Below are 57,671 nucleotides of genomic sequence, written 5' to 3'. Positions count from 1 at the left end.
ACGCACGGTGGCAAACGCTTCCGCCATAATGCTATCTAATGAAGCGCCCGCAGCTAAACGCTCACGAAACTCTGCGGTTTTCGCTTTAAGCTGCTCATCGGTTAATTTTTCATAATCGGCTTCAAGCGCATTAATCTTATTAACTACTTTTTGTAACCCTTTAAGGGTACGGTCGTTGCGACTACCAAATACTTTTGTCAGTAATTTACCAAACATCTGAATCACTTATTTTCTGTAGGCCAAGTCCATGATGGAAACTAGAAGCCAATGTTTCAATTAACTTGCTTTGCGGTAGACAAACTTTTGTGGATCTATCTGCTGTCCGCCACGCAACACTTCATAATGCACATGAGCCCCTGTTGAGCGCCCAGTGCTTCCCATACTGGCGATGGTTTCGCCTTTAGCGACCACATCACCTACAGCTACTGACAAAGCTTTATTATGGCCATAGCGTGTACGTAAACCGTTACCATGGTCGATTTCGACCAATTCGCCATAACCAAACATATTCCCAGCCCAAGTCACCACGCCTGCTGCAGTCGCGACAACTTTAGCCCCTTCCCGACCGGTAAAATCGATCCCTTTGTGCATGGTTCGACGACCGTTAAAAGGGTCATTACGTAATCCGTAGGGCGACGATAACCAACCTTTATCGAGTGGGAGCCCTGATACATAACGTTCAGCATCTATATGGTGGTTAGATGACACTGTTTCAAGTAGTGATAGTTGAACATTATTGTTGTCAATTCGTGACGCCAGTTTATCCATATCTTCGATAAGCTGACTAATTTCGATATTTGAGCCTAATTCGCTTAAACCACCAACCCCAACTTCAGATGAGAAATCAAAGTCTTCATCCAATTTGTTTTGTTTTGCGACTTGTTGACCTAAGGCCTCGAGACGGGTGATTTTAGCTTGCATGCGCGCGACATGGGTCGCCAGCATGGCTAGCTGTGACTCTGTGGCACTTTTAAGCTCTAAGACTTGCTTCTTTTGTTGTTCGCGTTGGATTCGATCGTTATCGACACTGGCTTGCTGATTTTCAAACTTAGCAGAGTTGTGTTGATAAATACCGGCACCAGTAGCTAACAATAGCATGGGAAGGATCAACCAGCGTTTACTGGGTTGCCAGCGCGTAACGCCATTCCGACCTTGAATAAATACTGTTACACTCATAGCCTAATTCAGCCATCTTATTATCATATGAAAAAGCCCCCTCAGGATCTCAGCCAATTACTACACCAATCAGGCACATTACCCGACATAGCTGAGAAAGCGGAACTACTTTTATATCTGGATCAGCACGTGAAGCAGATTGTCGCAGGTCCTGTTGCGGAGCAGCTGAAAGTCGCTAATTTCCGCCAGGGTGTTCTTGTGGTTGAAACCACTTCGGCAGCATGGGCCGCACGAATTAATTTCCAAAAGCCGAAACTACTCGCGCAGCTTCAAGCAGAAACGCTCCCAATCCTTACCGCAATTGAAGTTAAAGTCAACCCGAGATTAGCATTGTATGACGCAAAGCCGAAACAGGCGCATAAGGCACTGAGTCCAGCCGCTGCAGAACATATTGCCGCACTTGCAGAAAATGTGAGCGGGACACTAGGCGAAAAACTAAAACGGCTGGCCACATTGGCCAGCCGTAATAAGTAAACATCAGACGCAATTAAGCGAAGACCGCGCCACCAGGTACAGCAAAGCTAACGGGCACATCGGCTTCTTTCTCAAAGCTCACTAACTCCCACGCATCTTGCTGCGCCAATAAGGCACGTACTAACTGGTTATTCAGAGCATGACCCGTTTTATAGGCAGTAAACTCACCAAGAATGGCGTGTCCTGCCACATAGAGATCACCAAACGCATCTAAAATTTTGTGCTTAACGAACTCATCCTCATAACGCAGGCCGTCGGGGTTGAGGACGCGATATTCATCAAGTACAACTGCGTTTTCCATGCTGCCACCTAATGCTAGGTTATTCGCACGCAGATACTCAATATCACGCATAAAACCAAAAGTACGAGCGCGGCTAATGTCTTTAACAAAAGCTGAAGTAGAGAAGTCCATCACCACATGCTGTTGGCTGCGAGCAATTTCGGGGTGAGCAAAGTCAATTTTAAAGTTGACTCTAAAACCTTTGAAAGGCTTGAGCTCGGCCCACTTATCACCGTCTTCAACACGCACAGGGCGTTTAATCTTTAAGTACTTCTTAGGTGCAGACTGCTCTTTAATACCCGCAGACTGAAGTAAGAAGACAAATGGGCTCGCACTGCCATCCATAATTGGGATTTCAGGGGCGTCCACTTCGATTACGGCGTTATCAATGCCTAAACCCGCTAAGGCTGCAAATAAATGCTCAATAGTCGAAATACGAATACCTTCGTCATTGACAAGTGCCGTGCACATCGTGGTTTCGCGAACTTGTTCCGCCTTTGCTGGAATAGCAACGGCAGGACTCATATCGGTACGCACAAGTACGATCCCTGTATTGACTGGTGCGGGCATAATGCTCAAGGTGACCTTATTCCCAGAGTGCAAACCGACTCCGGTAGCTTTCACCATTTTTTGAACAGTTCTTTGAAATATCATTCAGTTACCCGTTTAGATTTCAATAATTAAGCCTAATATTTGCGCACACAGCGGCAGCAAAACGACCACATAGGTTCAACATAGTAACATAAGTTAGCTATGTCATACAAATGTCGTCATTGGGTGGTATTGCCGATAGAGCAATACATCACCCGATACGCTGGACTCAAATACCTGTTTTAATCAGCTTGCTTACGCAAAAACGCTGGGATATCTAAGTAATCCAATTCATGCTTTGTTGAAGGCGCTGGCGCAGGAGCAGGTGCTGGCGATGCAGGTAATACGTTACCCTTTGGCGCCGCATAGCTCACATGAGTTGCTTCTTCGACATAAGCTTCAACTTTTGGTTCCACAACCACTGGTTCTGGACGTGGTGCTGGCTTAGAAACTAATTGGATATCAGGACGCTTTTCAGCACCAATACCCGTTGCAACTACGGTTACGCGCAGTTCGTCGCTCATTTCTGGGTCGATAACCGCACCCACAACCACGGTAGCATTGTCAGAAGCATAAGCTTTAACATGGTTACCAACAGTTTCAAATTCTTCGATGCTCATGTCCATACCTGCGGTAATGTTAACTAACACACCACGGGCACCGGCTAAGTCGATGTCTTCTAATAATGGGCTGGCTACAGCAGCTTCAGCCGCTTCTTCTGCACGGTCTTCACCACGTGCAACACCAGTGCCCATCATGGCATTACCCATTTCAGACATAACGGTTTTCACGTCCGCAAAGTCGACGTTAATCAGACCTGGGCGAGTAATCAGCTCAGCAATACCTTGTACTGCGCCGAGTAACACGTTATTCGCTGCGGCAAACGCATCGAGTAATGACGTACCACGACCCAATACTTTTAATAATTTTTCGTTAGGGATAGTGATTAGCGAATCCACGTGCTTAGCAAGCTCAGCGATACCTTGCTCGGCATAAGCCATGCGCTTTTTGCCTTCGAAAGGGAAAGGCTTAGTCACGACCGCAACCGTTAAGATGCCTTCTTCACGAGCGATTTGAGCAACAACTGGCGCAGCACCTGTACCAGTACCACCGCCCATACCGGCGGCGATAAAGATCATGTCTGAGCCTTTGATCGCTGCACGAATGTTTTCGCGGTCTTCTTCCGCTGCGGCACGACCCACTTCGGGGTTGGCGCCAGCGCCAAGCCCTTTAGTGACATCGCGACCTAATTGAATCGTTGAGCCAGCGCCAGATTTACGTAGCGCCTGTGCGTCTGTATTGGTAACGACAAACTCAACACCTTCAATGTTGTGTTTGACCATATGTTCGACAGCGTTACCGCCGCCGCCGCCAACGCCGATGACTTTAATCACCGCGTCGTCTGAGTGAGTGTCCATGATCTCAAACATTGTCTGATCTCCGTGTTGCCTGCGTTATTAAAATTCACCCTTAAACCAGCTTTGGACCCGATTCCAAGCACTGGTAACCCCTTGACGCTCAGGACGCTCGAATTGACGCTCAAGCACCCGTCTTGCACCGTAGTGAAGCAATCCAACCCCAGTGGAGTAAATAGACTGATCCACGTATTCGTATAACCCTTTAACTGGCAATGGTGAGGCGACGCGAACAGGCATACCAAAGGTTGCCTCCGCAATGTCCACCACGCCTTGAATCGACGCCGTACCACCTGTTAGCACGATACCTGCGGCGATTTGGTCTTCTAAACCACTGTCTTTCAGCTCCTTGAGCACTAACTCAAATAGCTCTTGATATCTCGGCTCAACCACTTCGGCCAAAGTATGGCGCGACATGCTACGCGATGGGCGACCACCCACCGAAGGCACTTCGATACTGTCTTCGCGGCTCACCATGGAGCTGCGTGCACAGGCGAACTGCACTTTAATTTGTTCGGCATGTGACGACGGCGTGCGGAAAATCTTCGCGATATCGTTGGTCACTTGGTTACCCGCAACGGGCACAACCGCGCAATGACGTAGCGCACCATTGGTATACACAGCGATGTCCGTCGTGCCACCCCCGATATCGACGATACACACACCTAAGTCTTTTTCATCGAAGGTTAATACCGCATCCGCCGACGCAATGCCGGAGAACACTAAGTCATCGACCTTCAAACCACAACGCTCAACACTCTTAGTGATGTTCTTCGCCATATCATTGGCGCAGGTCACTATGTGTACCTTGGCTTCCATCCGCATGCCTGACATGCCGATAGGGCTGCGAATGCCGTCTTGTACGTCAATCGCGTATTCCTGCGGTAACACATGCAGAATACGACGTTCGGTCGGGATCTTCACCGAGCGCGCGGTGTGAATCACGTTGTCGACGTCTTCCTGTGTCACTTCTTCATCGTTAATCGACACCATGCCATTTTCGTTTTGGCAGGCGATATGTTTACCGGAAATGCTCAGGTAAACCGATGATACTTGGCAGTCTGCCATTAATTCCGCTTGATCGAGCGCGCGTTGCACACTGCGCACGATGGAGTCTAAATCGTTAACGCCACCTTTATCCATGCCCCTTGAAGGGTGGTTACCAAGGCCGACTATGCTGATTTCGCCATCGGGCAGAACTTCGCCTATGATCACTGCGACTTTAGAGGTTCCTATGTCCAATCCGACGATCAGATTTCTATCTTGGTTTTTGGTCATTAATTATCGGCTCTCTTGTTTGTGCATCGCCCCAGCCTACGGCCAACCCTGTGTCGTAGCGCAAATCCACTCTGGCAATCGGTTTATCTTGTTTCGCCAATAATGGGTAAACAGTGATAAACCTTTGTATCCTTGCCATTTTATCTTCTCGACCTAGGTCTAAAACAATACCGTTACCTAGTGTCGCGTGCCACGCATGACGTGGTGTTAAACTCAAATTGGCTAAGGTAAAGCCATTAATCTTCAGTAGCGAGTTAACCTGCGCGTAGGCGGTTAACACTTCGGTCCCCATATCATCTGGCCCAGATAAATAAGGCAGATGCTCTAACTCAGGGTGCGATGGCGCTTCAAACACTTCACCATGCACATTGAGCCAAGCGGTACCATTCCAATGGGCGACCGGTTGTTGCTCCTGTAAATACACCCTGAGTTTCGCAGGCCATTCACGTCTCACTGACGCACGATACACCCAAGGTAAAGCTTCTAATGCCTGTTGCACTAAGGTGATGTCAGCACTAAAAAAACTCCGCTGCATTAAATCCTGTAGTGCAATTTGTATATCCCTATCTGTGGTGTAAGTCCGCTCACCTTTAATGGCGACCGCTTCAATGGGCAAAGTGCTGGCATCATTTAAAAACTTATGTAGCAGGTAGCCGCCAAAAACAAAACTACCAATGACTAACCATAAAAAACCAATCCCACTCCACAAGTACCAATTAACCCGTGACATCCTCGCCCGCCAGTGTCGCCTCTTATCACTCCAAGACACGTTTGTTTCCACCCTTCAACGACACTACTAAAAACCACAGAAAACCGGCCATTATATAGCGCTAAAACCTCGGATCAACATTTCCTTTAAATCCAAGTTGTCACGCAATTCATCAAGGTTTTACCTCGGTTGTCACAGCCGTGCTAAAGCCTAATTCAGTGGCGGCTAACTGACGCGACAAGGCACCTATATTACCTGCACCTTGGGTCAACAATAAATCCCCTTCCTGCAACACATCGGGTAGCACTTCAGCTAACTGATCTGGGCTAGCAATAAATATGGGGTCTAACTGCCCACGCAAACGAATCGAACGGCATAGAGCCCGACCATCGGCACCGGGGATCGGTGCTTCACCGGCACTATACACATCGAGCAATAGCAAGCAATCTACCTGAGATAACACTTCAATAAAGTCTTCGTACAGATCGCGAGTACGAGTGTATCTGTGTGGCTGATAAGCCATCACTAAACGTTTGTCAGGCCAGCCTGCACGCGCCGCTTTAATGGTCGCCGCCACTTCGCTGGGGTGATGACCATAATCATCCACTAACATCACTTCGCCCTTTGGCGTCGCGAACTTGCCTAAGTGTTGGAAACGACGACCAATACCCTGGAATTCAGCCAAGGCTTGAATGATGGCGCTATCATCAATTTCATCTTCTGTCGCCACGGCAATCGCTGCCAGTGCATTTAATACATTGTGCTGACCCGGCAGATTAAGCAGCAGGTCTAAATCTTCTTTGCCTTTACGTCTGACGGTAAAGCGGCATTGGTGACCCTGCTGATGAAAATTCAGCGCCTGCACGTCGGCATCGTCACTGAAGCCATAGGTGATCATATGACGACCTATACGCGGCATAATCTCACGTACGACTGGATCATCGATACAAACGACAGCCACGCCATAGAATGGCAGGTTATGTAAAAAATCCACGAAGGTCGATTTGAGCTTTTCAAAATCACCACCGTAGGTATCCATATGATCGGCTTCGATATTCGTCACTACGCTGACCATAGGTTGCAGATGCAGGAAGCTCGCATCACTTTCGTCTGCTTCGGCGATCAGGTAACGACTCGTGCCTAAGCGGGCATTGGTGCCAGCGCTGTTAAGTAAACCACCGATAACAAAAGTTGGATCGCGCCCCGCTTGACCATACAAACTGGCAATCAAACTGGTGGTCGTGGTTTTACCGTGAGTTCCTGCAATCGCTACACCATGGCGATAACGCATCAACTCAGCCAACATCTCAGCGCGGCGCACGATAGGAATACGCAATTCCTTCGCCGCAATAATCTCTGGATTCTCAGGATTAATCGCGGTCGAGACCACCACCACATCGGCTTGCTGCACGTTATCGGCGCCATGGCCGATATGAATTTTCGCGCCCAGCAGGCAGAGTCTGTCAGTCACGGCGTTTTGTGCGATATCAGAACCACTAACGACATAACCTTCGTTTACTAATACTTCAGCGATCCCGCCCATGCCCGCGCCGCCAATACCGACGAAATGAATACGCTTAATCCGGCGCATTTCTGGGATCATACTTCTTAGCTGTAAGTATCTTTCTGTCTTAGTCATACCTATCCTTTCTCGGCGAGAGCGATACACACTTGGGCCACCTGTTCGGTTGCATCCAGTACGGCAACATCTCTCGCTCTTTGGCCCATTTGGGCTAATTCTGCTCTGTCATTGGCGAGTAACTGTAATTTACTCACCAGCTTATTCACGTCCAAGATGGCCTGCGGCAATAGGAAAGCGGCGCCAGCCTCAACCAATACTTGAGCGTTACGGGTTTGGTGATCATCCACTGCATGGGGATAAGGCACCAGAATACTCGGAAGTCCCACCGCCGCTAACTCGGATACCGTCAGCGCGCCAGCGCGGCACAATACCACATCTGCCCAGCGATAGGCGGCTTCCATATCATCAATAAATTCGGCAACGTTAACGCCGCCCTCTTGTCCTTGCTGTTGATAAGCCGACTTCACTCCTGCCAGATTATCCTTACCCACTTGATGCCAAACCGTAATCGACTGCTGTTTACTGAGCGCAGCCACGACTTCAGGCATTAAGTCGTTAAAGACTTTGGCGCCTAAGCTGCCGCCTACCACCAAGACTTTTAAGGCATCATCCGCGGCTTGCTTAGGCTCGGCACCTAAGGCAATTAACTCGCGACGGATGGGGTTACCCACCACCTTTGCCTTAACCTGAGTGAAGGTATTTTTAAAGGCGCACAGTACTTGATTCGCAATTCGCGAGAGCAACTTGTTGGTCATTCCCGGAATGGCATTTTGCTCATGCAGCACTAAGGGCACGCCCGCTAATTTGGCCGCCACACCGCCCGGACCACTGGCGAATCCGCCCATGCCCAGCACCACATCGGGCTTGAACTCGGCAATCAAGGCCTTGGCTTGCAGAATCGATCGCACCACTTTAAAAGGCGCCGCCAATTTACGTACTAAACCATTGCCACGCACGCCCTTGATGTCGATAAAATCGATATCGAAGCCATACTGAGGCACTAAGCGCGCCTCCATACGGTCGGCTGTACCTAACCAACGCACTTGCCAACCTTGCTGCGCTAAATATTTTGCCACCGCGAGTGCCGGGAACACATGTCCGCCCGTGCCGCCTGCCATGACTAAAATACGTTTACCCGCGTCGGTCATTACTTCAATCTCCCTTGCACGGCCTGAACTAAACTCATGCGCCGCTCATAATCGATGCGTAGCAATGTCATTGCCGCCGCAGTCATGACCCATAAACTACTACCGCCGTAACTCACAAAGGGCAGTGTTAACCCTTTAGTAGGTAACATACCAATGCTTGCGCCCACATTAACGACGGTCTGAAAACAGATCCAAATCCCAATGGCATAGGCCAGATAACCCTCGAAGGCTTTGTCCATCACCAGACATAAATTGCCGAGGCGAATGGCCCTTAATGCCACAAACAGCAACACGGATAAGACCGCGATAATGCCGATAAACCCTAACTCTTCACCAATCACGGCAAAGATAAAGTCGGTATGCGCCTCGGGGAGGTACTCCAACTTTTGAATACTGTTGCCAAGGCCCTGGCCGAACCAATCACCTCGGCCGTAGGCCATCAGCGATTGAGTTAACTGGTAGCCACTACCAAACGGATCTTGCCAAGGGTCTAAAAACGATGTCACCCGGCGCATACGATAAGGCTCGAGCAGTACCAGCGCGACGAAAGCTAAAATGCCAGCAAAGATCAGCGCGAAAAAGTCCAGCAACCGAGCACCCGCGAGAAACAACAGTCCAACAGTGCCGACAAACAACACCACCACAGTGCCTAAGTCGGGCTGCATCAAAATCAAAATCGCGTAAATCGCAAATACCGCAATCGGCTTATAGAAGCCCTTAGCATTTTCACGCACTTCCTGATGACGGCGCACCAGATAGCCCGCCATGTACACAGAAAACGCAAACTTAGCGACCTCGGCCACTTGAATACGGATTGGACCGATTGATAACCAACGGGTCGCGCCGTTTACGGTAGTTCCCACGACCAGTACTGCCAGTAACATCAAAAATACAACCAGCAGCATGATAGGGCTCATCCGCTGCCAAGTTTGCATTTCAACCCTCAGCACAAATGCGGCAATCACTAAACATCCCAACAGATAACCCACATGGCGAGTCATAAAATGGAATGGGTTACCCGTCAGTGTTTGTGCCTCGGGCATAGAGGCCGACATCACCATTACAAAACCAAAGCCAATCAAAGACAAAACAGCAGTGAGCAAAGCCCGATCGTACAATTGCGCGCCCGGGACTTCGGTATCTCGTTGCCAGTTGGGCAGTGCATGCAGCACTCGCCCAAACAGGCTGAGCTGTCTTGCATCACTCGCCATCGAGTTGCTCCACTTGGCTTCTAAAATCATCACCACGGGCCATAAAGTTGCTGTACATATCCAGACTTGCACAGGCGGGCGACAACAACACAATATCACCCGAAGTCGCTAATTGAGCGGCCTTAGCAACAGCGGCAGCCATTGAATCAACCTTAATAGCGCCTTCTTTCAGCGCGGCAATCTTATTGCCATCTCTACCTAAGGTAATGAGGTGAGTCACTTTTGTTAACGGCTCGGCCAGTGGACTGAAATCCGCACCTTTACCATCGCCGCCAGCAATCAAAATAATGTCGCCGAGGTGATCGCTTAAACCATCAAGGGCCGCAACAGTAGCCCCCACATTGGTTGCTTTAGAGTCATTCACATAGGTCACACCACCTTTGACCCCTACCACTTCGCAACGGTGAGAAAGGCCAGTAAAGGTGCGAGCCACTTTGGCCATCACTTGCTTATCCACACCCACCGCGTAGACCAAAGCCATTGCAGCAAGTAGGTTGGCATGGTTATGACTGCCAATCAGCGACACTTCGGTGATTGGCATGATTTCACTGTGGCCGTGATAAATCTTGCTGTCGCAAATGCCCCACTCGTCGCCTTCAGGCGGCGCTAAACCAAAGCTGTTTTGGTTCATGGGTTCAGTTGGGATAGTCAGCGCATCATCACGGTTAAAAATGATGGAACGACTTTGATGATACAAACGTAGTTTGGCCTTCCGATAGGCATCCATATCGCTGTACCTGTCCATATGATCTTCCGTCACGTTTAAACAGGTTGAGGCCACACAATTCAAGCTATGGGTGGTTTCCAGCTGGAAACTCGATAACTCAAGCACAAAAATATCCGCATTCTCTTGCAGCAAATCCAGCGCCGGAGTACCAATATTGCCTCCCACAGCAACAGCAATGCCTGCTTCTCGCAGCATTTCGCCCACTAAGGTGGTGACTGTCGTTTTGCCATTTGAGCCCGTAATCCCAATCACGCATGGTTTACGGTCAGCAATTTCACGGGCAAATAACTCAATATCACCAATGACTTCAATCCCCATATCCAGTGCCGCGCGCACTTCGGGAGTATCAATCGCAATCCCAGGACTGATAATGATTTGCGTCGCCTGCACTAGATAACGGCAATCAAATCCGCCAGCAATTAATTGCACCTCAGGGAATGAACTTGCCAGTGTTTCGGCACCTGGAGGCTGGCGACGGCTATCCATCACCAACGGCGTAATGCCTTTTCCACACAAATAGCGCACTACCGAGAGCCCTGTGGCACCCAAACCTAATACTATGTGTGAATAATGACTTTGCATGAGTGATTACCTTAACTTCAACGTGGCTAAGCCGAGCAACACTAAGAAAATAGAGATAATCCAAAAGCGGACAATCACGCGTGGTTCAGGCCAACCTTTTAACTCGTAGTGGTGATGGATAGGCGCCATGCGGAATATCCGTTGACCGCGTAATTTGTAAGAACCGACCTGCAATATCACTGACACGGTTTCCATGACAAACACCCCGCCCATGATCACTAATAGAATTTCTTGGCGAACTAATACCGCAATCGCACCTAATGCAGCCCCTAAAGAAAGAGAACCCACATCGCCCATAAAGACCTGTGCTGGATAAGTGTTAAACCATAAAAAGCCTAAACCTGCGCCCACAATCGCGGTGCAAACGATCACCAGCTCACCAGAGCCAGGTAAATGCGGAATATGCAGGTAATTGGCAAACTGAGCATGACCAGACAGATAAGCAATCAAGGCAAATGCTGCTGCTACCATTACCGTTGGCATAATCGCCAAACCATCGAGACCGTCGGTTAAGTTCACTGCGTTGCTTGAACCCACGATAGTAAAGTAGGCCAATACGATAAACACAGCGCCAAGCTGTGGCATCACGTCCTTAAAGAAAGGCACGACTAACTGGGTTTCACCCGGGTTAGACGCTGTGGTGTAGAGGAAGAAAGCAATAATCAACGCCGCTAAAGATTGCAGAATATACTTCCAGCGCGCAATTAATCCCTTAGTATCTTTACGTACCACTTTGCGGTAATCATCAATAAAGCCAATCATGCCGAAGCTGCCTAAAACAAACAGCATCACCCAAACATAACGGCTACCAAGATCGCCCCATAACAGCACACTGATAAAGATGGCCGCAAGGATCAGTAAACCACCCATAGTCGGCGTTCCGCGCTTACTGAAATGCGACTCAGGCCCATCATTACGCACCACTTGACCAATTTGCATTAACTGCAAACGCTCAATAAGTTTAGGACCCCACCATAAACTAAATACTAATGCGGTTAACAAGCCCAAAATGGCTCGAAACGTCACATAGGAAAATACGTTAAACCCAGTGTGAAAACGGGTTAAATACTCGGCCAGATACACCAGCATCTACACTAACTCCCCACGCCCGAAGGCTACTGTTAGGCCATCCACGACCCGCTCCATTGCGGCACTTCGTGAACCTTTAACTAAAACCGTCACCTGTCCCGGCAACTGGTTGATGTGTTTTATGAGTTTTTCTACTAACGTCGCCACGCTGTCATGGTGCTCCGCCCCGAAAGCTTGGCTAGTATGCTGAGTCAAGGTGCCAGTACAGAACAGGGCATCAATCCCCTGTTGCTTTGCCAGTTGTCCCAGATCAGCGTGTAAAAGGGGCGCATTGTCGCCTAATTCGCCCAAATCTCCCAGTACCAAACAACGATTTTCAGAAATTTCCTTTAACCAAGCGATAGCCGCCCCCACGGATACAGGGTTAGCGTTATAGCTATCATCGATTAAACGGACTCGGCCTAATTGAGTCGGCTGCATACGTCCCTTCACAGGGATAAGTTTGCTTAAGCCTTCGGCGATCTCTTTTAGACTTAATCCTAATGCGATACAAACACTTGCAGCAGCTAAGGCATTGCTGACTTGATGACGTCCCGCTAAAGGTAAGGTCACTTCGCAGGACTCACCCGCATAATTAAGGATAAAGCGGTAACAACCATCGCTATTGGCTTTATGGCCAGTCGCAATCACATCGATTTGGCGTTTCGCCGCGCCTTCCTGCTGGGAGAAGCTCAATTGCTTATAATGCTTGGCTTTAACACGCATCACATCAGCAAAGGCGTCGTCAGCATTAATAATCGCAGTGCCGCCTTGTTGTAGATGGTTATAGATTTCCGATTTCGCTTGGGCAACGCCGGCCTGTGAACCAAATCCTTCTAAGTGGGCACTGCCGACGTTATTGACTAACGCTACATGCGGACGGACCAAAGCAGAGGTGTAATCAATCTCGCCTTTATGGTTAGCCCCTAACTCAAATACCCCATACTTATCTTCGGGGGTTAAGCGCAGTAGGGTTAAAGGTACGCCGATTTCATTATTAAAATTACCCGCGGTGTAAAGTACTTGATGCTTAGCCGACAAAATAGTGGCAATCATCTCTTTCACGCTGGTTTTGCCGTTAGAGCCAGTTAATGCCACACAAATAGGATTCACTTGGTCGCGGACATAGGCGCCAATCGCGCCCATGGCCTTTTGGCAATCGGCAACAATTAGCTGCGGAATATCAAAGGCCAATTCACGTTCAACCAGTAATGCAATGGCGCCATTTTCAATTGCCGTGGCCGCAAAATCATGGCCATCAAACCGCTCACCCTTTAAGGCGACGAAAAGGGTCGCGGGGCCGATTTTACGGCTATCGCTGCTTAATGCTTGGATGGTGACATCGTCACCGACTCGATGCGCACCTAAGTATTGGCTCAGTGCCCCGAGGGAAATTGGGATCATTAGCGTTGCTCCGATAACTGACGTGCCAGGGCGCGTTCATCATAGTCATGACGCACACCTGCCGCCTCTTGGTAAGTTTCATGGCCTTTGCCCGCAAGCAAAATCACATCCCCAGATTTAGCCTGTGCGACGACTTGTTTAATCGCAGCCACACGGTCAACCTCGGTCAGCGCTCGCTCTGGGTGAGTCAGCCCTTGGATAATATCGGTAATAATTTGGTTAGGATCTTCGCTGCGGGCATTATCGCTAGTCACCATAATGCGATCGGCAAATTGCTCCGCCGCACGCCCCATTAAAGGCCGCTTACCCTTGTCACGGTCGCCACCGCAGCCAAACACGCACCAAAGCTCCCCTGCACAGTGACGACGCAGGGCATTAAGTGCCTGTTCAATCGCATCGGGGGTGTGGGCATAATCGACGACTAAGGTGATGTTGTCCGCGGTGGTAAAACGTTCCATACGGCCAGACACGGGCACTAAGTAAGGTACCTTGGCAGCTAATGCACGCATATCCATTCCCTGTAAATACAGGGCTGATAGTGCAGCGAGTAAATTCGAGAGGTTAAAGGCGCCTAATAACGGGGAACGAATATCGATTTCGCCCTCGGGCCAGACTAAGGTTGCCTGCACGCCTTGGTCATTGAATTGGGCATTCTTAGTGTAAAACGTCGCATCGGTATGCGCTTCAATGCTAAAGCCCCACATCTTCGCAGGAACGTTTGCCAGCTCGGATAACCAAGCGATGCCCACGGGATCATCGAGATTCAGTAGGCCGTGGCGCAGAGAGTCGAAGCGAAACAGCATTTGCTTGGCCGCGGCATAGTTTTCCATATCACCGTGGTAGTCCAAGTGATCACGGGTCAGGTTAGTAAATACCGCCACATCGAAGGGCACTGCATCGACTCGCCCTTGAACTAAACCATGGCTCGAGACTTCCATCGCACAGGTATTTACACCTTTATCTGCAAATTCACGCAGTTGGCGCATTAAGGTAATGGCATCGGCGGTCGTATTACCGCTATCGACTAACTCGCCCCACAGGCCATTGCCGAGCGTGCCCATCACCGCCGCTTTACCCTCAAGCAGGGTCACTAATTGCGCGCACAATTGGCTTGTCGAAGTTTTGCCATTAGTCCCTGTAATACCCACAATGGCCATAGATTGACCTTGAACAACGGGATAACGCACCGCAGCCACCGCTGAAACGTGCTTAGCTAAGTCGTAGAAGTAAATCTGCACGCCTTGCTCAGCCGCAATAACTTTGCCTTGCTCTTGGGGATTATCCGTATGCACTAACACCGCCGCCGCACCTTGGGCTAAGGCCTTATCGATAAACTGACGACCATCGACCTTGTGTCCTGGCAGCGCTAAAAACACATCGCCGCGACGTATTGCGCGGCTATCTAGAGTCAAATCTTGGAAGGTTTGTTCACCCGCGTAGGAGAACCAAGGGGCGAGTAGATCCCTTAATAACATTATTCAGTTCTCCCGGCGAGACCCGCCAATTGCACCTGTTCTTTATCGGAAATGGGTTCAACATTTAACATTTGCAGTGCGCCTGACATCACCTTAGCGAAAGCAGGCCCTGCCACTGAACCACCATAATAGAGATCGCCCTTAGGTTCATTGACCACAACGACGATAGCGAGTTTGGGATTATTCACCGGCGCAACACCTGCAAATAACGCAACATAATCATCACCATAACCACCGGCTACTGCCTTACGGCTGGTGCCCGACTTACCTGCGACGGGATAACCATCGATATGCGCAAGCGTACCTGTACCACCTTTTTCGGTGACACCCACCATCATTTGCAGCACGTCTCTGGCTACTTCTTCTGAAATCACCCGTTCACCTTCGGGCGGCTTTTTAAGTTTTAAAATCGATACTGGATATAAAGTGCCGCCATTGCCTAAAGTCGCGTACATCCGCGCTAACTGCAGCGTCGTCGCGGTTAAGCCGTAACCAAAGGATAAAGTGGCACGCTCAAAGTCAGACCAACGGTGGCGATCTTGGATAAGGCCTGCGCTTTCTCCCGTTAAGTTAATCCCTGAAAAACTACCTAATCCCATGGATTGATAAGTGCCGAGTAACTGCTGTACAGGTATCGACAGGGCTAATTTACTAATGCCCACGTTACTGGATTTGGCTAAAATACGCGCTAGCGTCATATCACCGTAGTTAGATGCATCACGCACTTGGCGTCCACCTAAACGCATCCAACCTGGAGAGGTTGGGATCACATCGGTGGATTTAACGGTGCCCGCTTCTAACGCCGCCGCAACCACAAAGGGTTTAATGGTCGAGCCGGGCTCGAAGGTGTCCGTCATCGCGCGGTTACGCATTCTGAAGGTTTGAAAATTATCACGGGAATTAGGGTTGAAGGAGGGCGTATTCGCCATCGCTAACACTTCACCCGTGTGGATATCGAGTACCACAATCGACCCTGATGTCGCTTGGTTCATCTCTGTGGTGCGCTTTAACTCGCGATAGGCAAGCTGCTGGATCCTATGGTCGATACTCAGGACAAGATCATTTGGGCTTTCGCCTTCTTGGACGATATCGAGGCGCTCAACCACATGACCATCACGTGACTTACGTACTTTCTGTTTGGATGGCGTACCAGTAAGCCAACTGTTATAGGCATTTTCAACGCCTTCAATACCAACATCATCGATATTAGTGATACCGATAAGCTGGGCAGTTATCTCACCACCGGGATAGTAACGGCGAGACTCAGACTTTAAAAATACCCCAGGCAATTTAAGCTGAGTGATGTAGTCCGCCACTGCAGGAGTCACTTGACGCTTAAGGTAGGTAAAACGTTTGGTTGGATTGCTACGGACTTTATCGAGTACGTCTTCAACGGGTTCGTGTAATACGTCAGCCAGTGCTTGCCAACGACGCATATCTGTAAAGCCATTGCTATCGTTAACTTGCTTTGGATCTGCCCACACTGCACGCACTGGCACACTCACCGCCAGCATATCCCCATTGCGATCAGTAATTAAGCCACGCTGTACCTCACGACTGGTAGTACGTAACGTACGCATATCGCTCTCATGGCGAAGCTTATCAGGCTCAATAATTTGGATATAAGCAGCACGACCCACCAGGCTTGAAAACATCGCAAATACAAAACCAACCACGACGTATAACCGCCAATGGATCAGTTGTGGCTTTTGCTTTTTGCTTGCCTGTTTGGTTTTTGCTTGCCTAATCATATCTTCCCTATGTTCACGGCACCTTTACCACAACTTCTTCGCTGGGTAATGGGCGACTCATGTTGAGATCCTTCGATGCAATCCGCGTAATTCGGCTATGCTCCGTTTGGGATTGCTCTTCCAATAATAAATTGCGCCACTCGATATCTAACCTGTCACGCTCCTGCAATAGCAGATCCCATTCAGTAGTGAGTTTGCGACTCACATGGCTGGTATACACCACAGCCACTGCATTACTGAGCACGAGCAGGGCAAGTAACAAAATCCATTTGTGTTGCCAAAGGTCGTGTAATACAACCTGTGGTAGACTCAATGAGGGCTTACTCATTTGTTTGCCCTCTAGTAATCTAGTCGCTCGGCAATGCGCAATACCGAACTACGGGCTCTTGCATTGCGTTCAATTTCCTCATCGGATGGCATAATCGCCTTGCCAATGGCACGTAGTTTACGCGACTTATTAATCTGATCTTCAGTGATGGGTAAACCATGGGGCACACTCTCACCTTGACTGTGGCGGCGGATAAATCGCTTCACTATGCGGTCTTCTAAAGAGTGAAAGCTGATAATCGATAAACGACCCTGCGGAGCAAGCACGGTTAATGCACCTTCAAGTGCTTGATCAATTTGATCTAACTCACTATTGATATAGATACGTATTGCCTGAAACACGCGGGTGGCAGGATGTTTATTACGCTCTTTGTTTTTGGTGATCCGCGCAATTAAATCGGCTAAATCTTTGGTACGTAAAAACGGGGTTTTATCGCGGTCGGCAGCAATGCAACGGGCAATATGACGAGCATTTTTCTCTTCGCCATAGGTTTTGAATACCCATGCCATATCTTCAATTTCAGCACGGGCTAACCACTGGGCAGCGGTTTCACCTTGACTATTGTCCATGCGCATGTCGAGTGGACCATCACGCAAAAAGCTAAAACCACGTTCCGCATCATCGAGCTGCGGTGAGGACACGCCTAGGTCGAGTAACACACCATCAATCTTGCCAACCAGACCAAGCTCTTCGACGTAATCGGCTAACTGACCAAAGCCACCGTGTACGATTTGAAAACGGGGATCATCGGCAAATTGTTTAGCAGCTTCAATAGCCTGAGGATCGCGGTCGATCGCAATCAAGCGTCCGTTTTCACCCAGTCTTTGCAATACTTGTCTTGAATGACCACCGCGGCCAAACGTGCCATCAATATAGATGCCATCGTCTTTAATGTTTAAACCGCCAACCGTTTCTTCGAGCAAAACGGATAAATGGGCAAATTCTTGACTCATTAATTTCTTCTTATTTAATTATGCGACTCGTTAGAGTGAAAAATCCGCCAGACGCTCGTTGTTAGCAAGCTCCTCGCTTCGAATCGTTTCCTGACACTCATCAATTTGCTGCAGCCAAGCTTGCTCATCCCACAGCTCAAATTTGTTTAACTGTCCCACCAGCATGATGCGCTTATCTAAATTGGCATATTGCCTTAGCGGTGGTGGCAGTAATATGCGTCCGTTGCTATCGAGCTCCACCTCATGGGCATAGCCTAGCAACATGCGCTTAAGGGATCGTTGGGTTTTATCTGTATCCGAAAGCTTGAGCAACTTAGCCTCAATCAACTCCCATTCGTGGAGGGGATAAAGGAGCAAACACGCAGATTGAATATCGACTGTGATGACGATGCGGCCCTGGTGCTCTAGTTGCAAAGGTTCGCGGTATCGCACTGGAATAGCGATCCGTCCCTTTGTATCTAAGTTGATAGCACTGGCTCCACGAAACACGCTAATTCATCCTATCCTTTGCTTTTTGATCCACAAATATCCACTATTTCCCACAAATGCTAAGTTTAGGGATAGTCGACAAGCATTGTCAAGGGATGGGATCCTTTTATAAAGCCAGTCGGCAAGCGGGTTAGCAGCATGTTGACCCCATAACTTAGCGACAATGTTTTGACAAAATGAGCAGCTTAAAATCAGCTAAACGATGGAAACCATAGAAATAAAAAGCGGACAAAAAAACAGCAGCCTTTTGCTTTCAGGCAGTTGCAATGAAATTTCTGCCACAAAATTTCGGTAAATGTGGGATTTTCCTCATAGGTAAATCACGCTAGACTCACAACGCGTAACAAAACAAACCTAAAATTAACCTTTTTGTGATCCCGTAAAGTGTAAAATTTCAGCATAAATAGCTGAAATTTTATTTTTGGTTGTAGATTTATTCTGCAATTAGGTGAGTATTTTTATTTCACGATTGCGAGGAAGATCAAAACTCCCATGGGATTAACTCACAATAAATCGCCTATGACCGCAACTCAGATCCGCACCTACCACAAATGGTTTGCACTCCTCGCCGCCTTTCAATTGTTGATATGGGTTGCAACAGGTGCTTATATGGTATGGATGGATATCGAGTTTATCCGTGGCAAACCTTTGGCAAACAAGAACAATGCCGCAATTTTCCATGTAGAAGCTCCCGCTTATAGCTTGACGGATTTCATCAAAACTCACACAGATGCAACAGAAATCAATTTATATGCTCACCAAAGCACACTCTTTTATAGCGCCAAAATAGCGGGGAAATTACAGCGTTTTAGCACTGTGACGGGAGAATTATTACCCCTCTTAAATCAACAACAAGCACTCGACACCGCTCAGCAACTATATACGGGCAAGGCTAAGATCATCCATTCAACACTCCACCAGCAAACAGCACCGAATGAAATCTCCCTCCGCGCATTACCTGTATGGCAGTTGGAGTTGGACGATGCAATGAACTCGACACTCTATATCTCCGCGGTCACAGGACAATTGGTCAGCGCTCGACATAATTACTGGCGGCTGTTCGATATAATGTGGATGCTGCACATTATGGACTACAAGACTCGGGAGAATGTGCAGAATCCGTTACTCACGGTAATGAGTACACTCGCCCTATTGACCGCACTCTTTGGTATGGCGTTGAGCTATATCAGTTTTCGCAATACTAACTCCCAAGAGGAGCCAAAATGAGCTTCTCAAACAAACGGAATGCTGAGAGTAAACGCCATATCAGTTTAGTGATGCAAACTCTACACAAATGGCTATCACTTATTGTTGGCCTACAACTGTTGATTTGGATCGTAACAGGGCTGGCCTTTAACCTGATTGACGAGCGTTTTTTCGATGCGAACCCATATCGCACCACGCATCAAACAGCGAGTCCCACTACTGCACTCGCCCCCACGGCTAATCTACTGCAACAATACCAAGCAGAAGGCATTATCGAGCTTAAGTTGACTTCAGTACTTAGCCGCGCAGTGTATGCCCTCACAACAACTCAGCAAAACCGCTGGTTTTGGGCGGACTCACTCCAACCGCTATCCTTGAACGATGCCGATATACTCGCTATTGCCAAACAGAGTTACTCAGGCCCTGGTGAACTCAGCGCACCGCAAATCCTCACCCATGAAACGCCATTCGACGCCAGTGGCCCAATTGCAGTACTGACAGCCTCGGACGAAGTCGGCACTCGGATTTATATCGACACAGCCTCGGGCCTGATTCTTGCCCACCAAAATCGCCAATCGGATCTTAAAGATCTGCTCTTTATGCTGCATTTTATGGATTATGCTCCCGATAATGGCATTGGTTTTAACCACTTATTGGTACAACTCGTCAGCATTGCCGCGCTGTTATTAGGTCTTACGGGTATCTACATTCTTGGGCATAAATTCCATCAAAGTCAGTTATCACTCCCTTTCTTTAGACGTAAGGCCGCAACAGGAAAACTGGCGCTTTATACTCAGGACAATCAGCCTCTTGCCAAATTTACCGAGCTCAATGGCACTTATTTAGAAAGCATTAATCGAGGGAGTGAAAGGCTAAGAACCCAATGTGGTGGTGGCGGACGCTGCGGCCTGTGTAAACTAAGGTTTGTCGAGCAGGCGCCCAGTCCCAATGATTATGATCTGGATAAACTCACCATAGCAGAGCTTGAGCAAGGCATTCGCCTAAGCTGCCAACACAAGGCCAGCCCTAGCAAACTTGCACTCGTCACTAAGGCGCAACACAGATATTGGCCAAAGTCAGAGTGCCAGTAGAGTGTCGCGCATAGGCTTCAATCGGCGTATAGTCTAAATATTGAGCAGCCCCTGCCGATAAAGGGTTAAGTGGTCATAAACCAAGGAGGCGCTATGAGTGGATTGGACAGTCTTTACGCTATGCTGGCTCAGCCAGTAAAACCCGTACTAACCCCAAAGCGGATCGTTGATCAGGTGAGCAGTGCCACCGCCAATGCGCCCGATAGCCATGAAACGCCGCAGTCGCAATTGCCACCCACCCTAGATGCAAAAGTCAGGGAAAGACGTAAACAGGATAATGCCAGTCGCAATAAAAAACGCCGCGCAGCGGACAAACAAGATTTAAAAGAAGGAAAAGTACTTGAAGTCACTGACGATACCGCTGACACAGCGCAGCCAGCTAACAAACATATTATCGATATCGAAGTTTAACGTGCTGGCCGTTAAATAAATAAGGCGCAACCTCAGGGTGCGCCTTATGTGTTTCAAGCCTAAACGAAACTAAGAACGCGTTCTTGCCACCGCATCTTGCCAGCCAGCGTATAACCGCTCCCTTTTACTCGCATCAATATTCGGTTTGAAGTGTTTATCGATACAGGCCTTATGCTCCAGCTCAGTTACCGAGTGCCAAAATCCAACGGCCAGCCCAGCTAAGAATGCCGCACCCAAAGCGGTCGTTTCGCAAACACTCGGCCGTAACACTTCAACATCGGTAATATCTGCTTGAAATTGCATTAAAAAGTCATTCGCGACCGCGCCACCATCCACTTTCAAACGCTTTAGACTGACGCCACTGTCTTTGATCATGGCATCGAGCAAATCCTTGCTCTGGTAGGCAATCGACTCTAATGCCGCGCGGATAATATGATTACGGTTAGCACCGCGCGTTAATCCAAATAATGCACCACGGGCATTGGGGTCCCAATAGGGTGCGCCGAGCCCCACAAAAGCGGGGACTAAATACACCCCATTAGTATCCGCCACTTTAGAGGCAAAATATTCGGTATCGCTGGCGTCGCGAATAAGTCCCAGCTCATCCCGCAACCATTGAATAGTCGCACCGCCCATAAATACTGAGCCTTCGAGGGCGTAGTTCACTTCACCTTGCGCACCTACCGCCACTGTGGTTAATAAACCATGGGATGAACGCACGGCTTTGTTACCTGTGTTCATCAGCAAAAAGCAGCCTGTACCATAAGTGTTTTTGGCCATTCCCGGCTCAACACAGAGCTGGCCAAAGAGCGCCGCCTGTTGATCGCCCGCAATCCCCGCCAGTGGAATTTCACTGCCCTCACCGGCAATACGGGTTGTGCCATAGACACTGCAGGAAGGTTTTACTTCGGGCAACATGGCAGCAGGAATATCGAGCGCCTCAAGCAGCTTACTATCCCAACTCAAGCTATGGATATTAAACAGCAACGTGCGAGCGGCGTTGGTGGGATCGGTCACATGCACTTTGCCTTCCGTGAGTTTCCACAGTAACCAAGTGTCAACCGTACCAAATAACAGTTCACCTCGTTTGGCCTTCGCACGTGCATCCGGCACATTATCTAAGATCCATTTGATCTTAGTGCCTGAAAAATAAGGATCGAGTAAAAGGCCGGTATTCTCACGCACATAATCTTCTAAGCCGTGCGCTTTCAGTTGCTCACAGATCTCAGCGCTGCGGCGACACTGCCACACAATGGCATTGTAAACCGGTTTGCCTGTGGCCTTTTCCCAAACAACGGTGGTTTCCCGCTGATTGGTAATACCAATCGCCGCCACTTCATCGCTGTGAATCCCCGCTCGAGCCAACGACTCAATAAGCACTGAACTTTGGCTTGCCCAAATCTCCATTGGATCGTGTTCAACCCAGCCGGGATTAGGATAAAGCTGAGTAAACTCCCGCTGTGAAACACTGACAATATTGGCATCGTGGTCAAACACAATCGCTCTTGAGCTGGTTGTGCCTTGATCTAACGCCACTACATATTTTTTCTGCACACTCTTTCCTTTCTTCAAGCCAAATCAACGCCATTGAGATTTTATGGTCAACATTATCGCCACAAAATTCCCTTGGGGTGAATATATTCTTAATGGCTGTCTTTGACCAGCATCGGCCGAAACAGTGAATAAAATCAAATAAATCATTAAGAAGATACTCAGGTGTGTAGCGTGTCCGATGACATACTGTTTGCTAGGGCAGCACTATTATCCGTTTATCTAGAATAAGGACAGCACAAGTGCATACGCCCGCTTAATTGCAGCCAAAATGCCCCTAAAGCATCAATGCGCCCAACTCGCTTTGCAAATAAACAAATACCTTCTACGCTTTATATAATTAGAAAAATCTAATTGATAAAATTTAGATTATACAAAGACCAAGGCAGGTTCTTTGTTAACAATATCCATTCGGAGGAGTAGATAATGAAAAGAGTCATTGTAATTGGGGCGGGACTAGGTGGCGTATCGGCAGCATTTGAACTCAAACAGCGACTGCCTTCCGATTGTGAAATAGGTGTGATCAGTGAAGGGGCTGACTTCCAATTTGTTCCCTCAAATCCTTGGGTAGCACTCGGTGAACGTAAGCGCGAAGACATCAGTCTTCCAATTGGAACCTACTTAGCTAAACGTAAGATTAGTTATTCCGGTGAAGGGGTGACTCATATAGATCCCATGAATAGGCAACTCACCTTAGGGGATGGTACAACAGATAATTACGATTACTTAGTCATCTGTACTGGCCCAAAACTCGCCTTTGAAAACGTACCAGGTGCCGGTCCAGATGGTTTTACTCAATCTATTTGTACCATTGATCACGCCGAAAAAGCCTACGAATGCTTCCAACAACTGCTCGCTAAACCCGGCCCAGTGGTTGTCGGCGCACTACAAGGTGCAAGTTGCTTTGGGCCAGCCTATGAGTATGTGTTATCCCTAGAGAGCTTATTGCGTAAACACAAAATTCGTCAGCATGTACCTATCACTTTTGTCACCAGCGAGCCCTATGTGGGTCATATGGGCCTCGGCGGCGTGGGAGACTCTAAGTCACTTATGGAACACGAATTTAGAGAACGTAGCATCAAATGGATTTGCAATGCTAAAACGACCCACTTTGAATCAGGTATGGCTTATGTTGATGAATTAGATAGAAAAGGAGAAGTCGAATTTCAACATACCTTACCCTTCTCCCTTGCGATGTTTTTACCCCCTTTTAAAGGCAGTCCTGCGATAGCAGCAGTACCAGAACTGTGTAACGAGAAGGGCTTTGTACTCACCGACACGTTCCAGCGCTCACCACGTTATCCAGAAATCTATGCCGCTGGCGTGTGCGTAGCACTCCCACCATTGGAAAAAACTCCCGTACCCATTGGCGTACCTAAAACGGGTTTTATGATTGAATCTATGACCACTGCTATTGTGGATAATATTCTTTCCAGTTTAAAAGGCGAGCCTCCCAAGACCCATCCAACACTTAATGCTATTTGTTTGGCCGACATGGGAGATAAGGGTGCCGCCTTTGTGGCTCTTCCCCAAAATCCTCCCCGCAATGCTAACTGGACATCTATGGGTAAATGGGTACATGTGGCCAAAATTGCCTTTGAGAAATACTTTCTCTACAAAGTCCGCAATGGCACTAGCGAACCTATTTATGAAAAATATGTACTCGGCAGTTTAGGCATTCACCGCACCCACGAGCCTAAGGAACCGGAATAACAGATCAGCGTCAGACAAAAAAGCCCTGAAAATTCAGGGCTTTTTTAATCAAACTTGATATTACATCTTGTAGCTCATTTGGATACCCGCTAACCAAACATTACCGCTCGCTTCACCGTTAAAGTTAACAGTCGCTAGGTTTAACAGATTTTGCTGCTCGTTAATTGGCGCATCACCCGTGGCACGGATATAGGTCAGTGCAAAATCAACATTCAGGTTTTTAGTCGCCTGATAGCCCGCACCAACAGAGAACCACAGACGGTCTGAGTCAGGGATAGTTGTTGTACGCCATTCATTAGTTGCCGCCGTTTTATCTAAGGCCACACCCGCACGCACTAACCACTCATTGTTCACTTGATAAGTCGTACCTAACGCAAAGCGCCAGTTATCTTCAAAGTGCTCTTCTTTCACTAAGTCAGATTCTAAGTCGCCCTTTGGCTTAACTTCACCAGGGAAGTACGCCACTAACTGATCGAATACACTCCAATCAGTCCAGTTAACACTGGCGTGCATCGCCCAGTTGTCTGTCAATTGATGATAAGACGACAACTCGGCAAACGCAGGCAACTCAAGTGGTAAATAACCTTCGATTGACAGATTTTGACCACCATCATAAATCACCCCTGAAGCATGACCATCTAAGTCAAGCTGCACACCACTATGGTAAGCCAAACCTAAACGATGAGCAGGGTTAATTTGCCAGCTAGCACCGAGTTGCCAACCATAGCCAATGTCATCACCCTTCATGCTTTTCAGCTCAGTGCCACCCGACGGTAACATGCCTGCCACTTGTGGAGGTAAACCAGGTTTAATTTTATCCACCCAGCCCGGTAACGAAGCACCGATTTCACCTTCGCCATAAACGATACGCACACCACCACCAATACTAACAGCATCATTGATGCGATAGGCAATGTTTGGATTAAACTCAACAGTAGTGACCGAGGTCTTGTTACCAAAAATAGCCGCAGCATGGGTCGCAGGCAATTCAGTGGCGAGACCATAATTCGAGTTAACTGCCAGACCCCAAGTCCATTGGTCATTCAACTGATTGGAATAATAAAAGTTAGGTACCAAAGCGTCATCGGCTACGTCGATAGCATCACCGTTCATCACGATTGGATTTGGACCAAGCAGAGGCGAGCTTAGGCTCACGTCACCTTTCACATCTACATTGGGCATCACATAGATACCACCAGCAGATAACTGACGACCTTCTAAATAGGTCAGCATCGCAGGGTTGCGCGCTTGTGCCGAAGCATTATCAGCAATTGCGGCTTCACCGGCGAAGGCGCGGCCTAAGCCAGTTGCCGAGTATTCGGCAAGTTGAAAACCTGCGGCATACACTTGAGTCGTTGTGCTTAATAAGGCTGCAGTCACAGCCAAGGTCAGAAGACGTTTTTGCATTGTTATTCTCGAAAAATATTATTGTTATCTGTGCCAGTAACTTGGTCACAATGGCGTTCACACAAAATAGAGCAAACACTCCAGATTGAATGCACGGCAGTTTACCGATGCAGAAGATGTTTGCAACAAGCCGGAATAAAACAGATAAAAAAACTAGAAAAAACAACCTAATCAATATTTTTAGTGAGATAAATCACTTTTAAAACAAGAATAATCAGTATTTTTTCAACAAGATATTTGCTGAAAGCATTTTAAAAGCAACACCAAAAATACTTAAACCAATTTAAAAACAATACACTAAACCACAAAAAACCTATAAACACCTGTAAGCCATTTTACCTATTAAAATTCAGCATAAATCACTGGCATTCATTTTGTTTGCGAAACAGAAAAGCCGCCATCCATTTTAAATCAATAAATACAACACATTAGACATAAACACTTAAGCGTAGATAATAAAAACGCCTAGTTTTCGAACTAGGCGTTTAAGATTAACTTCTATTAAGGTACAAGTGTTCGCTGAATGCTTAACATCGCCAACTTGGGATTTGTGATTCGTATTCGCTGATCTGCATTCCGTGGGACAAGGTCAATCCAATGGCATCTAATCCATTCAGCAATTTATGTCGCGCCGACTCGGCCAGTGTAAAGCTAAACTCAGCCCCCGAAGGCGATGTCACCTTACAAGTGGTTAAGTCGACGGTGATTTGTGCGCCTTCTTCGCTCGCCACCTCATCCATTAACTGACGCACTTCATTCGCGCTCAGCTTCACCGGCAACAAACCGTTATTGATGGAGTTTCCATAAAAAATATCGGCAAAACTGGGGGCGATAATGGCGCGCAGGCCAAAATCCGCTAATGCCCACGGGGCGTGTTCACGACTAGAACCACAGCCAAAGTTTTCCTGTGCCAGCAGAATCGACGCACCGCTATAGCGAGGCTTGTTTAGAGTGAAATCAGGGTTAGGCACATCCCCGGCATCATCGAGATAACGCCAGTCGTGGAATAAGTGCACACCGAATCCATCCCGCGTCACCTTAGATAAAAATTGCTTCGGGATAATTTGATCGGTATCGATATTGGCGCTGTCGATCATGACCGCAAGCCCGGTATGGCAAGTAAAAGGTTGCATTAACTTCTCCTCTTGGGATGACGGTTAGTAAGGTTTACGGATATCGACAAAATGCCCAGCAATCGCCGCTGCAGCAGCCATCGCCGGACTCACCAAGTGCGTGCGACTACCACGGCCTTGGCGACCTTCGAAGTTACGGTTACTGGTCGAAGCGCAGCGATCGCCCGCCTCTAATCTGTCATCGTTCATCGCCAAACACATAGAGCAGCCCGGTAAACGCCATTCGAATCCGGCCTCGATAAAGATTTTATCTAAGCCTTCGGCCTCGGCCTGTGCCTTCACTTGGCCAGAACCCGGTACTACGATTGCCGTAACGCCCGCAGCCACTTTGCGCCCTTTGGCATGCTTCGCCGCGCTGCGTAAATCTTCAATCCGCGAGTTAGTGCAAGATCCGATAAAGACCTTATTGATCGCCACATCTGTCATTGGCGTGCCTGCAGTTAAGCCGATATAGTCCAGTGCTTTTTCCATGCTAGCGCGAATCGTTGGATTCACCTCATCGGCAGGATTAGGCACTGGCGCATCGATGGCAACGACTTGTCCAGGGTTAGTACCCCACGTGAGCTGCGGCGCGATATCGGCAGCATCCAACACCACGGTGGCATCAAACTCAGCGCCAACATCGGTTTTCAGCGCCTTCCAGGCGACGACGGCTTGTGCCCAATCTTCGCCCTTTGGCGCAAACTCACGACCTTCTAGGTAATCGAAAGTGGTTTGGTCCGGCGCGACCATGCCAGCCTTAGCGCCCATTTCAATCGCCATATTGCAGACTGTCATGCGCCCTTCCATCGACAATGCTTCAATGGCCTCACCACAAAACTCAACCACATAGCCAGTGCCGCCATCCATCCCAATCTTACCGATAATCGCCAGTACGATATCTTTAGCCGTTACGCCATCGGTGACCTGACCGCGGACTTCGATTTTCATGGTCTTGGCTTTTAATTGGCGCAGAGTCTGGGTCGCCAACACATGCTCCACCTCGGAAGTGCCGATACCGAAGGCCAAGGCGCCAAAGGCGCCGTGGGTCGCGGTGTGAGAATCACCACAGACGATCACAGTGCCGGGTAAGGTAATCCCAAGCTCAGGCCCCATAACATGCACAATTCCTTGATTAGGATGGTGAATATCATATAAGCGTACGCCGAAGTCTTTACAGTTTTGCGCCAAGGTCTCGACCTGAGTGCGCGCCATCGGGCTTAAGGCATCAAGACTAGCGCTGCGAGTCGAGGTGTTGTGATCCATGGTCGCGAAAGTTTTCTCCGGGGCACGTAATTTACGCCCAGCCACTTTTAAGCCACTAAAAGCTTGGGGAGAAGTCACTTCATGAACTAAGTGTCTGTCGACATAAATGATCGGTGCTTCACCCTCGGGAGTTGCTACAACGTGAGCATCCCACACCTTTTGATACAGGGTTTTCGGAGCACTTGATATTGAAGGATTAGTCATTACACACCTGCCTTAACTGCATCGGCGATAAAGTTGCCCATTTCGACCGTCGATTTAGCCTTATGGCGTTGGTCGCTACTTAATAGCTCACCGGTTAAATAGCCAGAATTCAGCGCCTTAGTCACAGCACGTTCAATCGCACTTGCCGCCTCTTCTTGCTTTAAGCTGTGGCGCAGCATCAGTGCCGCCGACAGAATTTGTGCAATCGGATTAGCAATACCTTTACCTGCGATATCCGGCGCACTGCCACCTGCGGGTTCAAACAAACCAAAGCCAGTGCTATTCATGCTCGCCGAAGACAACAAGCCCATAGAACCCGTCAGCATGGCGATTTCATCCGATAAAATGTCGCCAAACAAGTTAGAACACAGCATAACGTCAAACTCATCGGGGCGGCGCAGCAACTGCATGGTCGCGTTGTCGATATAGATATGTTCCAGCTCAACGTCGGGAAAATCGACCGCCACTTCTTCAACCACTTGGCGCCACAATACCGAGCAAGCCAATACGTTTGCCTTATCGACCGAAGTGACTTTTTTACGGCGTCCGCGAGCGGCTTCAAAGGCAATGCGCGCAATACGGCTAATTTCACGGCGGCTGTAACGCATGGTATCGAAGGCTTCTTCGCTCTCACCTTCACCTTGGCGCCCCTTAGGCTTGCCGAAGTAGATCCCACCCGTTAACTCACGCACGCAGAGAACATCGAAACCTCTTGCAGAAATATCACTGCGCAGCGGTGACATATGTTCTAAACCATCATGCAATTTAGCGGGGCGTAGGTTACAAAACAGTTCGAAGTGACCCCGTAGCGGCAACAGAGCACCACGCTCGGGCTGTTCATTGGGCGGCAGTTTCTCCCATTTAGGGCCACCGACAGAGCCGAACAGAATGGCATCGGCCGCCTCACAGCCCTTCAGTGTTGCCTCTGGCAATGGACAACCATGGTTGTCGATAGCGATACCGCCGACATCATATTCAGTGTATTCAATGTTAAGGCCAAAACGTGCCTCAACCGCCTTTAACACCTTACGCGCCTCGGCCATCACTTCTGGCCCAATACCATCCCCGGCTAATACTGCAATTTGATAACTCATACGCCCGCTCACTCCTTCAATGTGAAAACTTTATGCTCGATATTACCTTGGCTATACGCCGCCCAGCTCTTTGTTTTTATGCATATTCTGTTTGTAATCTGCAACCTTATCGGCGCGGCATGTCAGGTTCATCACGTGCACTAATGCACGGGCTGATGCCTCAACCACGTCGGTCGCTAACCCGACACCGTGGAAATTTTGCTCATGGTAAACCGCGGTAATATCAACTTGGCCGAGCGCATTTTGTCCTACGCCCTTAGCCCCCAATTTGTAGCTGATGATATCGATACGGCGGTCAGTCGCGCGGGCGATAGCATTATAGGCAGCATCAACAGGGCCATTTCCTGTAGCGGCCTCAGTTTTAATCTCACCGCCGACATCAATACGCACCGTCGCCGTGGCCACGCCTTCGGTTGAGTCAGATTGCACCACTAACTGCTGTAATTGATAAAAGTTATCTTCTGCGGCTTGTGTCTCCATGAAGGCTAAGGCTTCTAAGTCATAATCGAAGACTTGGCCCTTTTTATCCGCCAATTTTAAAAACTGTTCATACAGGGCATCCAAGTTGTAATCCTGCTCGCTGTAGCCCATTTCCTCCATGCGATGCTTAATCACATGACGGCCGGAGCGCGAGGTCATATTCAGATTGTTACGATTCAGGCCGATGCTCTCTGGCGTCATAATTTCATAAGTGTTTTGCGCTTTTAACATGCCATCTTGGTGAATCCCCGACGAATGGGTAAAGGCATTAGCGCCAACAATCGCCTTATTCGACTGGATTGGCATATTGCACAACTGGCTGACTAAATTTGAGGTTCGGTGAATTTCCTTCGCATTGATCCCCGTTTCAAACCCTAGCAGGTTCTTACGGGTCGCTAAGATCATGGCGATCTCTTCTAAAGAGCAGTTACCCGCACGCTCACCAATCCCATTCATGGTACATTCGATTTGGCGCGCGCCATGCTGCACAGCAGTAATCGAATTGGCGACCGACAGACCTAAGTCATCGTGGCAGTGAACCGAAATAATGGCTTGGTCGATATTCGGTACGCGATTAAACAAAGTTTGAATAATGCTGCCAAACTCGCTTGGCACTGTGTAGCCCACAGTATCTGGGATATTGATGGTGCGAGCCCCCGCGTGAATCGCCGCTTCCACCATACGGCACAAATTATCAATCGGCGTACGCCCCGCATCTTCGCATGAAAATTCAACATCATCGGTAAAACGACGGGCATATTTCACTGCACCGACCGCCATTTCCAACACTTGCTCGAATGAACGTTTTAATTTGCTCTCAACATGGATGGTCGAGGTGGAGATAAACGTATGAATGCGGAACTGATCAGCCACCGATAATGCTTGAGCGGCAGCATCAATATCTTTTTCCAAGGCGCGGGATAATGCGCACACTCGGCTATTTTTAATGGTGCGAGCAATGGTTTGCACCGACTCAAAATCACCGGGGGAAGATACGGGAAAACCGACTTCCATCACATCGACACCGAGACGTTCCAACGCCATGGCGATCTGTAACTTTTCTTTGACCGACAAGCTTGCCGCTAACGCCTGCTCGCCATCACGTAAGGTGGTATCAAATATAATGACTCTGTTAGACATCGGGTTTCTCCATGGAACGTCACCGTTCATTATTTAACTTTTGCCGTATTCAGATACAAAAAACCCCGCAACATTGGTGCGGGGTTTTTGAGTGTTTTGCCTATCTATCGAGCGAGCAACACTAAGACCTCCGCGTTTGTGGCGCGAGAGAGAGAAGGAGGAGGTCGAGTTTGCTGCTAATTCTATTCATTTAAATTAAATATTTATTCTGTTGATTGAATATTGCTTTGGTTAATATTTAACTTGCTTGACTAAATGTGTCAACCCCAATTTTTTTCATGTTACTTAATATATCTGCTGCAAAATGGCAGAAACAGATATGTTTGTCTCAAGGTTGTATTGTTAATCCCTTGCAATACAAGATAAATAAATTAAATGCTGCACCTCAAACTTTTAACAAAAAAATCATTTTTTATGCAAAAATAACCTGATACACGTTATAATCCTCGCCCGAAGTTACGGATACTAGAATAAATGCACGGTATGGAGCAAAAAATGGATTTTCGCGTCTTAGCGCTGAGCCTATTATTGTGGCTTGTGCCATTATGGGCTTGCGCTAATGAGCAGTTAGATAAATTGACATCGGAAGTTTATCAGTATCCAACCAAGGCTTTGGCACAAATTACCGCATTAGAAAAGCAGCAACAAACTGATAATACCAGCAATATTGATAAGCTTCGCCTCAGTATATTGAAGTGTCAAAACCTGTTACAACTCGGTGAAAATGAAGCGGCGATTAATCTTGCGCAAATGGGTGAAGCCCATGCTAAACAGCTTAAGTTAGATCAAGCGCGCCCCTATTTTTTGAATTGTCAGGCCGATGCCTATCTAAATTACGACAATATTAAAGATGCATTACCCATACTGGACTCCGCAATTACTCTTGCTAGACGCTACCAGCAGCCACAAGCCCTTATCGATGCACTCCGCTTAAGAGGGCAACTGGATACCAATACGGAGAATTTTTCCTCCGCAATTGAAGATTTACGCATCGCTATTGATATCTATCCCGATATCCATACTCAAACGCAAAATTGGGTCTGGCCGCCAGAGGGTTATGTCTATGCTGCGATGGGGAGTTTACTCTATGCCACCGAAGATTTACCCCAAGCCATGTATTACACTAGATTGGCATTAAAAAGTGCTGATGCCCAAGGAAAAGTCCGGCATGTACTGCTGAGCAATGCCGCGCGGATTGCACTAGATAATGGTGAGCGTGAATATAGTGATCAACTAGAAAAACAAGCCAAAACTTTACTACCAGAAATAGGCTCCCCACTTGAACTCGCCTACAGCTATGCCATTCTGGCTTCAATTTCTCTTGATAAAGGCAAAATTGATACGGCCGAAGAGTATATCTCCATTGCAATGAACACTTTTAAGCAGCAAAAGCAACAGGTTGCCATGATGCGTTCGACTCGTTTACTCGCTCAAGTACGATTTGCACAACATAGGGATGAAGCAGCGCTAACACTCATGCACTCTGCCATTGAACAAGGCGAAACGCTTAAGCAATACACTGATCTTAAATGGTTTTATGGTATATTGAGTGATTATTACCACACTCAAGATAACTACAAACTCGCCTACGAATTTTTACAAAAGCGCTTCGATGCCGCAGAACTGGCTAACGAATCAATAAACAACATGCGAATTTTGCAGTTTAAAGCCAGATTAAATCAGCAGGGATTACAGCAACTCAGCGCAGATGATCCACAGAGCAATCCCACCTTACTGGATGAGCTGAATGTAGATTGGGCCTTTAGCACCTTGTTTTTAGTGAGCATGACACTCTTAGGTGGCGCCATTTGGTACTTTATTGATAAGCAAAATAAACACGCCCCATCACCTGACACCAAATCCAAGCGCCTTGCACCTATTCAGCAGCTTGAGCTCACCCTGCATAGTGCCAAACAGGGCGCTTATCCACTGACATTATTACTTTTTAATGCTAGCCAAATTCGCCAAGTCGATCTGCCAACCTTGATCGATAAATTACAAGATAAACTCCGTGAGCAAGACATACTATTACGGTATTCGATGGATGAAATTGTGATAGTGCTACCTTACACCTCCGCCCGCGGCGCACAACGAGTCGTCAACCAATTAACGCCCACAATTCAAACATCACAAGGATCAAGCAAGGTCAATATCGGGATTGCAGTGATGCAACAGTTTGATACGTTGGATTCTTTAGTGAAACGTGCCAACATCAATCAACTCAGCAAACTCAAGGTGACCGATACACAAAACGACTACTCCCCCGCTAAATAAGCGGCTATTTCGTCGAGGAACTCACCGCCAAATCGACTGAGTTTACGTTCCCCCACGCCATTAACTGCCAGCATTTCCCCAGGGCTTGTCGGCATCATAGCCGCCATTTCCGCTAAAGTAGCATCGTTAAACACCAGATAAGGCGGCACATCCTGCTCTTCGGCAATGGTGCGGCGCAGTGTTTTAAGGCGGGCAAATAACTTGCGATCATAGTTAAGCGGCACTCTCGACTGTGTCGTTTTACGCTTTATGCTGGTGAGTTGGATACGCGGCTCTGCCAACATCAGCGCCACCTCGCCCTTAAGGATCGGTCTTGCCGAAGGATTTAAAGTAATGGACGAGCCTCGAGTAATATCTTGACTCGCTAAGCCCAAATGGATCAGTTGGCGAATAACACTCAGCCAATATTCATGGCTCTTATCTTTACCAATCCCCCAAGTGCTGAGCTTATCGTGGCCACGATCAACAATCGCGGCGCCCTTGGAGCCACGCAATACTTCAATCAAATGATTAATACCAAAGCGTTGTCCGAGTCGATAAATACAAGAAAGCACCTTCTGCGCATCCTCGGTGCCGTTATAACGCTTAGGCGGGTCAAGACAAATATCGCAGTTCCCGCAGGGCTCTAACGCGCTCTCATCGAAGTAATGCAACAGCACTTGGCGCCGACAGGTTTGTGCCTCGGCAAAGGCGGCCATGGTATTGAGTTTATGGAAATCCACCTGCTGCTGCGGTCCTGGCTCAGACTGCTCGATAAGATGGCGCACTCGCCCAATATCGGCAGGATCGAACAGCATAAAGGCTTCGGCCTCGAGTCCATCACGGCCCGCTCGGCCAGTTTCTTGATAATAGGCTTCGATACTCTTAGGGATATCGTAATGCACCACAAAGCGCACGTTCGATTTATTAATCCCCATACCAAAGGCAACGGTCGCAACAACAATATCTATTTGATCTTTAAGGAAGCTATCCTGCACTTCGCCGCGCTCTTCTGCCGTCATGCCCGCATGGTAAGCCTTAGCATGAAACCCTTGCAGGGTGAGCCTTTCTGCCACCTCATCCACACGGCGACGACTGCTGCAGTAGACAATGCCGCTACTGCCATTTTGTTGCAGTAAAAACTGTCGTAATTGATTCGCGGCATTGAGCTTTTCGGCAACCGTATAGCGAATATTGGGCCGATCGAAACTCGATAGTAATCTAAAGGGATTAATCCCTAGGCGCTCACAAATATTTTGTCGCGTCGCCTGATCCGCGGTGGCGGTGAGCGCCATCATTGGCACATGGGGAAAGAGCTGCTTTAACTGCCCAAGGGCGGCATATTCGGGTCGAAAATCATGTCCCCACTGGCTGATGCAGTGCGCCTCGTCAATAGCAAACATCGACAGCGGCAGTGACTGCATGCGCTCGATAAAATCAGCCGTCAGCAACCGCTCAGGGGACACATACAGCAGTTTTAGCTCGCCTCGATGCAACTGCCTAAGCACCTCTACACTCTGCTCCCGCGGCTGCGATGAGTTTAAATAGGCGGCATTGACCCCCGTCTGCAACAGGCTGTCGACCTGATCTTTCATCAATGAAATCAGCGGTGATACCACGATAGTGATGCCAGGCATCAGCAGTGCTGGCAACTGGTAACACAGACTCTTACCGCCGCCGGTGGGCATGATCACCAGGCAGTCCTCACCACTGCATACACGTTCGATAACCTCGCGCTGACCGTCCCTAAAGTCACGGTAACCAAACACCTGCGCCAGGCGTTGAGACAGCGGATCATCATGTATGTCGAGTAACTGAGTTTCCATGGATCTTCTAGCTAAAAAGTAAGGGCGCCTATTCTAAAGGACAGAATCGCTCCTGTCTTGCGCCATCTTGCCCAAACTGGCCCACGCCAACAATCAGATAATAGGTTTAGCCTACATCCACAGCTCATCACAACACCTAAGACGATTTGCCTGCACAGCGGCTTAAGTTGCATTAGACATAGGCTTAGCGGTAGATTAATTGCTCTAAGTCGAATGCCATTGCGCCCGCTTCGACCCTATTCTAAGAAGCCCTACAGCCTACAAGGACGAACTGCATGACAAACCCAATTCAAGCCGAAGTACTCAAACGTGTTGCCGAAGTGTTTGACCAGCACGTACCGTTTCATAATTTATTGGGTCTGGATATCAAGCGATACGACATAGATGGCGTTGAAGTGGTGATCAATATGAAGCCAGAGCTCATTGGCAATATTCATCAACAAATTCTCCACGGTGGTGTCACCGCCACAGTGCTTGATGTCGTAGGAGGGCTCACCGCCTTTGCAGGACTGGTCGCTAGCCGTGATGATTGGACGGTTGAAGAGTTACAGCAACGGCTGCAAACCTTAGGCACTATTGATATGCGTGTCGATTATCTGCGCCCCGGGCGTGGACAGATTTTCACAGGCACCGGCAGTGTGATCCGAGCCGGCAATCGCGTCTCGGTCTGCCGAATGGAGTTACACAATGAGCAAGGAACCCATATCGCCTTCGGCACTGGCACTTATATGGTGGGCTAGTCCGTTGTCACCCATCGTTTTTTCAAGATTGATTTACCGCATTCAACATCAATAAACAAAAGGGAAACACCTTGATTCTTCAGCTGTTTCCCCTCTTCTTTTTGTTGAGCACTCGCCATTAGAGACATCCTGTAACGAAAAAGGCGGCTGTACACACCTTGAGTCAATTCCCATAGCCTCCTACAATCGCCGTCCTGTTATCCTTCGAAGATGTCTCATGCCTGATACCGAATACCGCAAAGGGATCCTACTTGCCGTCAGTGCTTACTGTATGTGGGGATTTGCGCCCTTATATTTCAAACTACTCCACCATGTTTCGGCGACCGAAATTTTACTGCATCGGGTGATCTGGTCATTTGTATTTATGGTGATCATCATGCTGTTTATTGGCGGTTTTGAAAAACTGCGCCAGCTGTTTAAACAGCCAAAACAACTGCTTGTACTGACAATCACCTCTCTGTTAATTGCAGGTAACTGGTTGATTTTTATCTGGGCAGTGAATAATGATCATATGCTCGATGCTAGCCTAGGCTATTTTATTAACCCATTACTCAATGTACTGCTCGGCATGCTGTTTTTAGGGGAAAGATTACGCAAGTTGCAATGGTTTGCCGTCGCGCTGGCGAGTACTGGCGTGCTGATCCAATTAGTCTCATTCGGCTCGATCCCTATTGTCTCCCTCGCCTTAGCGGGCACCTTCGGGGTATATGCGCTGCTGCGTAAAAAGGTCAACGTGGATGCTAAATCGGGTCTGCTAGTCGAAACCGCCATCCTACTACCGGTCGCATTGGTTTATCTGGTCGCAACCTTAGATAGCGCCACGGCGAATATGCTCACCAACGATTGGCACCTTAATTTATTGTTGATAGCAGCCGGGATTGTTACCACGATTCCACTATTGTGTTTTGCCGGTGCAGCGGTACGTATTCCATTGTCTATGCTCGGCTTTTTCCAATATATCGGCCCGAGTATTATGTTTATCCTCGCGGTAACCTTATTCAATGAACCCTTCGATGCCGAGAAGAGCATCACCTTTGGTTTTATCTGGAGCGCCCTGCTGGTGTTCACCTTCGATATGGTCTATAAACGCAAAACGGCGCGATAATATCGCGCTGTAGCCAATGGTTACAAAAGTAGTGGTAAGTATACTGAATCTGCTACTTTTGTAGTTGGGCTAAAAATTTCTCGCCCTCGGGCACAGACAAGAGCAGATTGTAGCCTCGTGTCGTTGGCACTAACACTAGCTCGGATTTATCCGTCACTGCCACAAATGCCTTGCCCTTCCCCTTCAAATTAAACCAGCCAAGTTGATACCCAGGCATACCGATACCATTGGTTTTAAAGCTGGGCGCTAAATCCGCCTCCTGCTTCAAGTCGATAAGACGCGCCTGCTCGACTAACAGTTCGGAACGCGCTAATTGCACTTTATAGAAGGGAATATCGAGTTTTAGTTCGGTGTCGGTTAACGCGATTTCAGCATTATGGGATTGATAAAACACCCAAGAAAATCCGCCAATCATTACTAACAAGATGCCTAAGCTCGCCGATTTAGCCACTTTCGGCATAGGTTTAACCCACAACATCCACAGTACGCCTGCTAAACCTAACAACAAGATAATAAAGCTTAAAATTGAAGTTTGAGTCAGAGGCGCGAGGGAGAAAAACTGAGTCACCATGGTGGGCAGTCCTTAAGGAAGAAAAGCTTAATCTGCCAACAAAGACATATTATGTCAACAAAAATGCCAGCGTTAGGCTGGCATCTTATCAAGCGTAAAAAGCTTACAGATCAAGGGCGAGAATTTTAGAGCGGCGCTGATAGTTATACAACTGCTTTTTCTTCTGCGGCAATGCATCCACATCTTCAATCACAAAGCCATGTTCTAAGAACCAGTGAATGCTGCGGGTAGTCAAGGCAAACAAACGGGAATAACCCCGATGACGCGCCTGACCTATGATGTTTTTCAGCAGCAGACTGCCCCTATCCGCATCGCGATAATCTGGATGCACCACTAAACAGGCAAACTCACCGGCGTTATCCTCCTCGAACGGATACAGGGCCGCGCAGCCAATCACTAAGCCGTCTCGCTCAATCAACATAAACTGCTCGATCTCAATCTCAAGCTGCTCACGGCTTCGGCGCACCAAAATCCCTTGCTCTTCCAGAGGACGGATTAAATTCAATATGCCGCCAATATCGCTAATCGATGCGCGGCGCAGGCGCTCAGCGCTTTCTGTCACGATTTGCGTGCCTATGCCTTCGCGGGAGAACAACTCCTGCAGCAAGGCACCATCATCAAGATAGCTAACCAAATGACAACGGGGTACCCCATTACGGCACGCATCAATACTCGCCTTGAGGAAAGCCATCGTGCCCACACAGGCAGAACCTTGCTCAGCAAGCTTAGTCAGAATATTTTGCGCATCATTTGGCATTAATTCGGCAATCACATCGCCATTGCGATCGAGGATGCCATTTTGCGAACTAAAGCCAATCATCTTGTCGGCCTTAAGCTTGATAGCAACCTGAGTGGCAATCTCTTCGGCCGTGAGGTTAAAGCTTTCGCCAGTGACGGATGCAGCAATCGGCCCCATCAACACGATACAGTGGTTATCGAGCTGACGCTTAAGCCCTTGAGTATCGATACGGCGCACTTTGCCGCTTAGACAAAAATCCACACCATTATCGACGCCCAGTGGCTGAGCAATCACAAAGTTACCGCTGACTAAGTTAATTTGCGCACCTTGCATCGGCGTATTGCTTAAACTCATCGATAAACGCGCGGTAATATCAAACTGTAATGCACCCGCGACTTGCTTAATGACTTTGAGTGAGTCTTCATCCGTGATACGTACACCTTCGTGGTAGGCGGGTTCAATCCCATTGGCGGCTAACGCTGCATCGATTTGCGGCCTCGCGCCATACACCAACACCACTTTAATACCCAAACTGTGTAACAACGCCACGTCATTCAAAATGCCGCGAAATTGATTTTGTGCTAAAGCCTCGCCACCCAACATCACCACAAAGGTTTTCCCTCTATGGGCATTAACGTAAGGGGCAGAATGACGAAATCCATCAACCAGTTCAGTGGTACGCACGCGTTGTTTACACCTCATATTTAAGCTGGTACCCCCAAAATGGCTTACCAGGAGTGAATAACGAAAACCCGCGTATAGTATTGCATTTTAATTCACCAATAAAGAATTTATTCTCATTAAAATGCAGTTTTAATACAAAAAAGTGCTTATATTTTCAAAAAATTGCACTTTTGATAAATGATTACATTTTTTTAACCAAATATGATTTAGTCGCAATCGCCAAATATGGGACAGATTTATCTCATCTTGATGACGAAAAGCCAAAAAAAAGCCCCTTAGATAAGGGGCTTTTCTCGAAACACTAAACAAGGATTACTTGATTTTTGCTTCTTTGTAGATAACGTGCTGACGAATAACTGGATCAAATTTTTTGATTTCCATTTTTTCTGGCATGTTACGCTTGTTTTTTTCAGTTGTGTAGAAGTGACCAGTTTTAGCTGTAGAAACTAATTTGATCTTCTCACGATTACCTTTAGCTTTAGCCATGATCTATTACACCTTCTCGCCACGGGCACGAAGTTCAGCAACAACAACTTCAATACCTTTCTTATCGATCAGACGGATACCTTTAGTAGATACACGTAACTGTACGAAACGTTTTTCTTCTTCTAACCAAAAACGGTGGTTTTGTAGGTTAGGTAAAAAACGACGACGGGTCGCGTTTTTTGCGTGCGAACGGTTGTTACCAACCATCGGCTTCTTGCCAGTAACTTGGCATACTCTTGACATGTCAATCTTCTCCAAAAACAATTTTAACGCTCGAGCATTAATGTGCCTCGTATGGCCGTCGCCCGAGGCACAAAGAGGGCGCATTTTATACACGATCACAGAGTGAAGATCAAGTGTTAGATTAATTAATCCAGCCTCGTTCCGCGAAGGAAACTATCTCTCGATCACCAACAACCATATGATCCAACAGGGATACATCTATGGTTGCCAACGCATTTTTTAATCGCTCAGTTATTCGTCTGTCAGCCTGACTGGGCTCGGCAATACCAGACGGATGATTGTGACACACTATGACGGCAGCAGCCTTTTTCTCCAGCACTAAGCTCACCACTTCACGTGGGTACACTGAGGCTGAATCTATTGTTCCGCGGAATAATTCGACGAACTGAATCACTCTATGCTGGCTATCCAGCAGCAAAATTGCGAACACTTCATAGGAGCGGTCAGCTAATTGTCTCATTAAATAATCCCGAGTTAAATCGGGATTTGTCAAAACCTGACCTCTCTGCAGGTTTTCTTGTGCCACACGCCTCGCTAATTCAGCCGCGGCTTGAAGCTGGGCGTATTTTACAGGTCCCACGCCAGGAAGTCGACACACCTGATGCTTTGGTGCGCAAAGTAAGCTTCTTAAACCACCAAATTCTTGAATAAGTGAGCGGGCAAGGTCTACGGCATTCAGCCCAGACAGGCCATTACGCAACAACACCGCCAGTAATTCGGCATCCGAGAGATGACTAGCGCCTTTTAGCAATAACTTATCCCGCGGCCCTTCTCCCTCTAGCCAATCCTTAATCGCCATGTGACCTCCTGTCGTCGCATATTTTTACTTTAGCAAGTATGGACGAGATTTTTTGAACTGGGACAGTCACGCCAATTCATCGCTTTGTGGTATGGTTGGCGACATTATTTCAATCTCGGATGATGTCTGTGAGCCTGATAACAAAAAACGTCCTACTGGGTATTGGTGGCGGCATTGCGGCCTACAAAAGTGCGGATTTAGTGCGCCGCTTAAAAGAACGCGGCTTTGATGTACGTGTGGTAATGAGCCAAAGTGCGATGGAATTTATTACCCCACTCACACTGCAAGCCTTATCAGGGCATCCTGTATCATCGAGCTTACTCGATCCCGCCGCCGAAGCGGCGATGGGGCATATTGAACTGGCGCGATGGGCCGATTTAGTGATTATCGCCCCTTCTACAGCAAATCTTATCGCCCGAATCAATGCAGGCATGGCTGATGAATTAATCACAACCACTTGTCTTGCCACTGAAGCGCCAATTGCGCTCTGCCCTGCGATGAATCAGCAGATGTATCGTAATCTCGCCACTCAAGCCAATTTAGCCAGTTTACAAAGCCGTGGTTACACCCTGTGGGGACCGGCAAGTGGCAGTCAAGCTTGCGGTGAAGTGGGCCCTGGCCGCATGCTCGAACCGCTCGAAATTGCCGAACTTGCGAGTCGCTTTTTTGCAACAAAAGATGTCTATGCTGAACAGGAGTCACAACCGCTAGCAGGCCAATCGGTACTGATCACCGCAGGCCCAACCCGCGAAGCCATCGATCCTGTACGCTATATCTCTAATCACAGCTCAGGCAAGATGGGCTTTGCCTTAGCGAAGGCCGCGGCCGATATGGGCGCCGATGTGACCTTGGTCGCAGGACCCGTAAATTTAGCCACCCCAGAAGGGGTGACACGAATCAATGTTGAATCGGCACAGAATATGCTCGATGCTGTGATGGAGAATGTTGATAATAAAGATATTTTTATCGGCTGTGCGGCGGTTGCTGACTATCGCGTCAGCGATATTGCCACCAGTAAAATCAAAAAGTCAGCGGAAGAAATGCAACTTGCGCTGGTGAGGAATCCTGATATCTTAGCGACGGTCGCAAGCTTGGCAAACCGTCCTTTTATGGTGGGATTTGCCGCAGAAACCCATGATGTAGAAGCCTACGCCCGCGATAAACTCAAACGTAAAAATTTGAATATGATCGCGGCAAACGATGTATCCGTTGCTGGTCTAGGCTTTAACGCCGATGCCAATGCCCTGCGCGTATTCTGGCCACAGGGTAGTCAAGATTTGCCTGCTACCGATAAACTCACGTTGGCTCGGCAATTACTTTCGTTGATAGTGAAAGAAAAACAACACAAATGAAAACACCGATTGAATTAAAGATCCTCGATTCCCGTATTGGCTCTGAATTCCCGCTGCCTGCCTATGCCACACCAGGCAGCGCAGGCATGGATCTTCGCGCCATGATAGATACCACCATGACGATAGCCCCGGGAGAAACTCAGTTAATCCCAACGGGTATCGCCATCCATGTAGCAGATCCAGGCCTTGCAGCAGTGATTTTACCGCGTTCAGGCCTTGGGCATAAGCACGGTATCGTCCTTGGAAATCTGGTTGGGCTTATCGATTCGGATTATCAGGGGCCCTTAATGGTCTCTTGTTGGAACCGCAGCGATACCCCATTTACCTTAGAAATCGGTGATCGTCTCGCACAACTGGTGTTTGTCCCTGTGGTACAAGCACAATTCAAACTCGTTGATGAGTTCGATAGCTCAGACCGTGGTGAAGGTGGATTTGGCCATTCTGGCACTAAATAACCTGAATCGTTATTGAGCGAAGGATACTGCAATGGCTGTAAGCCCAAAAATTAATCGTCGTGAACACATACTGCAATGCCTAGCACAAATGCTAGAAACCAGCCCAGGACAACGTATTACCACCGCTAAACTCGCCTCAGAAGTCGGCGTATCGGAAGCGGCACTCTATCGCCACTTCCCGAGTAAGGCACGGATGTTCGAAGGGTTAATTGAGTTTATTGAAGAGTCATTACTCTCTCGTATCAACATCATCATGGATGATGAAAAAGACACCATGAAACGCTGTCAACTGGTGCTGCAACTACTGCTGATTTTTGCCGAGCGTAATCCAGGGATCTCGCGCGTCCTCAATGGTGATGCGCTTTTAGGTGAAAATGAGCGTCTGCGTAGCCGCATTAGTACGCTATTTGCAAAAATAGAAACTCAACTTAAGCAAATTTTGCGGGAAAAGACCCTGCGAGAAGGCAAAGGCTTTAATTTAGATGAGGCTATTTTAGCTAATTTGCTGTTAGCCTTCGCAGAGGGGCGAATTGCTCAATTTGTCCGCAGTGAGTTTAAACTAAAACCCACACAACACTTCGATGAACAGTGGCGCTTTATTCAGCATCAGCTGTTGCAAAGCTAATGATTTATCAACATAAAGGACGGTAATCACCGTCCTTTCTTTTATCCCCTACTCCTTGTATCGGTATTTCTTTTGTTTTAATCTCGAGTAAACATTTACAAAACAAAAACCACAATAATATTACAAGGATGTCAGATGAAATCTTTGCCATTTGCTGCATTGGCCGTAATTTGCTTGCCTATTATGCCTTTCAGCACATTAGCGGCCGAAACCTCGGCCACAAATGCCCTGTCACAATCCCAATTATTCAGTCGCGGTAACGAGTACTCTAACGTCAAAATCTCGCCTACCGGCAAATACTTAAGTGCAATCACCAGTGTCGAAGGCAAGAATGTCCTCTTAGTACTCGATGCACAAACCAAAAAATTGCTTAACGCAATTCGCTTCCCGAGCAACGCGCAGGTAGGCACCTATGAATGGGCCAATAGCGAGCGCATAGTACTGGCAAAAGAATACCTTAAGGGCTGGAGCGATGTGCCCCAATACTACGGCGAATTAATGGCGGTTAATGCCGATGGTTCTCGCCCAAAATATTTATTTGGTTATAAAAGTAGCGAGCAACAAACAGGATCGAATCTCAAGAAAAATACTCCTATAAGTGCTACCGCCTTTATTCTCGATCCCCTGCCTGATGACGAGCGTTATATGTTAGTCAATGCGATCCCATGGGGTGGTGCCCCCAACTTTACTGAAACACTTCAGGATGTTTACCGCGTTGACTTATTTAGCGGGGTTCGTAAACGTATAACAGGCTCCCCCATTGGCCGAGCACGCTTTATGACAGACCATGAGGGTGAAGTCCGCTTTGTGGCAGGGGAAGATGGCAAAAACATCACTAAAGTCTTTTACCGCAAAGATGGCGAATGGATAAACACCGACAAACTTAACCTTGGCTTAAGTGATTTTACGCCTATCTCTTTCGCTGATAATAAAAATACCATCTATGCTGCGGGTCGCGTGGGCACTGAAACCTTAGGCGTCTATCGCATCAACCTCGAAACAGGCGAGAAGGCCGAGATCATTCAAGATGAGGTTGTAGATCCGAGCAACTTCTGGATCAATGGCACAAACAAACAGCTCTATGCCGTTGAATTTGAAAATGGCTATCCCAGTTATGCATTTGTCGATAACAACGATAGCCACGCCAAACTACTCAAGGATTTAATTGCAGCTCTACCCGGGCATCAAGTACGGATTGTCAGCGAAACCCGTAATGGCGAGCAACTGGTGGTGATTGCATTTAACGACCGCAATCCCGGTGATTACTATTTGTTTGATACTAAAAAGCTCAAGCTAGAGTATCTAGCCACCGCTCGCAAATGGCTCGACCCAGAGCAAATGGCGGAGGTTAAACCCATTAGCTTCACCAACCGCGATGGCCAGAAAATCCATGGCTACTTAACCTTACCCTTCGGCAAAGAAGCCAAAAATCTCCCTTTGGTCGTCAATCCCCATGGTGGCCCCCATGGTATTCGTGACTGGTGGGGCTTTGACCCTCAAAATCAATTACTCGCCCAAAATGGTATCGCGGTATTACAGGTTAACTTCCGTGGCTCAGGTGGTTATGGCAAGCGTTTCGAGCGAGCTGGCTATCAAAAATGGGGCTCGGATATTCAGCACGATATTATCGATGCGACTCAATATGTGATTGACCAAGGCTTTGCCGATAAAGAACGAGTTTGTATCGCAGGCGGTAGCTTTGGCGGCTATAGCGCCCTACAAAGCGCAGTATTAGCCCCCGATATGTTTAAATGCGCGGTTGGGTTTGCTGGTGTGTATGATCTGGAGTTGATGTTTGATGAAGGTGACGTCGCCAGAACACGTTCAGGCACAAGCTATCTTAAGGACGTACTCGGCCAAGACAAAGCCACCCTAAAAGCCATGTCTCCCTCAGAGAACGTTGCTAAATTAAAAGCGAACCTCTTACTGGTTCACGGTGGTGACGATGAGCGAGCGCCGATTGAACAATTAGAATCACTAGAAAAAGCCCTCAAAGCCCATAATTATCCTTACCAAAAACTGGTGATGGATAACGAAGGCCATGGTTTTTATAACGATGAGCATAGAGCCAAATATTACGATCAGATGCTGAGCTTCTTAAAAACCAACTTAAAACTTTAGTACTCACTAAAATAACTAGGGCGTGTTGACGTTTCGAGATTAAATTTTGTTCGTTCTGGCAAGCACGTGCTCGTGAAACGAGGAATGATGTGTAGTTATTCTACTCAAATGACGAGCGGCTCTTATGACAGAAAGTAAGAGCAAGGGCTTGCCAGACGACCCCTTCGGGCAGCATTTGGCTGGCTTTTCTGCCGCGTTATCGTCCGTTTATGTAGAATAACTACACAGCACGGACTTTGCCTTGCATAAAAGCCAGCCACATTGCTGCAAAAATAATCCTGAAACGTCAACACGCCCTATTATCTTCATCAAGATAATAATGTTTTAACGCCCCGAGGAGCCGATAATCGATAAGGACTATCGGCTTTTTCATCTTCAGCGTGAGCGTTTTTTGGTATGAATTATCCGCAATTCGCGCTATTCTCCCCCACCTTGTTCTTACCCAGATAAGAACCAGTCGATTTGTACCTGAGTTCACCCATTGTACAAACTCAGTTTAGGGTGCTAGGTTTTCAGTGATAGCCGCTACTGAAGTAGTGGAGGATAAAAATGTCATTAAGTGAAGCAGCAGTAAAAGTACAAGCCGCCCTGCAAGAGCGCGGACTTGAAACCCCCATGCTCCCCAGTGTGTTTACTCCTGAAGAGCGTAAGGACAAGATTGAACACCATATGAAGGAAATTCTGACGCTTATGTCACTGGATCTTTCTGATGACAGTCTTGCCGATACCCCACGCCGCATCGCCAAAATGTATGTCGACGAAATCTTCTCCGGTCTAGATTATGCTAACTTCCCGAAGATCACTGTGATTGATAACAAAATGGGCTTTGATGAAATGGTGCGCGTACAGGATATTAGCCTGACCAGTACCTGTGAACATCACCTTGTCACTATTGATGGCACAGCAACCATTGCGTATCTTCCACGTAAAAAAATTATTGGTTTATCAAAGATTAACCGCATTGTACGTTTCTTTGCCCAACGTCCTCAGGTACAAGAGCGTTTGACTCAGCAAGTGTTAGTCGCGCTGCAGACCTTGCTCGAAACTAAAGATGTTGCGGTTAAAATGGATGCGGTGCATTACTGCGTAAAATCCCGCGGCGTAATGGACTCCACTAGCTCCACCACCACTACGGCCTTAGGTGGCATTTTTAAATCCAACCCCGCGACCCGCGCCGAGTTTTTACACCAGTCGAAGTAAGACCTTACTTTGTGTGAGATATAAAAAAACGCTGCCATTCTTATTGAATTGCAGCGTTTCTGTTTTAGCGGTTTATAACACGCTTAAGCCTTATTAGGCCTCGATGCCATACTGCTCACGGTATTGGCTTACCGCTGCTAGTTGCGCTTCCATACCTGGTTTTTCAGATAAATAGCGGATCAGATCCGCAAGCTTGATGATCGCCACAATACCACAGCCAAAATCACGCTCGACCTCTTGGATGGCTGACAATTCGCCCTTGCCCTTTTCTTGCCTATCCAGCGCAATTAATACGCCTGCCAGCTGCGCTTGATGAGCTTCGATGATTTCCATCGACTCACGGATCGCCGTTCCCGCAGTGATCACATCGTCCACCAGCATCACCCGACCTTTAAGCTCGCTACCGACTAAGCTACCGCCCTCACCGTGATCTTTTTTCTCTTTACGGTTAAAGCAGTAGGGAATATCGATATCGTGATGTTCGCACAAAGCCACCGCTGTCGTGGTCGCAATCGGAATACCTTTGTAAGCTGGGCCAAACAACAGATCGTACTCTATGCCAGAATCCACTAACGCCGCCGCATAAAAACGCCCTAAACGGGCTAAATCACGGCCAGTATTGAATAAACCCGCATTAAAGAAATAAGGACTGATACGGCCCGATTTAAGGGTAAACTCGCCGAATCGCAACACCTGACGCTCTAGGGCAAATTCAATAAACTCACGTTGATAGGCTTTCACAATCTCTCCTTACGACTTTAACGTTCTATTTTTATTGGGTTATAGCAAAATTGATTTAATAAAAAGCCCCATAACGGGGCTTTTTATCAATAACAATTAATTTAATGCGGCTTTCTGCACATCGACGATTTCGCGAATACTGTTCTTCGCTAAACCAAGTAGCTCAATCAACTCTTCGTGAGTAAACGGTTCACCTTCGGCAGTACCTTGAATTTCGATAATCTTACCGGTTTCTGTCATTACCACGTTCATATCGGTTTCGGCTGCGCTGTCTTCAACATACTCTAGGTCGCTTATCGCTTCACCGTTGTAGATACCCACGCTGACCGCAGCGATTAAGAACTTAAGCGGGTTAGATTTAATAATGCCTTTACCACGAGCCCAGTTAAGCGCATCCACTAAGGCGACACAAGCACCAGTGATTGACGCGGTGCGAGTACCGCCATCAGCTTGGATCACATCACAATCGATGACAATGGTGTTTTCACCCAGCGCTTTCATATCCACACAGGCACGCAACGCACGGCCGATAAGACGTTGAATTTCTTGCGTGCGGCCAGATTGTTTACCACGAGCGGCTTCACGATCCATACGGCTATGGGTTGAGCGTGGCAACATGCCGTATTCCGCCGTTACCCAGCCTTGGCCCTGACCTTTAAGGAAACGCGGTACACCCTCAGTAAAACTGGCGGTACAAAGCACTTTAGTTTCGCCAAATTCGACTAACACAGAACCTTCGGCATGGGCCGTAAATTGGCGAGTGATAGTAATGGGGCGTGTTTGTGCTGGCGTTCTGTTACTTGGACGCATGCGAAATTCCTGTATTCTGAGTCATTGACCGATTTTGGCTGCATATTATAGGGTTTTGTGCCTATAGATGCCATGCTTAGGGTGATTCTCTAGCAAACTCGTCACACAAACACCTAATCCTCCTCGCGAGTAGTGGTATGCCTTTAATCCTAAAGCCATTGACTCTATAATCGCCTCTCATTATGACGATTAAACCACTAGGACAACCCATGATCCAAAGCATGACAGCCTACGCTCGCATTGAGCACAAAGCACAATGGGGCACTGCCTCTTGGGAAATTCGCTCAGTCAACCAGCGTTATCTCGAAACTTACCTACGTCTGCCAGAACAATTCCGCAGCTTCGAGCCCGTTTTACGCGACCGCCTGCGTAAACGCTTAAGCCGCGGTAAAGTCGAGGTCAATTTACGCTACGAATTAGCCGATAACAGCAATAACGAACTTAAATTAAACCAAGGGTTAGCCAAACAGCTACTCGACGCCGCTAGTTGGCTCAAACAAGAAGCCGGACAAGGCGAAGTCAACCTCACCGATATTTTGCGCTGGCCAGGAGTACTTTCTAGTGCTGAGCAGGATATGGACGCGGTTGGTGCCGATTTAATGACCGCCTTCGACTTAGCTATCGACCAATTCATTGAAGCCCGAGGCCGTGAAGGCGCAGCCATCAAAGACATGCTCTTAAGCCGTTTAGACGGCGTCAGCGAGCAAATCGCCGTTGTACGCGAGCATATGCCTAAAGTCATGGAATATCAGCGCGATAAACTCACCAATCGTCTCGCCGAAATCAAAGGTGAACTCGATCCCGCCCGCATCGAGCAGGAGATGATCTTGTTAGCGCAAAAACAAGATGTGGCAGAGGAAATGGACAGGCTCGAAGCCCATGTTAACGAAGCCCGCCGCATCCTCAAAAAAGGCGGCAGCGAAGGTCGCCGTTTAGATTTTATGATGCAAGAATTTAACCGCGAATCGAACACCCTCGCCTCTAAATCCATCAGCACCGAAATCACCGCCGCCGCCGTCGAGCTCAAAGTGCTCATCGAACAAATGCGCGAGCAGATCCAAAACATCGAATAGTTTTTTTACCCGTCCAAGAATGTCTTAGAAGCCCTGTTATTTGCTTGTAAATACAGGGCTTTTTTATTTTTCCCGTCCAAATCGGTTTGCAGATGTCCGTTACCAACTACCTGTTTAGTGGTGGGCAGAATGGTGGGCAGCCCCCTCATTATGGCTCAATAAGCGTTTTGCGGTGAGCAAATTGGTGAGCAGTAAGTTGCCCAATTTTCGCATTTAACTCGCTACCACAACAGGTTAGCTGCTGATTCAATAAGCAAATCGGTGGTGGGCAGCCATTATTGCCCCCTCCATTATTTCAGCAACTATGGAGTAAACATGGGAAAACTCACAGCAAAACAGGTTATTGCATACAGCAAAGCCGACCCCAAAAAATATTCAGACGGTGAAGGCCTATACTTTTGCGTCCGCAAACAGGGCTCGCCTTATTGGATGATCCGCTACACCACAGCCAAAGGAAGACGAGAAGCGACCTTGGGGCAATTTCCTTTGATGTCGTTGGCAGACGCTCGAATTGCCGCCGCTTATTTTCGAAAAGAAGTACGCGACGGCATCGATCCTCTTCTGGAAAAACAGAAAATCGAGTTACCTGAGATTGAAACCGTGGATCAACTGTTCCATGACTGGTATCGAACAGACCTGAGTCGACGACTTAAGCATCCAAAGATTCCGTATCGGGTTTACACCAAAGACATACGCCCTGTGATTGGCATTAAGTGTATTGCTGAGGTGACTGCACGCGATGTGCGCGAAGTATTAGAGCGCATTCGAGAAAGTAACCGCCCGACCATTGCCAACGATACCTTGATGTACATGAAGCAGCTGTTTCGACATGCGATAAAGCTCGACTTAACGCTGAATAACCCAGCCGCAGCCTTTACCGTGGACGATGCCGGTGGCGTGGAGTCCAGTAAAGACAGGATGCTCAGCAAAGAGGAAATTCACTACGCCTTCAGCGTGTTTCATACCCATATCAATAGCTTTGGCCGCGATAACTACCTCGCTTGCTGCCTGTTTTTGGTGTTGGGCGTGCGTAAAAGCGAACTATGCGAAGCCATGTGGCGTGAAATGGATTTAACCACGGGCGTGTGGGACCTACCCAAGGAACGAAGTAAAACTGGCGTGCCGATCAGCATCCCCTTACCGCGCCAAGCCATTACCTGGTTTAACGAGCTGCAAATCCGTGCTTGTGGATCGCCTTATGTTTTCCCAGCCAGACGAGCAAGCCACCGTCCACATATGGGGCCAGATACGCTAAACCGCGCCATTTCTAAACTCTTTGGTCGCGAGCCAGGTCGCAAAAAACAGCCTCCCAATAAAATGGGCAAACTTGAACACTTCACCGTACACGATTTGCGCCGCACCTTTCGCAGCCTTGCCGCCTCTTTGGGCATTGCAGGCAATGTGGCCGAACGCTGTCTTAACCATAAGCTAAAAGGTGTTGAGGGTATCTACGACCGCCACGATTACTTTGAAGAACGCCGAATTGCCCATCAAACCGTGGCTGATGTGGTTGAACCGCTGGTGAACTTTGAGCACCCTTCACAGCACCACACAGGAGGGCGCTATAGCCAAACTACTGGGAGTTGCAGCTAGGCGACAAGTGAATGAATCCCCATGAGCATAGACATACTATGTGATTGGGGTGAACGAACGCAGCCAACACCGCTGCAGCTTCAAGTAGGAAGGATATAACATGCAATTTATGATGCGACTCGCCCCCATTACCTTTCCAATAGCCATGCTGGCAGGCCTTGGCTGGTGTATTGGCATTGCCTTACTCGAGCAATCTCATGGCCTAGGCTACACACTAACCCGATATTGCCTGACGACATTGGTGGTTCTCGCCCCGTGGCTGACGCTAAAACTCACGTTCTACGTGATTGTCAGCCTAGGACGTAAACTAGGACTCATCCCGCCTGCACGCCCAAAGTACAGCCTAGGTTATGAAGAATCACTCTATTGGTTCAGAGTATTGGCGTTCTTCGATGGCAAACGCAGCCGTATGCCGAAAAAGCCAATCAGGCGAAATTAGCAAGCCCCCGTTTGCTCACTTACTGTGGGCAGTTGGGACAATGGGGCAAAACTAGATACAGCAAGCTTTAGAGGGTGAATAAGAGGTAATTAAACTGCCCCAAGGAATGGGGCAATCGGGGATGCGGTAACAACTCCTAACCGCATCAAAAATTCCAAACTTGCAAAAGTCCCAAAATGGGACTAGCATCTATTTATGAGAATTATCGCATTATCAACCTTAAAAACATTTTGGGAAGACAGCCCAGAATACATTGACGCGAAAGAGCCAACGTTAGCGTGGTATAGGCATGCATTAAACGCTGATTGGGGATCACCGGCGGATGTGAAAGAGGACTTTGGAACTGCCAGCATCCTCAAAGATGGGCGTGTCGTGTTTAACATTGCCGGTAATAAATACCGATTAGTCGTTTGGATCAATTATGCCTACAAGGTGGTTTACATACGGTTTATCGGCAGCCATGCACAATACGATCAAATTGATGTGCAAACGATTTGAAGCCAAAAGGTAGTAACAAGAGGTAAATATAATGGACATCAGACCTATTAAAACAGATGCCGACTACCGCGCGGCATTAAACGACATCGAAAACCTAATGATGGCGGAGCCAGATACCGTTGAAGGTGAAAAGCTGGACATTTTGGTTACGTTAGTCGAGGCCTACGAAGCAAAGCATTTTCCAATGGATTTGCCAGACCCTGTTGAGGCAATAAAGTTTGAGATGGAGCGCAAAGGCTTAACGGTTAAAGATCTTGAACCCATGATAGGTAAAAGCAATCGTGTTTATGAAATCCTAAACCATAAGCGATCACTCACGCTAAAAATGATTTGGAAACTTCATGAAGGGTTAGGTATTCCAGCAGAGTCGCTGATCAAACCACCGCAAGTTCGCGCCTCATAGTGCTTCGAATCAAAATTAGTTTGTTATGAATGACGCTCGCTACCCAAACATTTCTGCTATTGATAACAGGCTAGCTGAGCTTGAAAACGAAAAGCAGCAGCTTCTCGCATTAAGAGAGGCTTTGCGTAGCGCTCAAAACGAGCGTTCAGTACAGACATTCACGCCAGAACAAAAAGTCGCCCTATTCAGACAACGATTTCGTGGGCGAGAGGATATCTTTGCCAATCGTTGGCAAAACCAACAGGGCCGAAGTGGCTACTCCGTAGCCTGTGATAATGAATGGGTAAACGGGGTTTGCAACAAACCCCGCATTAAATGCCAAGACTGTTCACACCGAAAGTTTAGCGAACTAAACGAGCGCATTATTTACAGGCACCTTGCCGGTCATCAAGTGGTCGGGCTGTATCCCTTAATGAAAGATAATACGTGCTATTTGTTGGCAGCCGATTTTGACAAAGGCTGTTGGCAAGAAGAAGTCAAAGCAATGTCCAAAGCGTGCCAAGCGTTTGATATTCCGCACGCGATAGAAATCTCGCGCTCAGGAAACGGGGCGCACTTATGGATATTTTTTGAAACCAATATCCCCGCTAACCAGGCTCGGGCACTGGGTTTCGCTTTGCTTGATAAAGCCATGGAAATATTTCCAAATCTTTCGTTTGACTCCTATGACAGGCTCTTTCCTAACCAAGATGTACTTCCTGAAGGCGGGTTTGGCAATCTCATTGCGCTACCACTTCAAAAGGAGGCTCGCCTTTCAGGCCGTAGTTGCTTTGTTGACAGTGATCTGAATGCCATCGATGATCAATGGCAGTACCTTGCTGGGCTTAAAACGCTCACTCAGTCGAGTATTGATCAACTCATAACAACCATTTCACCCAATACCCTATTGCTGTCCGAACAAGGGCTAACAGACAACCGCCCTCCTTGGGAAATCACGGCCAAAGCCGCACCAATAAAATTAGAGTCTTTGCCGAAAAACGTGACCATTACCTTGGCCAACCATATCTACTTTTTGATGAGCGAGTTACCTGGGCCACTACTGGCAGGTCTAAAGCGATTAGCGAGTTTTTCTAATCCTGTGTTTTTTAAAACACAAGCGTTGCGCTTTTCAACCCATGGCATTCCAAGGTTTATTTCCTGTGCTCGTATTGAAAACGGTTATCTAGCTCTACCGCGAGGCTGTCTTGATGACGCGATTGCTTTGCTACAAGAGCAAAATATTTCGCCTCTATTTGACGATAAGCGTGAAACCGGCAAACCATTATTGAAACTTAGCCCCGAGTTCACTTTGCGAAAGAACCAGCGTGACGCAGTGGCCGCAATATCTAAACACGACTTTGGTATTTTGCATGCGCCCACCGCATTTGGAAAAACGGTTACAGCCATTGGTATGATCGTAAAACGCAAAGTAAATACCCTAATACTGGTTCATAGCCGACAACTGCTCGAACAATGGCAAGAGCGCTTACGCACGTTCTTACCCGAAGTAAACATTGGCAGCATAGGCGGGGGTAAAAGAAAGCCGAGTGGCATTATCGACATAGCCACCTACCAAAGCTTGGTTAATAAAAAAGACAATTCCATCACCCCTCTCATCCAAGACTACGGCCACATTATTGTTGATGAATGCCACCATCTATCTGCACCAAGGTTTGAAATGGTACTCAACGAGGTAAGAGCAAAATATGTATTGGGTCTAACAGCAACACCAGAGCGACAAGATGGTCATCAAAAGATCATTTTTATGGCGGCAGGGCCCATCCGCTACAAAGTGAAACAAAGCCCTGATGAGCAGTTTACTCAAACCGTGATGATTCATCAGCTCTACAATATGCCGCCAGCTGAGCTAATAAAAACAGATGAGCGCCCAAAAATAAGCGATGCCTACCGCTGGCTCGTCGATAACGAACAGCGCACGTCAATAATCGTCTCAGACGCCTACGAGTGTGTTCAAAATGGCGGACACCCGTTAGTCCTTACAGAGCGTAGAGAGCACGCAGAGTACATACACTCACGACTTACCGAGATGGGTATAAGCACTGTCGTACTTAAAGGCGCCATGAAAGCTGCGGAACGCAAGAACGCTGACAATCATTTGCAATCGGCTCAAGTTGTCGTCGCAACAGGAAAATATGTAGGCGAAGGATTTGACCTACCAAGACTGGATACGTTGTTTTTGGCCATGCCAATCGCATGGAAAGGCACATTGGCCCAATATGCCGGTCGTATTCATCGTGAATCGGAAGGAAAAACACAAGTGACCATTCACGACTATGTGGACTGCGCCCTCCCTATGCTGCAACGCATGTTTAAAAAACGCGAGAAAAGCTACAAAGCAATGGGGTACGCCCTTGAATACTTTGAGGGTAACAGTGACAAGCAACCTTCACTCAAGTTGGAAGACGCCTCTCCATCAAATCCCAAGTCAAAATAAACAGCAGCACTTCATTAAACACTTCCCCATGCCTTTATACCCATACGCCAAAACCACTATCCGTTTGGCTTTTGGATCGAAACGCCAAACAGGGAAATTAGCCCATTCACTGTTTGGCTTCTCGATTGAAATCCAACGCTGGTAGGCCTTGCTAATACTGGCTCAAAGCAAGGTTTGGCACTTTTTTCGCCCTAAACCAACCTCGACTCCAAAGTACAAACCGTTTGATTTTTTAAACCCAGAATGCAAACGATCGTTTGGCGTCTCGATTTTTTTGCACTAGCCAAATGCCGCCAAACAGCGCCGTATTGGACCATGTATATCAAACAGTTAGCCGCACACAGGCCATCAGGAGAAACTGTTTTGACTGGTTAGTTTGATGGCCATTTCTTTCATCTAATTCACCACCGAGTCTGCACCCGACCACTGAAAATAGACGGCATGAAAAACCAACAAGGTGATAAGTGACGTGTTATGGGCAAGTGACAACGACTGGAATAGAGAATGGATACAGCAGGTGGTCGCTTTACTGGTTGGGCATGACGTGCTTACCCTCTACCCAGCACTAAGCCAGTGCGATAATGCCGCCGAACGTTTAACCCGCTGGCTGACCTTTCAGTTACCGCGCGTTAAACAAGCTCACCTTGGCTGCCCGATTCACCAATGGCTGAATAGCATTGGCGCACAAGAGATCGTAGAAAAATGGCAGTACCCCGAGCAATGGCCAAGCCTGTATTGGCTACCTTTACCTGAGGTTGATGGCCACGCCCAAGGCGGGTTAGTTCTGTTACCGGCACATTTTTTACCGATATATGAGGATGGCACAACTCAAAACAACACATTACCAGCCAACACACCGGCCAACGCCTGTATTTTTTGGTGCATCACGCCTTTATCTAAAACAGGAAAGCGCGCTACCTTGCACCCCAAACAGCAAAATCGCGCCTTTTGCCTGCCCAGTTCGCCGGAGCAAATGGGCAAATCATGTACGGGGTTATTACTGAGAGGTTTGAGAAAAGAGAGCCAAAAACGAAACTGCAACGTGATCAGCAACCAGATTAACCTAGCGCTGCTGCACCACCTTTGTGGGCCGGAGAATGATGTGTGGTTGAAAGCGAATTTTGGTGCCGTAACTCATTACGGTACCAAAAATTAGAAGCCTGAAAAAAGAGCAACCCCTCGCAGGGCGCTGATCTAACGGGTAGCGGGAGGGGTGTTGTTGATGCGATTTTAATATTAACAATGCAAAATGGCCATCTATTCGTACCATCTCGTGTTGATCCACGAAATGGTTAGTAATCTTTAACTGCTTGATTATATGGACATTAGTAATTAACTATTTTTTACTGAAATTACCTGGCACCGACATAAATGTCGGTACCATCCTCTAGAACAAGAAGGACTTTTTAAGCTTCACCTGAAAGCCGTTTCCATACTTTCAAATAGTCTTCGCCGGACAGCGAGGAATTATCAGGTTTCAAACGCGCCCAATCATCCGGTTTCAAAGACTTCAGATATTCGCTGGCTTTTCGAGGCGACAGAGTATTTTCTGCACCGGCTTCAGTTCGAGCCTTAAAGTCTTCACCGGCACGTTCAGCAATACTACGCGGAACGCTGTTCATGCGCATCAACACGCCTTCTTCGGTTTTCACCCCATGGTAAAGCATCGCTGGGAGGTTATTTAATCTGCGCTTTTCTTCGTCTGTCATGGCTTCAAAATCAAGCCCTGAAGTTGGCATTTTGCTTAATGCCGACAACCCCCAAGCGCCATTATTGGCCAAATCTCTATAAACTGCTCTGCAAGCTTTAGATATTTGATCTGTAAGGCTATCACCTTCAAAGTAAGTCTTCGCTATAGATTCAATGGAGCTACCTGTTACCCAAGCCTGGGTAATATCAGCAAGTTTACGATGACTATTCCCCTGTCCTTTGCTGATCTCTCGTAAACTTTCTTGTAACTGCGGAACCCGCAGCATAATCCCCATCAAGCTTGGCAGCACAGACTTCGATTTATCGCCAAATAGACTCGAAGGCTCCCAATCTGCAAGCGTTAACTTGTTTTCAAGGTTATTCAAATCCAATAAAGTTGAACGAACCCCCTCAGGAGAGAAGCCTGTAACATCAGCAAGCGAAGCATTTTCTGGATGCTCAGCTAACTTTCTAACATACCCTTTAGTAGCTTCAAGAAGCGCGTCAGCTTTCTCTTGCGAGGCTTTATCAGCTTTAGCGCGAAGAGAACCAAACCCGTAGGTATTTCGCAGTAATTGTTCAGCTTCACCAATTACAGCGTCCAAGTTACGTTTTTCATTCCATAAATGAGCGATATAGCTTCTGAAGTCTGCCCATTGTTCTTGCTGCATAACCCAAGATAAGTTTGCTAATTCCCCCGCAGCTTGAAGATCATCCAGCATTCCTTCCAGGCGAGAAACTAACGATGCAGTTGCATCACTAACATATTTCCGGATCTCATTCGGCTGTGCACCTGCTGCAATACCGATAACGCCTACGCTATCATGGCCGATACGCCCAGCTCGTCCCGCGAGGTTCCAAAATGCCCGATGCGACATTTCATTGCCGTAAGGCAATTTTCTCGTCGCAAGAAAAACAGATGAAACAGGGAAGTTAAGCCCTTGTGCTATGGTTGTCGTTGCGCACATCACTCGAATATGGCCAGCTTCTGTAAGCCATTCGATTAATGAAAGCGCCTCAGCGGGTAAGCCTGCATGATGCACAACAACACCTTTTGACAACATATCAATTAGCTCAAAGTCCTCACTAATCTCAGCCGCAAGAAAACGTTGAACCAGTTTAATGTCTTCGTGCACCTGAACTAAAGGTTCAAGCTCTGCGGCAACTTTACGAGCAATACTCCAAGCATCTGGAATTGTCTGCGCTACAGCAATACTGGTACCACGCTTAGAGAAAACCTTAGCCATAGCAACAGCCTGTGTTGCGAGCCCCTTAGCGCTAGAGTACGTCAGTTTTTGCAGAGGGCGGTTACCATCTACATTGTGGATTCCTTTAAGGTGAATCGTTCGTTGAGTGGTCGTCAACGTTTCAAAACTTAAATTCCAATCACCACGTTTTTCACCTTTATGAATATCAAATAAGCCAACAATTCTCTCATTCGGTTGCCAAGCAGAGGTGCCCAAGCTGATGCTTCGA

General features: G+C 47.8%; 53 protein-coding genes (2 of these 53 running past the window's edge). 20 read left to right on the top strand and 33 right to left on the bottom strand.

The genetic code is table 11. The features are described 5' to 3' along the window. On the bottom strand, positions 1-216 hold the beginning of the coding sequence (gene secA, locus FJD32_RS02675) for a preprotein translocase subunit SecA (protein WP_037422805.1). 2,511 nt of this gene lie to the left of the window's left edge; the window shows 216 of its 2,727 coding nt (coding positions 1-216); its start codon is at positions 214-216; its stop codon lies off the left edge, out of view. A gap of 60 nt (positions 217-276) precedes the next feature. Next, positions 277-1,176: a M23 family metallopeptidase gene (locus tag FJD32_RS02670; RefSeq protein WP_037428847.1), complete on the bottom strand. Its 900-nt coding sequence runs from the start codon at positions 1,174-1,176 to the stop codon at positions 277-279. 27 nt (positions 1,177-1,203) lie between these two features. Here FJD32_RS02670 and FJD32_RS02665 point away from each other — a divergent pair, with 27 nt between their 5' ends. Then, positions 1,204-1,650 (top strand): DciA family protein, encoded by a 447-nt coding sequence (locus FJD32_RS02665; protein WP_037422811.1) that lies wholly within the window; start codon positions 1,204-1,206, stop codon positions 1,648-1,650. 13 nt (positions 1,651-1,663) lie between these two features. Here FJD32_RS02665 and lpxC read toward each other — a convergent pair whose 3' ends face one another. From lpxC to mraZ, 15 genes are all read right to left on the bottom strand, one after another. Beyond that, the gene (lpxC, locus tag FJD32_RS02660) at positions 1,664-2,584 is read right to left on the bottom strand and encodes a UDP-3-O-acyl-N-acetylglucosamine deacetylase (protein ID WP_037422814.1); all 921 of its coding nucleotides are present in this window, start codon (positions 2,582-2,584) and stop codon (positions 1,664-1,666) included. Between the two features lie 179 nt (positions 2,585-2,763). Then, positions 2,764-3,951: a cell division protein FtsZ gene (ftsZ, locus tag FJD32_RS02655; RefSeq protein WP_011624294.1), complete on the bottom strand. Its 1,188-nt coding sequence runs from the start codon at positions 3,949-3,951 to the stop codon at positions 2,764-2,766. A 27-nt stretch (positions 3,952-3,978) separates the two neighbouring features. Then, a complete protein-coding gene (gene ftsA, locus FJD32_RS02650; protein WP_011073897.1) occupies positions 3,979-5,214 on the bottom strand; it encodes a cell division protein FtsA in 1,236 nt (411 codons plus the stop codon). Continuing rightward, positions 5,195-5,944 (bottom strand): cell division protein FtsQ/DivIB, encoded by a 750-nt coding sequence (locus FJD32_RS02645; protein WP_037428855.1) that lies wholly within the window; start codon positions 5,942-5,944, stop codon positions 5,195-5,197. Before FJD32_RS02645 ends, ftsA begins: the two co-directional genes overlap by 20 nt. Positions 5,945-6,095: 151 nt before the next feature. Next, positions 6,096-7,562 (bottom strand): UDP-N-acetylmuramate--L-alanine ligase, encoded by a 1,467-nt coding sequence (gene murC / locus FJD32_RS02640; protein WP_037422821.1) that lies wholly within the window; start codon positions 7,560-7,562, stop codon positions 6,096-6,098. Positions 7,563-7,564: 2 nt separating this feature from the next. Next, positions 7,565-8,653, bottom strand: a complete 1,089-nt coding sequence (gene murG, locus FJD32_RS02635) for an undecaprenyldiphospho-muramoylpentapeptide beta-N-acetylglucosaminyltransferase (RefSeq protein WP_088586585.1) — start codon at positions 8,651-8,653, stop codon at positions 7,565-7,567. Next, positions 8,653-9,864 carry a cell division protein FtsW gene (gene ftsW, locus FJD32_RS02630; RefSeq protein ID WP_055647665.1) on the bottom strand — a complete coding sequence of 404 codons (1,212 nt, stop codon included), beginning with the start codon at positions 9,862-9,864 and terminating at the stop codon, positions 8,653-8,655. Before ftsW ends, murG begins: the two co-directional genes overlap by 1 nt. Then, entirely contained in the window at positions 9,854-11,173 is a 1,320-nt protein-coding gene (murD, locus tag FJD32_RS02625; RefSeq protein WP_047536139.1) for a UDP-N-acetylmuramoyl-L-alanine--D-glutamate ligase, read from the bottom strand. The genes ftsW and murD overlap by 11 nt, the downstream gene beginning before the upstream one ends. Positions 11,174-11,179: 6 nt before the next feature. Then, entirely contained in the window at positions 11,180-12,262 is a 1,083-nt protein-coding gene (gene mraY / locus FJD32_RS02620) for a phospho-N-acetylmuramoyl-pentapeptide-transferase (protein WP_037422832.1), read from the bottom strand. Then, positions 12,263-13,645, bottom strand: a complete 1,383-nt coding sequence (gene murF, locus FJD32_RS02615) for a UDP-N-acetylmuramoyl-tripeptide--D-alanyl-D-alanine ligase (protein WP_088586584.1) — start codon at positions 13,643-13,645, stop codon at positions 12,263-12,265. Next, positions 13,645-15,123, bottom strand: coding sequence for a UDP-N-acetylmuramoyl-L-alanyl-D-glutamate--2,6-diaminopimelate ligase (gene murE, locus FJD32_RS02610; protein ID WP_088586583.1), 1,479 nt, complete (start codon positions 15,121-15,123; stop codon positions 13,645-13,647). Before murE ends, murF begins: the two co-directional genes overlap by 1 nt. Then, the gene (locus FJD32_RS02605) at positions 15,120-16,871 is read right to left on the bottom strand and encodes a penicillin-binding transpeptidase domain-containing protein (RefSeq protein ID WP_037422838.1); all 1,752 of its coding nucleotides are present in this window, start codon (positions 16,869-16,871) and stop codon (positions 15,120-15,122) included. The genes murE and FJD32_RS02605 overlap by 4 nt, the downstream gene beginning before the upstream one ends. A 13-nt stretch (positions 16,872-16,884) precedes the next feature. Beyond that, positions 16,885-17,199 (bottom strand): cell division protein FtsL, encoded by a 315-nt coding sequence (gene ftsL, locus FJD32_RS02600; RefSeq protein WP_037422840.1) that lies wholly within the window; start codon positions 17,197-17,199, stop codon positions 16,885-16,887. A gap of 11 nt (positions 17,200-17,210) precedes the next feature. Further along, on the bottom strand, positions 17,211-18,152 hold the full coding sequence (gene rsmH, locus FJD32_RS02595; RefSeq protein ID WP_011624305.1) for a 16S rRNA (cytosine(1402)-N(4))-methyltransferase RsmH: 942 nt from the start codon (positions 18,150-18,152) through the stop codon (positions 17,211-17,213). Between the two features lie 30 nt (positions 18,153-18,182). Further along, complete coding sequence (mraZ, locus tag FJD32_RS02590) at positions 18,183-18,641, bottom strand: division/cell wall cluster transcriptional repressor MraZ (RefSeq protein WP_037428867.1); 459 nt, start codon at positions 18,639-18,641, stop codon at positions 18,183-18,185. A gap of 492 nt (positions 18,642-19,133) precedes the next feature. Between mraZ and FJD32_RS02585 the strand changes: the two genes are divergently transcribed. The 3 genes from FJD32_RS02585 (at position 19,134) to FJD32_RS02575 (ending at position 21,349) form a co-directional block, all read left to right on the top strand. After that, complete coding sequence (locus FJD32_RS02585; RefSeq protein ID WP_231640379.1) at positions 19,134-19,868, top strand: peptidase; 735 nt, start codon at positions 19,134-19,136, stop codon at positions 19,866-19,868. After that, positions 19,865-20,938 carry a PepSY domain-containing protein gene (locus FJD32_RS02580; protein WP_055647669.1) on the top strand — a complete coding sequence of 358 codons (1,074 nt, stop codon included), beginning with the start codon at positions 19,865-19,867 and terminating at the stop codon, positions 20,936-20,938. Before FJD32_RS02585 ends, FJD32_RS02580 begins: the two co-directional genes overlap by 4 nt. 93 nt (positions 20,939-21,031) lie before the next feature. Then, positions 21,032-21,349 carry a hypothetical protein gene (locus FJD32_RS02575; protein ID WP_037422850.1) on the top strand — a complete coding sequence of 106 codons (318 nt, stop codon included), beginning with the start codon at positions 21,032-21,034 and terminating at the stop codon, positions 21,347-21,349. 69 nt (positions 21,350-21,418) lie between these two features. On the opposite strand, the gene glpK is transcribed toward FJD32_RS02575, so the two are convergent. Further along, positions 21,419-22,903, bottom strand: coding sequence for a glycerol kinase GlpK (glpK, locus tag FJD32_RS02570; protein WP_037428871.1), 1,485 nt, complete (start codon positions 22,901-22,903; stop codon positions 21,419-21,421). A gap of 423 nt (positions 22,904-23,326) precedes the next feature. On the opposite strand from glpK, the gene FJD32_RS02565 reads away from it, so the two are divergent. Then, positions 23,327-24,613 carry an FAD-dependent oxidoreductase gene (locus FJD32_RS02565; RefSeq protein ID WP_055647670.1) on the top strand — a complete coding sequence of 429 codons (1,287 nt, stop codon included), beginning with the start codon at positions 23,327-23,329 and terminating at the stop codon, positions 24,611-24,613. A 60-nt stretch (positions 24,614-24,673) separates the two neighbouring features. On the opposite strand, the gene FJD32_RS02560 is transcribed toward FJD32_RS02565, so the two are convergent. The 5 genes from FJD32_RS02560 to leuA all read right to left on the bottom strand — a co-directional run bounded on the left by FJD32_RS02560 (position 24,674) and on the right by leuA (position 31,316). Then, positions 24,674-26,020: an outer membrane protein transport protein gene (locus tag FJD32_RS02560; RefSeq protein ID WP_055647671.1), complete on the bottom strand. Its 1,347-nt coding sequence runs from the start codon at positions 26,018-26,020 to the stop codon at positions 24,674-24,676. Positions 26,021-26,547: 527 nt separating this feature from the next. Next, positions 26,548-27,153 carry a 3-isopropylmalate dehydratase small subunit gene (gene leuD / locus FJD32_RS02555; protein WP_023265756.1) on the bottom strand — a complete coding sequence of 202 codons (606 nt, stop codon included), beginning with the start codon at positions 27,151-27,153 and terminating at the stop codon, positions 26,548-26,550. Positions 27,154-27,177: 24 nt separating this feature from the next. Then, the gene (gene leuC / locus FJD32_RS02550) at positions 27,178-28,602 is read right to left on the bottom strand and encodes a 3-isopropylmalate dehydratase large subunit (RefSeq protein WP_055647672.1); all 1,425 of its coding nucleotides are present in this window, start codon (positions 28,600-28,602) and stop codon (positions 27,178-27,180) included. Beyond that, entirely contained in the window at positions 28,602-29,696 is a 1,095-nt protein-coding gene (gene leuB / locus FJD32_RS02545; protein ID WP_055647673.1) for a 3-isopropylmalate dehydrogenase, read from the bottom strand. The genes leuC and leuB overlap by 1 nt, the downstream gene beginning before the upstream one ends. Before the next feature lie 51 nt (positions 29,697-29,747). Continuing rightward, positions 29,748-31,316, bottom strand: coding sequence for a 2-isopropylmalate synthase (gene leuA, locus FJD32_RS02540; protein WP_055647674.1), 1,569 nt, complete (start codon positions 31,314-31,316; stop codon positions 29,748-29,750). Positions 31,317-31,811: 495 nt separating this feature from the next. On the opposite strand from leuA, the gene FJD32_RS02535 reads away from it, so the two are divergent. After that, positions 31,812-33,590, top strand: coding sequence for a diguanylate cyclase (locus tag FJD32_RS02535; RefSeq protein WP_088586581.1), 1,779 nt, complete (start codon positions 31,812-31,814; stop codon positions 33,588-33,590). Here the strand turns inward: FJD32_RS02535 and recQ are convergent. Then, entirely contained in the window at positions 33,572-35,395 is a 1,824-nt protein-coding gene (gene recQ, locus FJD32_RS02530) for a DNA helicase RecQ (protein WP_037428886.1), read from the bottom strand. The genes FJD32_RS02535 and recQ overlap by 19 nt on opposite strands. A 275-nt stretch (positions 35,396-35,670) precedes the next feature. Between recQ and FJD32_RS02525 the strand changes: the two genes are divergently transcribed. Beyond that, entirely contained in the window at positions 35,671-36,135 is a 465-nt protein-coding gene (locus tag FJD32_RS02525) for a thioesterase family protein (RefSeq protein ID WP_011718513.1), read from the top strand. Here FJD32_RS02525 and FJD32_RS25220 read toward each other — a convergent pair. After that, positions 36,132-36,254 carry a hypothetical protein gene (locus FJD32_RS25220; protein WP_258195979.1) on the bottom strand — a complete coding sequence of 41 codons (123 nt, stop codon included), beginning with the start codon at positions 36,252-36,254 and terminating at the stop codon, positions 36,132-36,134. The genes FJD32_RS02525 and FJD32_RS25220 overlap by 4 nt on opposite strands. 98 nt (positions 36,255-36,352) lie before the next feature. Here FJD32_RS25220 and rarD point away from each other — a divergent pair, with 98 nt between their 5' ends. Continuing rightward, positions 36,353-37,240, top strand: a complete 888-nt coding sequence (rarD, locus tag FJD32_RS02520; protein WP_088586580.1) for an EamA family transporter RarD — start codon at positions 36,353-36,355, stop codon at positions 37,238-37,240. A 52-nt stretch (positions 37,241-37,292) separates the two neighbouring features. On the opposite strand, the gene FJD32_RS02515 is transcribed toward rarD, so the two are convergent. The 5 genes from FJD32_RS02515 to radC form a co-directional block, all read right to left on the bottom strand. Continuing rightward, on the bottom strand, positions 37,293-37,811 hold the full coding sequence (locus tag FJD32_RS02515; RefSeq protein WP_088586579.1) for a PH domain-containing protein: 519 nt from the start codon (positions 37,809-37,811) through the stop codon (positions 37,293-37,295). A gap of 103 nt (positions 37,812-37,914) precedes the next feature. Next, entirely contained in the window at positions 37,915-39,234 is a 1,320-nt protein-coding gene (gene argA / locus FJD32_RS02510) for an amino-acid N-acetyltransferase (RefSeq protein WP_055647679.1), read from the bottom strand. Between the two features lie 312 nt (positions 39,235-39,546). Beyond that, positions 39,547-39,720, bottom strand: a complete 174-nt coding sequence (gene rpmG / locus FJD32_RS02505; RefSeq protein WP_006079871.1) for a 50S ribosomal protein L33 — start codon at positions 39,718-39,720, stop codon at positions 39,547-39,549. 6 nt (positions 39,721-39,726) lie between these two features. Continuing rightward, the gene (gene rpmB, locus FJD32_RS02500; RefSeq protein ID WP_006079870.1) at positions 39,727-39,963 is read right to left on the bottom strand and encodes a 50S ribosomal protein L28; all 237 of its coding nucleotides are present in this window, start codon (positions 39,961-39,963) and stop codon (positions 39,727-39,729) included. Between the two features lie 121 nt (positions 39,964-40,084). Next, the gene (gene radC / locus FJD32_RS02495) at positions 40,085-40,762 is read right to left on the bottom strand and encodes a DNA repair protein RadC (protein ID WP_088586577.1); all 678 of its coding nucleotides are present in this window, start codon (positions 40,760-40,762) and stop codon (positions 40,085-40,087) included. 119 nt (positions 40,763-40,881) lie between these two features. Between radC and coaBC the strand changes: the two genes are divergently transcribed. The 5 genes from coaBC (at position 40,882) to folE (ending at position 46,515) form a co-directional block, all read left to right on the top strand. Then, on the top strand, positions 40,882-42,114 hold the full coding sequence (gene coaBC, locus FJD32_RS02490; RefSeq protein ID WP_088586576.1) for a bifunctional phosphopantothenoylcysteine decarboxylase/phosphopantothenate--cysteine ligase CoaBC: 1,233 nt from the start codon (positions 40,882-40,884) through the stop codon (positions 42,112-42,114). Then, complete coding sequence (dut, locus tag FJD32_RS02485; protein ID WP_011624324.1) at positions 42,111-42,569, top strand: dUTP diphosphatase; 459 nt, start codon at positions 42,111-42,113, stop codon at positions 42,567-42,569. The genes coaBC and dut overlap by 4 nt, the downstream gene beginning before the upstream one ends. A 31-nt stretch (positions 42,570-42,600) precedes the next feature. Next, entirely contained in the window at positions 42,601-43,194 is a 594-nt protein-coding gene (gene slmA, locus FJD32_RS02480; RefSeq protein WP_011073926.1) for a nucleoid occlusion factor SlmA, read from the top strand. Between the two features lie 135 nt (positions 43,195-43,329). After that, positions 43,330-45,315 carry a S9 family peptidase gene (locus FJD32_RS02475; RefSeq protein WP_055647680.1) on the top strand — a complete coding sequence of 662 codons (1,986 nt, stop codon included), beginning with the start codon at positions 43,330-43,332 and terminating at the stop codon, positions 45,313-45,315. Positions 45,316-45,864: 549 nt separating this feature from the next. After that, entirely contained in the window at positions 45,865-46,515 is a 651-nt protein-coding gene (gene folE / locus FJD32_RS02470) for a GTP cyclohydrolase I FolE (RefSeq protein WP_037422910.1), read from the top strand. 93 nt (positions 46,516-46,608) lie between these two features. Here folE and pyrE read toward each other — a convergent pair whose 3' ends face one another. Both pyrE and rph read right to left on the bottom strand, forming a co-directional pair. Beyond that, on the bottom strand, positions 46,609-47,256 hold the full coding sequence (gene pyrE / locus FJD32_RS02465) for an orotate phosphoribosyltransferase (protein WP_037422911.1): 648 nt from the start codon (positions 47,254-47,256) through the stop codon (positions 46,609-46,611). A 96-nt stretch (positions 47,257-47,352) separates the two neighbouring features. Further along, positions 47,353-48,066 carry a ribonuclease PH gene (gene rph, locus FJD32_RS02460; protein ID WP_011073930.1) on the bottom strand — a complete coding sequence of 238 codons (714 nt, stop codon included), beginning with the start codon at positions 48,064-48,066 and terminating at the stop codon, positions 47,353-47,355. Between the two features lie 209 nt (positions 48,067-48,275). Here rph and FJD32_RS02455 point away from each other — a divergent pair, with 209 nt between their 5' ends. From FJD32_RS02455 to FJD32_RS02425, 7 genes are all read left to right on the top strand, one after another. After that, positions 48,276-49,139 carry a YicC/YloC family endoribonuclease gene (locus tag FJD32_RS02455; protein ID WP_099457350.1) on the top strand — a complete coding sequence of 288 codons (864 nt, stop codon included), beginning with the start codon at positions 48,276-48,278 and terminating at the stop codon, positions 49,137-49,139. Between the two features lie 315 nt (positions 49,140-49,454). Then, positions 49,455-50,732 (top strand): site-specific integrase, encoded by a 1,278-nt coding sequence (locus tag FJD32_RS02450; protein ID WP_140907581.1) that lies wholly within the window; start codon positions 49,455-49,457, stop codon positions 50,730-50,732. 100 nt (positions 50,733-50,832) lie between these two features. Beyond that, positions 50,833-51,171, top strand: a complete 339-nt coding sequence (locus FJD32_RS02445) for a hypothetical protein (RefSeq protein WP_140907582.1) — start codon at positions 50,833-50,835, stop codon at positions 51,169-51,171. Positions 51,172-51,366: 195 nt separating this feature from the next. Continuing rightward, a complete protein-coding gene (locus FJD32_RS02440; protein WP_140907583.1) occupies positions 51,367-51,669 on the top strand; it encodes a type II toxin-antitoxin system HigB family toxin in 303 nt (100 codons plus the stop codon). 31 nt (positions 51,670-51,700) lie between these two features. Further along, positions 51,701-52,072 carry a transcriptional regulator gene (locus tag FJD32_RS02435; RefSeq protein WP_000354815.1) on the top strand — a complete coding sequence of 124 codons (372 nt, stop codon included), beginning with the start codon at positions 51,701-51,703 and terminating at the stop codon, positions 52,070-52,072. Between the two features lie 25 nt (positions 52,073-52,097). Further along, positions 52,098-54,506: a DEAD/DEAH box helicase gene (locus FJD32_RS02430; protein WP_140907584.1), complete on the top strand. Its 2,409-nt coding sequence runs from the start codon at positions 52,098-52,100 to the stop codon at positions 54,504-54,506. A 469-nt stretch (positions 54,507-54,975) separates the two neighbouring features. Then, on the top strand, positions 54,976-55,662 hold the full coding sequence (locus tag FJD32_RS02425) for a hypothetical protein (protein WP_140907585.1): 687 nt from the start codon (positions 54,976-54,978) through the stop codon (positions 55,660-55,662). A 250-nt stretch (positions 55,663-55,912) separates the two neighbouring features. Here FJD32_RS02425 and FJD32_RS02420 read toward each other — a convergent pair whose 3' ends face one another. Continuing rightward, a protein-coding gene (locus FJD32_RS02420; protein ID WP_140907586.1) for a DEAD/DEAH box helicase crosses the window boundary here: on the bottom strand, positions 55,913-57,671 show its 3' portion. The gene runs 1,484 nt beyond the window's last position; the window shows 1,759 of its 3,243 coding nt (coding positions 1,485-3,243); the start codon falls outside the window, past its right edge; it ends in the stop codon at positions 55,913-55,915.

Source organism: Shewanella sp. LC6 (genome assembly GCF_006385735.2).
GTDB classification, from domain to species: domain Bacteria; phylum Pseudomonadota; class Gammaproteobacteria; order Enterobacterales; family Shewanellaceae; genus Shewanella; species Shewanella xiamenensis.
This window is presented reverse-complemented; position numbering and strand designations above follow the sequence as displayed.

Coding starts and splice junctions, on each gene's coding strand:
- FJD32_RS02670 (WP_037428847.1), bottom strand. CDS start 1,176: ATGAGTGTAACAGTATTTATTCAAGGTCGGAATGGCGTTACGCGCTGG.
- FJD32_RS02665 (WP_037422811.1), top strand. CDS start 1,204: ATGAAAAAGCCCCCTCAGGATCTCAGCCAATTACTACACCAATCAGGC.
- lpxC (WP_037422814.1), bottom strand. CDS start 2,584: ATGATATTTCAAAGAACTGTTCAAAAAATGGTGAAAGCTACCGGAGTC.
- ftsZ (WP_011624294.1), bottom strand. CDS start 3,951: ATGTTTGAGATCATGGACACTCACTCAGACGACGCGGTGATTAAAGTC.
- ftsA (WP_011073897.1), bottom strand. CDS start 5,214: ATGACCAAAAACCAAGATAGAAATCTGATCGTCGGATTGGACATAGGA.
- FJD32_RS02645 (WP_037428855.1), bottom strand. CDS start 5,944: ATGTCACGGGTTAATTGGTACTTGTGGAGTGGGATTGGTTTTTTATGG.
- murC (WP_037422821.1), bottom strand. CDS start 7,562: ATGACTAAGACAGAAAGATACTTACAGCTAAGAAGTATGATCCCAGAA.
- murG (WP_088586585.1), bottom strand. CDS start 8,653: ATGACCGACGCGGGTAAACGTATTTTAGTCATGGCAGGCGGCACGGGC.
- ftsW (WP_055647665.1), bottom strand. CDS start 9,864: ATGGCGAGTGATGCAAGACAGCTCAGCCTGTTTGGGCGAGTGCTGCAT.
- murD (WP_047536139.1), bottom strand. CDS start 11,173: ATGCAAAGTCATTATTCACACATAGTATTAGGTTTGGGTGCCACAGGG.
- mraY (WP_037422832.1), bottom strand. CDS start 12,262: ATGCTGGTGTATCTGGCCGAGTATTTAACCCGTTTTCACACTGGGTTT.
- murF (WP_088586584.1), bottom strand. CDS start 13,645: ATGATCCCAATTTCCCTCGGGGCACTGAGCCAATACTTAGGTGCGCAT.
- FJD32_RS02605 (WP_037422838.1), bottom strand. CDS start 16,871: ATGATTAGGCAAGCAAAAACCAAACAGGCAAGCAAAAAGCAAAAGCCA.
- ftsL (WP_037422840.1), bottom strand. CDS start 17,199: ATGAGTAAGCCCTCATTGAGTCTACCACAGGTTGTATTACACGACCTT.
- rsmH (WP_011624305.1), bottom strand. CDS start 18,152: ATGAGTCAAGAATTTGCCCATTTATCCGTTTTGCTCGAAGAAACGGTT.
- FJD32_RS02585 (WP_231640379.1), top strand. CDS start 19,134: ATGGGATTAACTCACAATAAATCGCCTATGACCGCAACTCAGATCCGC.
- FJD32_RS02580 (WP_055647669.1), top strand. CDS start 19,865: ATGAGCTTCTCAAACAAACGGAATGCTGAGAGTAAACGCCATATCAGT.
- FJD32_RS02575 (WP_037422850.1), top strand. CDS start 21,032: ATGAGTGGATTGGACAGTCTTTACGCTATGCTGGCTCAGCCAGTAAAA.
- FJD32_RS02565 (WP_055647670.1), top strand. CDS start 23,327: ATGAAAAGAGTCATTGTAATTGGGGCGGGACTAGGTGGCGTATCGGCA.
- FJD32_RS02560 (WP_055647671.1), bottom strand. CDS start 26,020: ATGCAAAAACGTCTTCTGACCTTGGCTGTGACTGCAGCCTTATTAAGC.
- leuD (WP_023265756.1), bottom strand. CDS start 27,153: ATGCAACCTTTTACTTGCCATACCGGGCTTGCGGTCATGATCGACAGC.
- leuC (WP_055647672.1), bottom strand. CDS start 28,602: ATGACTAATCCTTCAATATCAAGTGCTCCGAAAACCCTGTATCAAAAG.
- leuB (WP_055647673.1), bottom strand. CDS start 29,696: ATGAGTTATCAAATTGCAGTATTAGCCGGGGATGGTATTGGGCCAGAA.
- leuA (WP_055647674.1), bottom strand. CDS start 31,316: ATGTCTAACAGAGTCATTATATTTGATACCACCTTACGTGATGGCGAG.
- FJD32_RS02535 (WP_088586581.1), top strand. CDS start 31,812: ATGGATTTTCGCGTCTTAGCGCTGAGCCTATTATTGTGGCTTGTGCCA.
- recQ (WP_037428886.1), bottom strand. CDS start 35,395: ATGGAAACTCAGTTACTCGACATACATGATGATCCGCTGTCTCAACGC.
- FJD32_RS02525 (WP_011718513.1), top strand. CDS start 35,671: ATGACAAACCCAATTCAAGCCGAAGTACTCAAACGTGTTGCCGAAGTG.
- FJD32_RS25220 (WP_258195979.1), bottom strand. CDS start 36,254: ATGGCGAGTGCTCAACAAAAAGAAGAGGGGAAACAGCTGAAGAATCAA.
- rarD (WP_088586580.1), top strand. CDS start 36,353: ATGCCTGATACCGAATACCGCAAAGGGATCCTACTTGCCGTCAGTGCT.
- FJD32_RS02515 (WP_088586579.1), bottom strand. CDS start 37,811: ATGGTGACTCAGTTTTTCTCCCTCGCGCCTCTGACTCAAACTTCAATT.
- rpmG (WP_006079871.1), bottom strand. CDS start 39,720: ATGGCTAAAGCTAAAGGTAATCGTGAGAAGATCAAATTAGTTTCTACA.
- rpmB (WP_006079870.1), bottom strand. CDS start 39,963: ATGTCAAGAGTATGCCAAGTTACTGGCAAGAAGCCGATGGTTGGTAAC.
- radC (WP_088586577.1), bottom strand. CDS start 40,762: ATGGCGATTAAGGATTGGCTAGAGGGAGAAGGGCCGCGGGATAAGTTA.
- coaBC (WP_088586576.1), top strand. CDS start 40,882: ATGATGTCTGTGAGCCTGATAACAAAAAACGTCCTACTGGGTATTGGT.
- dut (WP_011624324.1), top strand. CDS start 42,111: ATGAAAACACCGATTGAATTAAAGATCCTCGATTCCCGTATTGGCTCT.
- slmA (WP_011073926.1), top strand. CDS start 42,601: ATGGCTGTAAGCCCAAAAATTAATCGTCGTGAACACATACTGCAATGC.
- FJD32_RS02475 (WP_055647680.1), top strand. CDS start 43,330: ATGAAATCTTTGCCATTTGCTGCATTGGCCGTAATTTGCTTGCCTATT.
- folE (WP_037422910.1), top strand. CDS start 45,865: ATGTCATTAAGTGAAGCAGCAGTAAAAGTACAAGCCGCCCTGCAAGAG.
- rph (WP_011073930.1), bottom strand. CDS start 48,066: ATGCGTCCAAGTAACAGAACGCCAGCACAAACACGCCCCATTACTATC.
- FJD32_RS02455 (WP_099457350.1), top strand. CDS start 48,276: ATGATCCAAAGCATGACAGCCTACGCTCGCATTGAGCACAAAGCACAA.
- FJD32_RS02450 (WP_140907581.1), top strand. CDS start 49,455: ATGGGAAAACTCACAGCAAAACAGGTTATTGCATACAGCAAAGCCGAC.
- FJD32_RS02445 (WP_140907582.1), top strand. CDS start 50,833: ATGCAATTTATGATGCGACTCGCCCCCATTACCTTTCCAATAGCCATG.
- FJD32_RS02440 (WP_140907583.1), top strand. CDS start 51,367: ATGAGAATTATCGCATTATCAACCTTAAAAACATTTTGGGAAGACAGC.
- FJD32_RS02435 (WP_000354815.1), top strand. CDS start 51,701: ATGGACATCAGACCTATTAAAACAGATGCCGACTACCGCGCGGCATTA.
- FJD32_RS02430 (WP_140907584.1), top strand. CDS start 52,098: ATGAATGACGCTCGCTACCCAAACATTTCTGCTATTGATAACAGGCTA.